The following is a 54,096-nucleotide window of genomic DNA, read 5'->3' as shown; positions in this document are numbered from 1 at the left end:
CTCCAGGCCGCGTAAATTCAAACCGGGTAACTCAGCCACATGTTCTGCCAGCGCCAACGCCTGTTCCGTGCTGCGACAGCCGCAGCGGCCACCGGGCACGCCCAGTTCAATCAGCACGTCGAGAGTTTGGCCCTGTTGGCTAAAGAAGTCTGACAGGGCGCGGGCGTTCGTCTCGTTGTCTACGCAGCAGATGTAGTCGACCGAAGCGTGTTTATGCTTCAGCTTCGACACCAGCGCCATGTTCGCTTTCCCTACCAACTGATTCACCATCAGCACGCGCTCGATGCCGGCGGACATCGCGATGCTGGCCTGCCATGCGCTGCCTACGCCGATGGCCCACGCCCCCGCTTTTTGCTGCTGCTGGAAGATCCACGGCGTCATGGTTGTTTTCCCGTGCGGTGCCAGCGAAACGGCGCGCGCGTTGGCATAGTCCTGCATCCACCTGATGTTGTTTTTCAGAGCAGATTTTTTGATCAGGGCGGCGGGCAGGCAGACATCTTCATTGAGGACGTTGGCCGGGGAATGCATCAGGGCTGACTTATGGGGGACGAGGTTAATCTCCTGGTATTTCATAACGTATTATCTCCGGGGTTATTCTATCTTTCAGATTAGGTATCAATTTTAACTTGATGTTATTTATATTAATTATTCAAATATCTTAAATTTAATGAATAAAAGTATCATTGATTTGCAAGGGTTTTGTTTAGTTTTTCACTGTTTTTATGGCTTGTAAATGGTTAACTTGCACGCAGATTATGACTGGCGTGAGGCGCAGATGAAGTTCGATTATCTCTTCAGGAATGTCACCGTGATGGACGGTTCAGGCGGTGCGGAATATCTGGCTGATGTGGCGGTGCAGGGCGAGCGTATTGCCGATATTGCGCCGTATATCTCCGGTGAGGCCACGCATGAAATCGACGGCCGCGGACGCGTGTTAGCCCCGGGATTTATTGATGTTCACACGCACGATGACATCAACGTGCTCCGCTTCCCTGAGTATCTACCGAAGATAAGCCAGGGCGTAACCACGGTTATCGTCGGCAACTGCGGCATCAGCGCGGCGGGGGCAACGATTAACTCACAGGTGCCCGACCCGATGAATCTGTTGGGCGAGGCGTATCAGTTTGTCTATCCCACCGTTGAGGCGTATGCGCATGCCGTGGAGCAGGCACGCCCGGCTATCAACGTCGGCACGCTTGTCGGCCATACCGCGCTGCGTAATAACCAGATGGATGACCTGTTCCGCCCGGCGACGCACGAAGAGATCCTCGCCATGCGCGAGCAGCTTAAGCTGGCCCTGCAGCAGGGCGCGCTGGGATTAAGCACCGGGCTTGCCTATGCCAGCGCGTTCCAGTCCACCACCGAAGAGGTGATGGCGCTGGCGGAGGAACTGGCGGCGGAGAAGGGGATTTACACCACTCATTTGCGCTCTGAGTTTGAGCCGATTCTAGACGCGTTGGATGAAGCGTTTCGCATTGGCCGCCACGGAAACGTGCCGGTGGTGGTCTCGCACCACAAATGCGCCGGGGCGAAGAACTGGGGGCGCACGGTCGAAACGCTGAAGCTGTTCGATAAGGTGCGCGAGCAGCAGGACGTTTCCTGCGATTGTTACCCTTATTCCGCCAGCTCTTCGACGCTGGATATGAAGCAGATCACCGATGAGTTCGACATCGTGATCACCTGGTCCGAGCCGCATCCGGAGGTCGCCGGGCAGTCGCTGAAGCAAATTGCCGAGGGCTGGTCGATGTCACTTCACGAAGCGGGAAAATTACTGATGCCCGCAGGCGCGATTTATTACAACATGGACGAGCAGGACGTGCGGCGCGTGCTGCGCTACCCGGCAACGATGGTAGGGTCAGACGGGCTGCCGAACGACCCGATGCCGCATCCTCGCCTGTGGGGGGCGTTCCCACGCGTGCTGGGGCACTACAGCCGCGACGAAAAGCTTTTCCCGCTGACGCAGGCGGTGCATAAGATGACGGGGATGTCGGCGGCGCGGTTCCAACTGCCCGAACGTGGCCTGGTGAAGCGCGGCTATTATGCCGATCTGGTGTTGTTCGACCCGGCAACAGTGCGGGATGTGGCGAGCTTCAGTAACCCGAAACAGCCTGCCGTTGGTATTGAAGCGGTGATGGTGAATGGGGTGATGAGCTACGGGCTCGAGCAGAAAGTGATTGGCCGGGCGGGGAGATTCCTGCGTCGGCAGAAGTGAATATAACGTTCCCCTCACCCCGGCCCTCTCCCCAGAGAGGAGAGGGGGAAAAACGAGATAAAATCTGGTGAGGGGGAATATGTACCTTCGTCCCCTCTCCCTTCCAGGGAGAGGGTTAGGGTGAGGGTGAGGGTAAACTAATCCACAAGGAGCAATGATGAGCATTAAACGTTATGGCGTTGGCGGCAGTACCGGCACCGGCGGGCAGCCGCTGCCTTTTGCTAAAGCTGTCGAAGCGGCCGGATGGCTGTATGTGTCCGGCCAGACGCCGATGAAGGACGGCGAAGTGGTTGAGGGCGGAATTATCGACCAGTCACGGCTGGCGATTCAAAACTGCGTGGATATCATGACGGAAGCGGGTTACACCCTGGCCGACGTGGTGCACGTGAAGGTGTACCTGACCGATGCCCGCTATTTCCAGTCCTTCAATAAAGTGTTCCGCGACTTCTTCGGCGACCACCCACCGGCCCGCGTGTGCTGCGTGGCTGACCTGGTGGTGGACTGCAAAGTGGAAGTGGACGTGACCTGCTACCGCGCCGATCGGGGTTAATCGCCCAGCGGCTGCCTGTCTGCCCCGCCGCGATGGCTGTCCAGCGCCAGCTTGATGCGGCGCAGGCGGTCCTTCGCCTGGCTTTTGTTGGCCATCGCCAGTTCGGTGGCCAGCACGTCAATCATCGCCAGCATCGCGTAGCGCGAGGTGCTCGGCTTAAAAATGTAGTCGTTCTCGCGAATAATCAGCGGCAGTACGATGTCTGCCTGTTCAGCCAGCGGCGTACCCTGCGGGGTAATGGCGACGATTTTTGCGCCGTACTGGCGCGCAATAGCCGCGCTTTCCACTACTTCTGGCGTATAGCCTCCCAACGACAGGGCCACAACAACATCGTTAGAGGCCACCGACGCCGCCATCATTCTAGCCAGAAGACCGTCGCTTTGGCTCACCACCGGCAGGCCGAGGCGAAACAGACGGAACTGCAACTCCTGCGCACAAATCGTCGATCCGCCGCCCATGCCCAGCGCCAGGATTTGCCGCGCATTACTCAGCCAGGTCACAGCCTTGTTTAACGATTCCGGGTTTAGCGCACGGCGATTGATATCCAGCACGTTGATGATGGTTTCGTAGATGCCCTGCACGCCCTCAAGGTCCGGCACATCGAGAATAAATCTTTGGCCCACCGCCAGCGACTGGGCCAGTTTGACCTTGAGTTCTCGCACGTCTTTGCAGCCGATGGCGCGGGCAAAGCGGGTAATGGAGGCCTGGCTGGTTTGCGTCTGACGCGCCATTTCCGAAATCGGCAGCGCGGCGGCGGCCTGCACATCGTCCAGAATAAACTGCGCGATGCGCTTTTCGGTGGCGGTCAGCTCAACGAAACGGTCGGTGATGCAGGAGATAATATCGATGGTGTAGCTCATGGCGCGACCCTGGTACTTGTGCAAAAAACAGAAGGTACTTTGTACCATAAAATCGTTACCCGGGTCGCTTCAGGCGGGTTCAGGATGGCTCGCTTATCGCTTCCATTCGCCGCTGCCCGATCGTGGCTCGAATAAACGCGGCGATAAATACCAGCGCAGAGAGCACGACGATAGTAGGCGCGGGCGCGCTGTCGATAAAGAATGAAAGGTAAACGCCAAGAAACGACGTCACGATAGCCTGCACAAGCGCGACCAGCATCATGCCTTTGAACGTGCGCGTAAGCAGCGACGCGATAGCGCCTGGTGCGATAAGCAGGGATATTGCGAGGATAATCCCCACCGCCTTTAGCGCCGCGACGATGGTCAGCGACACCAGGCAGAGCAGGCCGTAGTTCAGCAGCTTAACGTTCAGGCCGGAAACCTGTGCCTGAATGGGATCGAAGGCATGCAGCAGCAAATCCCGCCATTTTAGCCCCACTACTACTACCGTTAGCAGCACGATAGCGCCTGTTTGCAGAATATCGCTGTAGCTTACGCCCAGCATGTCGCCAAACAGAATGTGGTCGAGGTGGATATCCGGCTTCAGGTAAACGTACAGCACCAGCCCCGCGCCAAACATGCCGGAGAAGACGATGCCCATCACCGTGTCGCGCTTGATACGGCTGTTGTCCTGCAGATAGCCGGTGGCAAAGGCACAAAACAGCCCGGCCACAAAGGCACCGAGGCCCAGCGGCAGGCCGACCATCCAGGCGATCACCACGCCGGGGAAGACCGCGTGGCTCATGGCATCGCCCATCAGCGCCCAGCCTTTTAGCACCAGGAAGCAGGAAAGCAGCGCACAGGGAATGGCGACCAGCGTGGTCATGGTCAGGGCGTTGATCATAAAGCCAAACTGGAAGGGGGAAAGCAGGGTATCTAACAGGCTCATGGCGTTTGCTCCAGGCTCAGGCGGGCGCGCCGACGGTTAGCCAGCAGGCCGTGTTTGGGCGCAAACACGAAGGTCAGCAGGAAGATAAGCGTTTGCAGTACTACGATAATCCCGCCGGTAGCGCCGTCGAGGAAGTAGCTTATCCAGGTGCCGAATGCGCTGGTAAAAGTGCCTAACGTGACGGAAATAATGAGCAGCTTAGGAAAGCGGTCCGTCAGCAGATAAGCCGTTGCGCCCGGCGTCACCACCATGCAAATCACCAGAAAAGCGCCAACGGTTTGCAGCGCTGCCACGGTGGTGGCAGAAAGCAGAGTGAAGAATAATCCCTTTAGCCACAGCGGATTAAGGCCGATGGAGCGGGCGTGGTTTTCGTCGAAGAAGGTCACCATCAGGTCTTTCCACTTCAGCAGCAGAATCGCCAGCGAGACAAAACCGATAATTGCCAGCTGCACGATATCCGACGGGGCGATAGCCAGAATATTGCCGAGCACGATGGTCTGAATGTTCACTGACGTCGGGTTGAGCGACACCATAAACAGCCCAAGGCCAAAGAATGACGAGAAGATAAGGCCAATAATGGTGTCTTCGCGCAGGCGCGTGCGCTGGTTTAAAAACAGCATGGTGCCTGCAGCGAGGCCGCCGGAGAAAAATGCGCCGATGGAAAACGGCAGGCCGAGCATATAAGCGCCGGCAACGCCGGGCACGATGGAGTGGGAAAGGGCATCGCCGATGAGCGACCAGCCTTTCAGCATCAGGTAGCAGGAGAGAAAGGCGCAGACCCCGCCGACCAGCGCCGAAACCCAGATGGCGTTGAACATATAACCATAGCTAAACGGCTCGAGCAGGACGGACATTACGGCTCCCCTTTTAACGCTGCGCCGTGGATAAACGGCCTTTCGTCGTCGGTGAGCACGCTGGTTTCTTTGCCGGTTAAGGTGACGTGGCGCAGCACGCCGCTGAAGGCCAGCTCCAGGTTTGCCTGGGTAAAGGTGACGTCGGTCGGGCCGCAGGCCAGCACGGTGCCTTTCACCAGCACGGTGTAGTCGCAGTAGTCGGTTACGGCGCCGAGGTTGTGGGTCGAGACCAGCATCGTGCGGCCTTCGTCCCGCAGCTCGCGCAGCAGGCTGATGATCTGCTCTTCCGTTTTCACGTCCACGCCGGTAAACGGTTCGTCCAGCAGGATCACCTGGCCGTCCTGGGCAATCGCGCGGGCAAGAAATACACGCTTTTTCTGCCCGCCGGACAGTTCGCCGATTTGGCGCTTGCGGAAGTCGCTCATCCCTACGCGAGCGAGGGCGTTGTCTACCGCCAGCTTGTCTGCCTTACCGGGAATCCGCAGCATCCCCATATGGCCGAAACGCCCCATCATTACCACATCTTCGACCAGCACCGGGAACGTCCAGTCCACGTCCTCTGACTGCGGAACATAGGCCACCAGGTTGTTGCGTAGCGCCTTGCGCGTGGGCATATCCAGAATCGAGATGCTGCCGCTGGCCAGGCGCACAAAGCCCATGATCGCTTTAAACAGCGTCGATTTCCCTGAGCCGTTGACCCCAACCAGCGCCGCAATGGTGCCGGTCGGAATTTCAAAGCTGGCCGCCCGCAGCGCCGTATGGCCATTGCGATAGGTGACGCTGGCGTCCTGAACGACGATACCGGGACGACGACTCATTTTTTCAGCCCTTCATTGATGCCGTTAACGATGGTGCTGGTGGTGACGCGAAGCAGGTCAAGATAGGTCGGAACCGGGCCGTTTGCCGCGCTCAGGGAGTCGACATACAGCACGCCGCCGTAATGCGCGCCGGACTCACGGGCCGCCTGGCGAGCGGGCTTATCGGAAATGGTACTTTCGCTGAAAATCGTCGGGATCTGGTATTTCCGAATGCTGTCGATCACTTTGCGCACCTGCTGCGGCGTGCCCTGCTGATCGGCGTTGATCGGCCACAGATAGAGTTCTTTCAGGCCAAAGTCGTTGGCGAGATAGGAGAATGCGCCTTCGCTGGTGACCAGCCAGCGCTTATCCGCCGGAATTTTTGCCAGCTCGTTGCGCAGGGGCTCGATGGTTTGCTGGATTTTCTGCTTGTAGGCTTCAGCGTTGCGGGTATAGGTCGCGGCGTTGTCCGGATCGTATTTAATAAACGCATCCCGGATATTATCGACGTAGATCAGCGCGTTTTGCGGCGACATCCATGCGTGAGGGTTAGGTTTGCCGTTATAAGGGCCTTCGGTGATGCCCGTGGGTTGAATGCCGGTGGTGACAACGACTTCAGGCACGCCTTTCAGGTGCTGATAAAACTTCGCGAACCAGAGTTCGAGGTTAAGCCCGTTGGTCAAAATTAGCTGAGCACCCTGCGCCCGACGAATGTCCCCTGGCGTGGGCTGGTATTCATGGATTTCAGCCCCCGGCTTGGTGATGGACTCCACGTCAGCGGCGTCTCCGGCCACGTTCTGCGCCATATCGGCGATGATAGTAAAGGTGGTGATCGCCTTAAATTTTGCCTGCGCCTGAGCGGCGCCCAATAGCATAGCCAGCGCGGCGACAGCGGCCACAATACTCTGCGTTAACTTCAGTTTCCCGGGCATCGTCTTCCCTCACGAGTGATTATAGATTCAGCGTTTATAGCAACTGCTATAAAACATAGCTGTTGCTATAATTAAATGCAAATAATTATCATTTGTGTGATTTAAAGGTGGGGGAACTCATTCAGGTTGTTTCTTCACTATAAAGTTCTCGGCCTATGCCGGATCTGCTAAGGTCCGTTCACCTGTAGAACGATTTCCCCTGTGCGTTCAGAAACGGTGAACGTGTCCGGGGGATAACGCCATCCCCCGAACAGCCCCGGCGCCCGGCGAGCTCATCGCCGCTGAAGCGGTAAACCCACCGGCTATCACCCAAACATTCGGGGTCGTTCGCGATTCGTTCCCGACGATCGCTCTCTTTCGCTGTTCCCGACAGCTCAACCCCGCCTGAGTTGGGTCATAACCGGGGGCGATGAGAGCCGGGGACAAGGGCGTGGCTGTGGGACTTGCAGCGGCTTTTATGTTCAGCGTGGCTATAAGCTTGAAGCGAGGCACGGTTCCGGCTTAAATCGCCTCCGTTTTCTCTCCGACTGGCCAGGGTCCGGACGTCGGGAACGGCCGGAGGCTGAGAGCGTCGGGAACGCATCTCAGCCGACCCAGGACTGGGAGATAAAACGGAGGTCTGCCGCTTTAGCGGTCGATTTATTTGGCCGGGAGTCCGGGGTCTCGGGGAAGTGACGGTGACTTCCCCGAGTCGTTCACCGGTTCGGTGGTGACATGTGAACAGGACTGGAAGTGAACGGAATCTTAGCCGAATTTCATGGACGATATTTGTGGCTAAGAGACTTCTTCCAGAGGGTGAGTACTACAATCCTAAATCATCAAAATCTGAAGCATCATGGCGCTCGGCCAGCTGCACATCGCCCCAAGTGCGGTTCACGATGCGGCCGCGTTTAACCGCCGGGCGGTTAGCCACTTCATCGGCCCAGCGACCAAAGTGCTTATAAGAAGCCACGTCCAGGAACTCGGCGGATTCGTACAGGCCGCCTTTTGCCAGCGCACCGTACCAGGTAAAGATCGCAATATCGGCGATGGTGTATTCATCTCCGGCGATAAAGCGATGATTCTCCAGCTGTTTGTCGAGCACGTCCAGCTGGCGCTTGGCTTCCATCGCAAAGCGGTTGATGGCGTACTCAATTTTGACCGGCGCATAGTGGTAGAAGTGACCGAAACCGCCGCCCAGATATGGCGCAGAACCCTGCAGCCAGAACAGCCAGTTCAGCGCTTCGGTACGCCCGGCGATGTCCTTCGGCAGGAAGTGGCCGAATTTTTCTGCGAGGTAAAGCAGGATGTTGCCGGACTCAAATACGCGCAGCGGCGGCGTGACGGAATGGTCAAACAGCGCCGGGATCTTGGAGTTCGGGTTTACTTCTACAAAGCCGCTGGAGAACTGATCGCCTTCACCGATACGAATCAGGTGTGCGTCGTATTCTGCCCCGCTGATGCCCAGCGCCAGCAGCTCTTCCAGCAGAATAGTCACCTTCTGCCCGTTAGGCGTGCCAAGGGAATAAAGCTGCAGCGGATGCTTGCCGACCGGCAGCGTTTTTTCGTGAGTTGGGCCGGAAACCGGGCGGTTGATGCTGGAGAACTGGCCTGCTTCGGTCTTGTTCCAGGTCCAGACTTTTGGTGGCTGGTAGTTGTGTTCGGACATAGCGTTATCTGCCTTCTTCTCAGGTTAGTTATCTAATGAAACTATCTGGAAGTGTAGCAAGAGGGAAGAGCTGGCCGGGCTATACCGCCAGAAAAGCGAAAGCCCGGCACGGTGTTAAGCCGGTTTCAGCCCCGGTTCAACGAGGCCATAAACCTGGCAGTTCAGGCGGGGGGCTTTTGCCAGTTCGGCCACGTGCGCGGCGACGTCGGCACGCATCACCATGCCGTGAATTTCGGGGGCCTGGCTCAGAACGGCCTTACCGGTTGGCTCGCCGTGAAGCAGGCCGCCGGGGCGAACGATGGCAAAGTCCAGCGTGCTGGTTTGCAGCCAGCTTTCCGCGAGAGATTTTTCCCGCACCGCCTGGCCGAAACCAGCTTTTGCACGGTCGGACAAGTAAGCCCAGCTTTCTCCGCAGCCCAAAGAGGTGACCAGCACCATCCGCGAGATCCCGGATTTTTCGGCGCAGTCGATAACGGTGCGGTGCGCCAGGTAATCCTGCGCGCCGCCCATTGTCGAGATGACGGTTGCGTCCTGGCCCGCAAGGCGACAGGCTTCTGTGACCGCGTCTGCATCGCAGGCGTCACCGATAATCACCTGAGCGCCAGCCTCCCGCAGTTTTGCTGCGGCCTCTGCATTACGCACCAGCGCAACAACGGGGCGGCTTTCCGCCAGCGCCAGCTTCGCGGTTAGCGCGCCTACGCCTTTACCCCCGGCTCCAAAAATTAACCATGGCGTCATGCAATATTTCCCTTAAGTGTCTCTGCCAGCGCCCGGAAAGCCGCGAGCTGGTCTGCCAGTAACTGACGATGATCGTCGCGCCCGATGAAGATTTTCAGCATCGCGCTGCCCGCCTGATTGAAGAACAGAATCGAGGCTGTGTCCATCCCCATAAATTTACGCTCAATCAGCGCGATGTGGGTGCAGTTGCTCGCCTTGATGTGCCCCGTCATGCCTTTCTTGCCGCGCAGGTTGAAGTAGCCGTGGCGGTGGAAGCCGGAAGGCAGCTCGCCGGAAAATTCAATAATCAGGTCGGCGGTATGCACCAGCGTGGTGACGCTGCCCCATTCGGCAACGGTATCCCACACTGTGTCAAATCGCTCGCCGCTGACCAGGGCCAGAGCAGGCAACTGAGTCACTACGTCCAGCAGGGTGACATTATATTGTGCGGCGATGGATTCCAGCGTGCCGTCTGGCTGGGTTTTTAAGTAGTCAGCGAGGGAAACGGAAGTCATAGGGGAGCTCCTTGTGGATTGTTGTCCGTTGTTATTGGGGTATTCAGGGTCGAAATCAGCGTCTGCAGGGACTGGAAGATATTGCTGGCCCAGAAGCGGCCTTCGTCGGTCAGGCGCAGGCAGAGAGCGTCATCGCGCGTCAGGCCGGATTCATGCCACTGGGTGAGCAGCGGCTGGAGCAGATGTGCATCAGCGGTCAATTCATCGAGCGGCACGCGTGCAGTTTCAATCCCGGCCTGCAGCCGATGCCGCCAGCGGTAGCCAGGGTCGGTGGTGTGGGCCATCATCATCAGCGGCTTTTTCCCGGCGGCAACGGCGGTGTGCCAGTTTTCAAGGTTACGCTCAACCATCCAGGAATAGCCGTTGACCGAGCCGCCCGCCCCTGAGCCAAAGGCCAGGCAGTCTGCGCCTTGCTTTATCAGCAGGTTGTAGAGGTTGCGCTCTCGCGTGGTGCGCGCCCAGTGGCTGTTGCTGATGCAGCGCCAGCCCGCGCTGTCCATGAAGTCGCAGCCCTGAAGGTACAGATCCCTGCGTTCTGCCGGTGAAGGTAGCGCAACACGTCCGTTTTCCACGGCTTTACCCAGCGGCGTTTGCGGCAGCAGGTTCAGAGCATAAAGGTCGACGCCATCGAGGCCGATGTCCCGCGCGATAGACAGATCCTCTGCCCACAGTTGCCGATCCTGACCCGGCAGGCCAAACAGCAGGTCGCACACCACGGCGGCGCGATCGCGTTTGCAGAGGTTTTCCATAAAGCGCCGGGCGGTGGGGCCGTCGGACGTGCGTGCCATTTTCTTGCGGATTTTGCTGTTAAACGACTGAATGCCGATGGAGAAACGGTTTGCGCCCGCGTCGAGGCAGGCATCGATGCGCTCATCGTCAAAATTCAGCACCCGGCCTTCAATGGTGATTTCGCAGTCAGGCGCCAGCGGCAGGCTGCGGCGCAGGGCGGTAATGATCCGCGCCAAATCTTTTGCCGAAAGCGCCGAAGGCGTGCCCCCGCCAAAGTAGATGGCGTGAATGGGCGCGGACTGGTGCAGCGGGCTGCTGGCCTCCAGCTCAATTTCCCTGAGCAGCGCGTGGGTGTAACGCTCGCAGTGGTCTTCTTCGTAGCGATTCTGATAAAAACCGCAGAAGGTACAGTGCGTTGCGCAGAAGGGAATATGCAGATAGACCAGCCTTTTGCCGGGAGGCGTCGGGCTGGCAATCACCTGCTGCCAGGTTTGCTCAAGCTGCTCTTTGGCAACGGGTGCAGCGCCGCGCCACGGCATGGTAGCGTGACGATCTTTAAAAGGTTGCCCGCCGGGTTGCGCGAAGTGCGCCAGGAGATCCAGTTCAGGTTTCATGTTCAGCGTCGCTCATTTCGAAGTAATCCTTAATCGTTCTGGCCGGAATCAGGCCAAAACTGGTGATGCAGTAGTTCCACGGCTTCTGCGATACGCGGGCCCATGCCCAGGATCAGCGCCCGATCGATGATGACTATCCGCTTATTTTTCCAGGCCGATGTGTGGGTGATGCCGGGAATGGCCTTCAGCGCGTCAGGGTTGCCCTGCGTCATTTGGGTCGTGGCGACAATCACGTCCGGATTCGCAGCTATCATCGCTTCGGTGCTGTAGCTCTGATACTGGCGATGCCCGGCGATATTGCTGGCTCCCGCCATTTTCAGGATGGTGTCGGCCACGCTGCCCACGCCGGCAACCTGCGGCAGGCTGCCGCCTGCAGAGAGAATAAACATCGCCCTGACGGGATGGGGTTTGAGGGCGCTGCTTTTGGCTACGGCCTCCAGCCGTTGGCGCAGGCTGGCAATCAGTGCTTTGCCCTGCTGCGGGCTACCCAGGGCATTAGCAAGTGTTTGAATATTTTCATACATTTGTTCGACCGTGGCGGGAACTCGTGGGAGCAACAGCACGTTCACTTTGGTTTTTTTAAGCTGTTCAAAGACGATGTGTGGGCCAGCGTCCTGCCAGGTGATGAAGCGCTCAGGGCGCAGCGACAATATGGCTTCGCTGCTGAGCTGCATCCACGGGCCGGTGTGCGGCAATTTTTCCGTTTCCGGCGGCCAGGCTGTGGTTTCGTCTACGCCAACTACCTGAGCGCCTGCGCCCAGCGCGTAAACGAGTTCTGTCAGTGAACCTCCGGCAACAACCAGCCGCTCGCCGGCAGCGGTGGAAAATGACGCCGTCAGCGCCAGCAGTACGGCAAAATGACTTTTCTTCATCAGAATTTCCACCCAAAGCCGAGGGCCGTATTGAAGCCCGCTTCCGGAATAGATTCGTGGGCGGTCTGGTAGCGCTTGTTGGTCAGATTATTCAGCGCAAAGTTGACCTGGTACTGGTCGTTGTCACCAAATTCTGCATTTACCGCCAGATTCAGCGTAGCCCAGCCGGGGTAGCGCCTTTCACCGTCGCCGGTATTTTCTTTGGCTCGGGAAGCGGCGCGGATGAAGGCGTCGGAGGTGAGGTTCATGGCGTTGAGCATCAGCGTATGCCTGACCCCAAAGCGGCCGTTAACGGCGGGTTCCCCGGTATCCCAGGTTTTCAACGTGCTGCTCTGATACTGACGACGCAGGAGGTTACCGCTCAGATAAGGGGAGATGGCCCAGCCGTTATACTCGGCGCTGAGCTCTATGCCGTAGGTTTTGGCTCGATTGATATTGTCGTAGTAGCGGTAGTCGGCTCGTGCGCTGCCGCTGTTTCCCTGACAAACGGCTTGCCCTTCGCAGGCCCGCGAAGCGATGTAATCTTTCGCTTCGGAGTAGTATGCCGTGCCGTCCACCAACCACAGATTGCCCTTATAGCGGGCACCGATTTCGTAGTTATTGGAATGTTCAGGGCTCAGGTTCTGGTTGCCATAAGTCAGGCCGCCGCCGGCGGAGGTTTGCATAAATTGCTGTACCAGCGTCGGGAAGACGTAGCCCTGGGCAAAGGCGGCGCGCAGCTCGATATCTTTAAACCCGGAGTAGTTCAGGCTGGTGGCACCCACAAACTGGCTATCGCTGGTCGACTTGTCGCCTTTGGTGCTGCTGGTTGCCACACCGCCTTCAACCGTTTGCGAGCTGCTGTTGATGAGCTTTGAGGCCAGCCAGTATTGCCTGGCTCCCACGGTCCAGGTCCAGTCATCGGCCAGATGCCAGGCGTTCTGAGCAAACAGCGAGGTATTAGTTTGCTCTGATTTATCCTGCGACCGGGTGCGGGTTTCGATATCAAAGAACCCGGTTTTCGCCGTCTGGCGCGTGTAGCCGCTGGAATTCTGGTTCACTTTGTCGTGCTGATACTGCGCCCCAAGCACCAGATCGTTCCCGGCCGGCAGCGAGAAGTTAGTTTGCAGCGTCACGCCCTGGGTGTACTGCTTATCGTGGGTTTGGGTCTGATTTTTAACGCTTAACGCCTGGATGATGGGCGAGGGAATCGGCTGCGTAGTGGCGACTTCATTTTCAAACTGGCGTTCGACGGTCTGGTTATAGGCATCGAGGTGGGTTTTTTTCAGGTAGTTTCCGTCGACGTCATAATCGTAAAACAGCCCGATTTTTTCCCGCGTCATTGCCGGGATCCTGACGCTAAAAGTATCGAACTGGTGAGCCGGATCGCTGTACCAGGTTTGCGTGGAGAGGCGGTAGCGGTCGAGAGACAGGCCGATTTTCTGGCGGTCGAAGCTGTAGCCCAGCCACAGGCCCTGGCCGTTATTGCGGAAGTGGGTGTTATCCAGCCGTCCGTCTGGCGTTTTTCTGTTGCCCTGATCCGAGTAGCTGCCGTTAATGCGATAGTCGAACTGGCCGATGCTGCCCCAGGCGGCGGCGGATTCCTGCCAGCCTGCCGTTGCCGAGTTCCAGGTGGCTTTTACCAGCCCGCCCAGCGGCTTGTCACCGCCTTTTTTGGTGATGAAATTCACCACCCCGCCGATGGCCTGTGAGCCATAAAGAACGGAGTAGGGGCCTTTAATAACTTCAATTCGCTCCAGGGCGGATTCATCGATAAGCAGGCCCGCGCCGTAGTCCTGGCCGGCGCGCTGCCAGGTGACCTGCTGGCCATCAATCAAAACCAGCACGCGTGACGAGGCTTCCCCGCGGATGCGGATCTGCTTTCGCCCCGCCAGTGAATTATCCGTGACTTCTACGCCGGGAATGTCACGCAGATCGTCGGCAATCGAGACGCTGGTTGAGTTCTCAAGCGTTTTTCTGTCCACGACCTGGACGGTGACCGGGCTGTTCCAGAGGTTGGTTTCCGAGCGGCTGGCGCTGACGATGATGGTATCTTCAGGCGCGGTGTTTTCCTGGGCAAATGCAGCGGCGGGAGCGGCAACGGCTCCCGCAACAAACAGAGGTATGGCTGAAAAGGCCGTGTAGGTTTTACGTTTCCCTGGCATAAACTCATCCTTGCGAACGGTAATGATAGTTATTATCGTTCGCCTTTATATCCAGGCCGGTCACGCATATCCACCGTTTAACCTGCTAACCAGATGCAACTTTGATTTTGGTCAAAGTTGCGCGGCGTCTTTGAAAAGAGGGGGCGCGTCCCATGTCTATGGCAGGATCGATCCTTTTTATGTTTCTAACCTGTTTATTTCATCAACAAACCCGCAAAAAGCTGCCATGAGCCTGGAATGACGCACGCTGTTTATTTTCCGTTGTGTTCCAGGTTTGTAATGTCTTGCGGCAGGGTATGCCTTAATTCCAAATGCCTCCTGGTTAGTTACCGCCAGAAATAATCAGTCAAATCATGTAAAGGAGTGATGTTTTTATGTTGCAGCGCAAGGATGGGAAAATACTTCTTTTGTTTATTGGTTTTCTGTTTATTTATTTACTGCCGGGAATATATGGGCATACGCCGTGGAAGCAGGATGAAAATTATACTTTTGGCGTGATTCAAACCATGTATGAAACAGGCAACTGGTTGGTGCCTGTGAATGCCGGTGAGCCTTTTATGGAAAAACCACCGCTTTATTACTGGACGGCCACGCTGATGGTGCATTTATTCTCTGGCGTACTGCCGATGCATGATGCAGCTCGCACCGCAACGTTATTGTTTTCTGTTATTAATTTTTCATTTTTTATTCTGCTGGCGAGGAGAGTATTTCGTAGTGAAAGCCTGACGGATTACCGTATTTGGCTAGCTTTCACCGTGTATGTCAGCGCTCCGGGCATTCTGCGTCACAGCCATGATATGTTCAGCGATACGGCCCTCACTGCCGGTGCAACCGTGGCGCTCTATGGCATTGTAGGACTTATCCGTCAGGAAAAAATAGCCGCCTCGGCCGTATGGGTTTGCGTGGGGACGGTGGTCACTCTGTTATCGAAAGGCGTTTTTATTCCCGGCGTGCTGTGGATAACGCTATTTTTTAGTTCTCTATTTTTCGCGCAATGCCGGACAAAATCCTTTTGGAAGCCTGTTATTCTTGCGGGAGTCGTTTCACTTGCCTTTATTCTTCCCTGGCCGGTACTGCTTTATATGAAGCATCCGGATCTGTTTATAGTGTGGTTCTGGGAAAATAACATTGGCCGCTTCCTGGGGTTTTCTGTTGCAAAGCTCGGGGCTAAAGCCAATCTGATGCGAGTCCCCGAGGCGATTGTGCTTTTTGCACTGCCGTCCGGCATACTGGCAACGCTATATTTTCTCCGTCACCCTCTTAAGCGCCTGAAGAGTCAGGATGACTTTGCTATTACTCTGTTTCCGCTGCTGGGGATTATTGTTCTGCAGATGTCGGCGAGCAGCCGTGCTTTATATCTGATGCCCTTTGTTGGCCCGCTGGCCATATTGGGCTCTCAGCTGCTGCCGTTAATAAAAGAGAAAACGCTACGTTATTTCTCTTATTTTGCCGCCGCGCTCTGGTCAGTCCTGCTGGTGGTGGTGTGGGGCGTCTATCTGCTGAAGATTAGCGGCGATAAAAGAGGGTGGTTGGATCCTCTTGAGCGTTGGCTGCCGACGAGCTACGAGCTGCATTTCTCCTGGCCGCTGTGCCTGTTTGCTCTGGCTATCACTGCGCTGTGGTTTAGCCGCGCGCGTTTATCTGGTGCGCTCAACCCGGCATTGCGTGCCGCTCTGAGTTGGGGATTAGGCGCGGTCTCTGTCTGGAGCGTGGCGTTTACCTTGATGGTCGGCTGGTTCGATTACAGTAAAGGCTACGAAGGCGTCTTTACCGATCTCAAAAGTCACCTTGCCGGGCAGTACCAGGCGAATGACTGTATGGCGTCTTACCGCATTGGTGAATCTGAAGCACCGATGCTCTACTACTTTGCCGGCATTCTGCATCGGCCACAAAAGACCTTCAGCAGGCCTGAGAATTGCCGCTGGCTGATTGTGCTCGGCGATAAGCTACAGCCTGCGCCTGCGGGAATGACATTTTTCTGGGAAGATAATCGTCCCGGTGAGAAGCGTAACAATCTGATGGTTTACCGGGACGTGTCGGGGAATAACGGCTGAAAAACAGCCTGGCAGGCCAGCAGCGTGTGTGTTGTACATTTCATTACACGCCGATACCAAACACTCACTGAAGAGTTTATTCGACACGCCTATAGTTCATTTCAACGGCCCCGCAGTGGGGTACACACAAAAACAAATTCGAGGATGTCGAAATGAAAAAAGTATTAGCTCTGGTTGTTGCCGCTGCTATGGGTCTGTCTTCCGCTGCTTTCGCTGCTGACACTACCGCTACCGCACCAGCTGCTGCTCCGGCAACCACCGCCGCTGCACCTGCTGCTAAAGCTCCAGCTACAAAAGTAACGCACCATAAGAAACACAAAAAAGCTGCCGTTCAGAAAGCTCAGGCCGCTAAAAAGCATCACAAAAAAGCCGCTAAGCCAGCGACCGAGCAGAAAGCTCAGGCTGCCAAAAAGCACCACAAAAAAGCAGTAAAACCTGCGGCAGCACAGAAGGCTCAGGCGGCTAAAAAGCATCACAAAAAAGCAGTAAAACCTGTTGCTCAGAAAGCGCAGGCTGCTAAGAAACACGTGAAAAAACACCATAAAGCTGCAGCAAAACCAGCTGTTCAGCCAGCAGCATAAGTCAGGCGGGGCTACCCCGTTAGCTTGAAGCGTTAACACAAACACCCGGCTTGCCGGGTGTTTCTTTCTGGAGTTCAGATAATGTTGCGACGCTACAGTTTCGAATTAATCCTCACCGCGCTGCTCACCTGCGGCCTGATCACGCTGAATTTTTGGCTTCAGTAGGCTGAATGCTTTTTGGGGTTCGTAAGAACCGCCGCTCTACACATCACTCAAAAAAACCAGGTTAGATCCCCGTTTGAACATTTGTGCAGAGGAGCGCTGTCGCTTTTATTTGGCACTGGAAAGGTGGCTGGAAGAGGGTGATGTTGATGCAGCTGAATAATCGAACTTGTTCGATGCAGAGTCCAGAGTCCAGAAAGCAAAAAACCCGCCATAGGCGGGTTCTTCTAAATAGTGGTGCCCGGACTCGGAATCGAACCAAGGACACGGGGATTTTCAATCCCCTGCTCTACCGACTGAGCTATCCGGGCAACGGGCCGCATTAAACCGTAAAGGCCGCCAGGCGTCAACGGCTTTGTCATAAAAAATCCCTAAAACTATGCTGATTGCCTGCTTTTCAGTCAAGGGCAGCAAAAAGACGTGCTTCAGGTTAATGCCCCGCCGGTGCGGCACAGCGCAAAGCGCAGAATATCTTCCGCAAGGGTCCTGGCGGTGTCGATATCGGCCTGGCTGCGCTTCACCAATAGCTTACTCAGGCAGCCTTCCAGCACCAGCTCCATTTGGTGGGCGACCATCGTCGGGTCATCCACTTCCATCTGCGTCAGCAGCTCGTGAGTGTACTCCCAGGCCGCTTTTTTCTGCTGGTCTGCAAGCTGATGAATCGGGTGTGCGGCATCGGGGTAGAACGTGCAGGCGGCAATAAACAGGCAGCCGGGGTAGCGCTGGTTACTCACGCATTCTGTCAGGGCATGGTAGCGTTTCAGCAGCTTTTGCTCCGGCGTCATCTCTTCATCCAGCATCAGCTGGCGCCGCCAGACGTCTACCTGCGAGCTTAAGTAGCGCAGGGCGTCGTACAGCAGGGCTTCGCTGTCGGGCCAAAACTGTCGAACCTCAGCGAGCGGGTAATCTGCTTCTTGCGCCACCATCTCCAGCGTCGTGCTGGCAATGCCTTCACGTTCAAGGACATGCAGGGCGTGCTCTAAAACTTCTTCGCGTTGCACGGTTTTCTCCTTACGTTTCCCAACGGATCAAGTGTTGTTTACTGGCTGCGATTGCGCAAATGCTCGCTAAACGCGCGGGCATCCATAAAGCCCGTTACGCGGGCTGCTGGCTGCTCGAGGCCGTGAGTATCAAAGAATAAAATGGTCGGCAGGCCAAGCACCTGTAAATGCTTCAACAGGGCTTTGTCATCGGCGTTATTTGCCGTGACGTCGGCCTGGAGTAAAACGGTATCAGACAGCGCTTTTTGCACCTGCGGATCGCTAAAGGTGTATTTCTCAAACTCTTTACACGCCACGCACCAGTCGGCGTACAAATCGAGCATCACCGGTTTGCCTTTCGCGTTGGCCAGCGCGGCGTCGAGCTGCTCAACGTTAGCTACTTTGCTAAAGCTGAGGTGAGGGACTGCCTGAGCGGATGCCGGAGAGCCAAAAGCCCAGTCCTGCAGTGGGCGAGCGGCGACCAGCGCGGCACCCAGCAGGATGATTTGCAGCACGCGCAGCCAGGATTTCTTCGCCCCGAGGCTGGTGATAAACGCCCAGCCGAAGAAGGCTACGCCCAACAGGCTCCACAGCCTTAGCCCCCAGGTGTCGCCGAGTACGCGTTCCAGCAGGAATACCGGCAGCGCCAGAATCACAAAACCAAAGGCGGTTTTGACGCTTTCCATCCACGGCCCGCTTTTCGGCAGCAGGCGGTTGCCGAAGACTGTGATCAGGATCAGCGGCAGGCCCATGCCCAGCGCGTAAAGGTAAAGCGTGCCGCCGCCGAGCCACATATTTCCGCTTTGCGCGATGTACAGCAGGATAGCGCTCAGCGGCGCAGTGGTGCACGGCGAGCAGATAAGCCCGGCCAGCGCGCCCATAGCAAAGACGCCGCCCGCCGAGCCACCTTGCTGACGGTTGCTCATCAGCGTCAGGCGCGTTTGCAGCGACGACGGCAGCTGCAGCGTGAACAGACCGAACATCGATGCGGCGAGCAGGATAAAAAGCACCGACAGGCCAATCAGCACGTAGGGATGCTGTAGCGCGGCCTGGAACTGAAGCCCGGCGGCGGCAACGACCAGACCGAGAGCGGTGTAGGTCAGCGCCATGCCCTGGACGTAAACAAAGGCCAGCAGCAGCGCTCTGGCGGTGGACAGGCGTTGTTTACCGCCCAGCACTATGCCGGAGATCAGCGGGTACATCGGCAGCACGCAGGGCGTGAAGGCGATGCCAATGCCGATCAGAAAGGCCCACAGCGCAGAGAAGGGGAGCGATGCGGGGGCGGAGTCGTCTGCGCCCCTCACCCCGGCCCTCTCCCCTTCAGGAGAGAGGGGGGAATCAACTGCAGAGTCGGGTTGATCCAGAGGAGCGACTGCATTCAGCGGCACAACGCGCGTTTCCGGCGGGTAGCAGAACCCGGCTTCGGCGCAGCCCTGGTAGGTGACGCTGATGGCCGAGCCTTTACCGGCGGAGTTAATCGTAATCGGCAGATTCAGCTGCTGGGTGAAGATCTCGGTTTTGCCGTAGAACTCATCCTCGTGCCAGGTGCCTTTGGGAATAGCCAGAGGCGCAATGTCCGCGCTGGTGGGCACCACTTTTATCTGCTGGCGGTAAAGGTAGTAGCCGGGTTTTATTTGCCAGTTGAGGGTTAACTGGCGATCGGACTGCTGAAAGTCGAAGGCGAAGGCCTGGTCGACCGGGACAAACTGGGTTTTATTCTGGGCGTCAAACAGCCCGGCGAAGGCCTGTGAACTGCAAAGCAGCAGGACTAGCGTAATGATGCGTAGAGCCATGAGAGATATTCACTGTTTCCGTGTGCAACTGGCAGAACCAGCAGCTCTGGCGTTTGGTAAGGGTGATGGGTTTTCAGGCAGGCAAGCAGCGCCTCCTGGTGATCCACGTCGCTCTTGAGCAGCATTTGTACTTCATACTCCTGCTCCAGCTTTCCTTCCCAGTAATAGAGCGAAGTCGCGCCCGGCAGCAGCGTCACGCAGGCGGCAAGTTTTTCCGCCAGGACTTTCGCGGCCAGGTCCTGAGCGCTGGCTTCATCCGGTGCGGTACAGAGTACAACGACAGCCTGAGTCATCGACATCACAAACCTCATTATGGGAGGAAACGGCATCGACTATAGCATGAGGAGGGAAGGACGGGCCGAATAACGACCCGTCTTTGAAGAGATTTACAGCAGGATGGTGCCGAACACGAAGCCAAAGCAGACCGCCAGCACTACGCCCATTGTGCCGGGAATAAAGAACGGATGGTTGAAGACAAATTTACCGATGCGCGTGGTGCCGGTATCGTCCATCTGTACCGCGGCGACCAGGGTTGGATAGGTTGGCAGAATAAACAGGCCAGAGACGGCGGCGAAAGAAGCGACGGCGGTTAACGGCGAAACGCTCAGAGCCAGCGCCATCGGCATCAGCGCTTTAGCCGTTGCGGCCTGGGAGTAAAGCAGCGCCGAGGCAAAGAAGAAAATTACCGCCAGCAGCCATGGGTGGCCCTGAATCACGCTGCCTGCGGTCTCTTTGATCCAGTCAATGTTTGCGGAAACAAAGGTATCGCCCAGCCAGGCTACGCCAAGAATACAAATACAGGCGCTCATGCCGGCCTTGAAGGTGCTGGAGTTGAGAATGCTTTCCGTTTCTACGCCGCAGATAACGGTGGTCAGGGTAGCGACCGACAGCATAATAATCAGGATCGCATTGGTGGTATTCATCAGCGGCGTAGCGACGAGGCCAAGGCTTGGGCTGTTGACGATGGCATAGATAACCACGCCAACCACGCCGAGCAGGAAGAGGAAGACGGAGGTTTTGGCGCGAGGCTTAATCTCGATTTGCTTGTCGCCGCGCAGCTCAATCAGGCCTTCTTCCAGGCGTTTGAGGTAAACCGGGTCATTGGACAGCTTTGAGTCAAAGAGGATAGACACCAGGAACGACATCACCAGCACCGCCAGCAGCGTGGAAGGGATAACCACCGACAGCAGCTGGATGTAGCTGACGCCATGGCCTTCCATCACTGACGACATGTAAACCACCGCGGCGGAAATCGGCGAGGCGGTAATGGCTATCTGGGCCGAAACCACCGCCGTTGAGAGCGGACGGCAGGGTTTGATGCCCTGTTCCTTGGCGACTTCGGCAATCACCGGCAGCGTGGCCAGCGAGATGTTGCCGGTGCCGGCGAAGATGGTCAAAAACCAGGTCACAATCGGGGCAAGAATCGTGATGTATTTAGGGTTTTTGCGTAATAGTTTTTCAGTTTGATTGACGAGGTAATCCAGGCCGCCCGCAATTTGCATCGCTGAGATAGCCGCGATCACCGCCATAATGATGGAAATAACGTCGAAGGGGATGCTGCCGGGTTTTACGCCCATCGCGGCGAGAACTAAAACCCCCAGCCCTCCCGCATAGCCAATGCCTATCCCGCCAAGCCTTGCCCCCAGAAAAATCGCTGCTAACACGATGATGAGCTCGATGACTATCATGGTTGCTTCCTTGAAGTTTTAATGAGATGAAAATGAGTTGTTATGTTTTCGTATACCGTTGAAATGAAAAAGGCACGTCCGGTTGGACGTGCCTTTTGGCGTTTATGCTGATGAATTATTGTTCGTTTTCATCGGTATAGCGCTTAGCTTTGTAAGCCGGGTGCATCAGGTTATGGACGGAGAAAATATCGTCCAGCTCGGCTTCGGTCAGCAGGCCGCGCTCCAGCACGACCTCGCGCACGCTCTTGCCGGTTTCCGCACAAATCTTGCCGACGATATCGCCGTTGTGGTGGCCAATGAACGGGTTCAGGTAAGTCACGATGCCAATGGAGTTATACACGTAGCTCTCACACACTTCTTTATTCGCGGTGATGCCGTTGATGCATTTTTCCAGCAGGTTGTAGCAGGCGTTGGTCAGAATGTGGATGGACTCGAACATCGCCTGGCCAATCACCGGCTCCATCACGTTCAGCTGCAGCTGACCGGCTTCAGAAGCCATGGTCACCGTGGTGTCGTTGCCGATAACTTTGAAGCAGACCTGGTTAACCACTTCCGGTACTACCGGGTTCACTTTGGCTGGCATGATGGACGAGCCCGCCTGCAATTCCGGCAGGTTAATTTCGTTCAGGCCGGAACGCGGGCCGGAAGAGAGCAGGCGCAGGTCGTTACAGATTTTCGACATCTTCACGGCCAGGCGTTTCAACGAACTGTGCACCATGACATAAGCGCCGCAGTCGGAGGTTGCTTCAATCAGGTCTTCTGCCGGTACGCAAGCCAGGCCGCTCACTTCCGCCAGCTTCTGAACCGCCAGCTGCTGGTAGCCATCCGGGGTATTGAGGCGAGTACCGATGGCGGTTGCGCCAAGGTTAACTTCAAGCAGCAGTTCCGCAGTGCGCAGCAGGTTTTTGGTTTCTTCGGTAAGCAGCACGTTAAACGCGTGGAATTCCTGGCCGAGGGTCATCGGCACCGCGTCCTGCAGCTGGGTACGGCCCATTTTCAGGATCTCTGCAAACTCAACCGCTTTACGCTGGAAGCCTTCGCCCAGCTGGTTGATAGCGTCGATCAGTTTGATAATCGAGGTGTAAACCGCGATACGGAAGCCGGTTGGGTAGGCGTCGTTGGTGGACTGGCATTTGTTGACGTGGTCGTTCGGGTTCAGGAACTGGTATTCACCTTTCTGGTGGCCCATCAGTTCCAGACCAATATTGGCGAGCACTTCGTTGGTGTTCATGTTAACGGAAGTACCCGCGCCGCCCTGGTAGACGTCTACCGGGAACTGATCCATGCATTTGCCGTTGTTCAGGACTTCATCACAGGCCTGAATGATGGTGTTCGCGATGCTCTTCGGAATGGTTTGCAGTTCCTTGTTCGCCATTGCCGCCGCTTTTTTCACCATCACCATACCGCGTACAAATTCCGGTATGTCGCTGATTTTACTGTTGCTAATGTAGAAGTTTTCAATCGCTCTCAGAGTGTGAACACCATAATAGGCATCCGCTGGCACTTCCCTGGTACCCAACAAATCTTCTTCGATACGAATGTTATTTAACATGTGAACCTTCTTAGTAAAGCTGCAGATAAATGCGCTGTATTATTCACACACACGAAATGTGGTTGTGAGCTTAATAGGCCGACGATTATGTCCATATTCGACCGCGTTATCGTGATGATATGCTGATGATAGCGAAAAGCAGTAACCTGGATCACTTATTAAAACCCGCTGCGCATAACAATTATTAATATGTGATATAGGTCAATAGTTGAAAATTTCCAGAAAAAATTCACTGAATAAGCATTGATCTTTGTCTATGTCGTCGCCATTTCACCCCTACGCATAATTGCCAATCCATTTTTCGCGAGGCCACTACCGGGCTCGCCCATTGACAGGAGCGTATAGTGCGCTGGATCCCGTTTATTGCCTTTTTCCTCTATGTTTACATCGAAATTTCGCTGTTCATACAGGTGGCACACGTTCTGGGGGTCTTTATGACCCTGATTCTGGTTATTTTCACTTCGGTGATTGGCCTGTCCCTGGTGCGCAATCAGGGCTTTAAAAACCTGATGCTGATGCAGCAGAAGATGGCGGCGGGCGAAAGCCCTGCGGCGGAGATGATCAAAAGCGTTTCGCTGATCATGGCCGGTATCCTGCTGATGCTGCCGGGCTTCTTTACCGACTTCCTCGGCCTGCTGCTGCTTCTGCCGCCGGTGCAAAAGCACCTGACGCTGAAGCTGATGCCGCATTTGCGTTTCTCCCGCATGCCGGGCGGCGGTTTTAGCGCCGGCAGCGAGGGGGGCGATACCTTCGACGGCGAGTTTCAGCGCAAAGACGACGGGCCAAAGCGCCTCGACGACCAGCGCCGGGACGATCGTTAAATTTTAGTTTTTTTTGTTTTCCCCCCTTGAAGGGGGGAAGGCGCATCCCCATTAATCAGGTCACCAGCCGATAACCCATTTGGGACGGCGTTACCTAACTATCTGATACTGACTTTCTCAAAGGAGAGCTATCAATGAGCATTCGTCCATTACATGATCGTGTCATCGTCAAGCGTAAAGAAGTTGAGTCCAAATCTGCGGGCGGCATCGTTCTGACTGGCTCCGCAGCGGGCAAATCAACGCGTGGCGAGATCGTTGCTGTCGGTAAAGGCCGCATCCTGGAAAACGGTAGCGTGCAGCCGCTGGACGTGAAAGTGGGTGACATCGTTATCTTCAACGATGGCTACGGCGTGAAGTCCGAGAAAATCGACAACGAAGAAGTGCTGATCATGTCCGAAAGCGACATCCTGGCAATTGTTGAAGCGTAATTTGACGCACGAACCTGAACGAATTTGAGGAATAGAAGAAATGGCAGCTAAAGACGTAAAATTCGGTAACGACGCTCGTGTAAAAATGCTGCGCGGCGTTAACGTACTGGCAGATGCAGTGAAAGTTACCCTCGGTCCTAAAGGCCGTAACGTGGTCCTGGATAAATCTTTCGGTGCACCGACCATCACCAAAGATGGTGTTTCCGTAGCGCGTGAAATCGAGCTGGAAGACAAGTTCGAAAACATGGGCGCGCAGATGGTGAAAGAAGTTGCCTCTAAAGCGAACGACGCTGCAGGCGACGGCACCACCACCGCAACCGTACTGGCTCAGGCTATCATCACCGAAGGCCTGAAAGCCGTTGCTGCCGGCATGAACCCAATGGACCTGAAACGCGGTATCGATAAAGCCGTTGTTGCTGCTGTTGAAGAGCTGAAAGCGCTGTCCGTACCGTGCTCCGACTCTAAAGCGATTGCACAGGTTGGTACTATCTCCGCTAACTCCGACGAAACCGTAGGTAAACTTATCGCAGAAGCGATGGATAAAGTCGGTAAAGAAGGCGTGATCACCGTTGAAGACGGTACCGGTCTGGAAGACGAACTGGACGTTGTGGAAGGTATGCAGTTCGACCGCGGCTACCTGTCCCCATACTTCATCAACAAGCCAGAAACTGGCGCTGTTGAGCTGGAAAGCCCGTTCATCCTGCTGGCTGACAAAAAAATCTCCAACATCCGCGAAATGCTGCCTGTGCTGGAAGCCGTTGCGAAAGCAGGCAAACCGCTGCTGATCATCGCTGAAGACGTTGAAGGCGAAGCGCTGGCTACCCTGGTGGTTAACACCATGCGTGGCATCGTGAAAGTGGCTGCGGTTAAAGCACCTGGCTTCGGCGACCGCCGTAAAGCTATGCTGCAGGACATCGCAACCCTGACCGGCGGTACCGTTATCTCTGAAGAGATCGGTATGGAGCTGGAAAAAGCGACCCTGGAAGACCTCGGCCAGGCTAAACGCGTTGTTATCAACAAAGACACCACCACCATCATCGATGGCGTGGGTGAAGAAGCCGCTATTCAGGGCCGCGTTGGTCAGATTCGTAAGCAGATTGAAGAAGCAACTTCTGACTACGACCGTGAAAAACTGCAGGAACGCGTAGCGAAACTGGCGGGCGGCGTAGCGGTAATCAAAGTCGGTGCTGCTACCGAAGTTGAAATGAAAGAGAAAAAAGCTCGCGTCGACGATGCCCTGCACGCTACCCGTGCTGCGGTTGAAGAAGGCGTGGTTGCCGGTGGTGGCGTAGCGCTGGTTCGCGTTGCTGCGAAACTGGCTGACCTGACCGCTCAGAACGAAGACCAGAACGTGGGTATCAAAGTTGCGCTGCGCGCGATGGAAGCACCTCTGCGTCAGATCGTTTCTAACGCCGGTGAAGAGCCATCTGTTGTCACCAACGCGGTGAAAGCGGGCGAAGGTAACTACGGTTACAACGCAGCTACCGAAGAATACGGCAACATGATCGACTTCGGTATCCTGGACCCAACCAAAGTAACTCGTTCTGCGCTGCAGTACGCGGCTTCCGTTGCGGGCCTGATGATCACTACCGAGTGCATGGTTACCGACATGCCTAAAGGCGATGCGCCTGACTTAGGCGCTGCTGGTATGGGCGGCATGGGTGGCATGGGCGGCATGATGTAATTCGCCTTCGCACCTTGTGTTAAAGAAACCCTCAGCCAGAAATGTCTGAGGGTTTTTTCTTTTGTTCACAGTCTGGTATAAGGTCATACCGGGCAATAACGGCTCAATACCTTGATTACGGGGAATAACATGCGCATGAAAGTCTCATCGGGAGTGGTTGTGGCAGCGCTGCTGCTGGCAGGATGTAGCACGGGCAATCAGCTGAGCTCCAGCGGCCAGAGCGTTCGTTTTGTGGAAGACAAGCCGGGTAGCGAATGCCGTCTGTTAGGCACCGCCACCGGGGAACAGAGCAACTGGCTGTCAGGCCAGCACGGTGATGAAGGCGGTTCGATGCGCGGCGCGGCGAATGCATTGCGTAACAATGCGGCCGAGATGGGCGGTAACGTGCTGTACGGCGTGAGCAGCCCAACCCAGACCCTGCTGTCGAGCTTTGCGCCAACGGCCAGCAAAATGACCGGCCAGGTTTATAAGTGCCCGAACTGATTCAGTAAGTCTTACCCTCACCCAGCAGAAGACGGCCACACTGAGCGGCTTTTTCTTCTGTTGGGAGAAAAGAGCAGGGTGAGAGCGCTACGCTCTCACTTCTGCCTCAGCTGCAAATCCAGCGGCGTCTTGCTTGGCTCTCCGCCAATCTCTCTTGCCAGCTTCGGTACCATATAGCCAGAAACCAACGTCAGCAGCTCCCGCATAATAGCCCGGGCTTCTTCGTCTTCCACCATAAAGTGGGCCGCGCCCTGAACCCTGTCGAGCACGTGCAGGTAATACGGCATCACGCCTGCATCGAATAATGCATTGCTCAAATTCGCCAGCGTTTGCGCGTTATCGTTCACGCCGCGCAGCAGCACGCTTTGGTTGAGTAGCGTGACGCCAGCCCGGCGCAGCTTCGCCATGGCCGAGCGGAAATCGTCGCCAATCTCCTGGGCGTGGTTAATGTGGTTTACCAGCAGCACCTGAAGCGATGAGCGGGCAATTCTTGCCGCCAGCGTATCGGTAATGCGGGCAGGAATGACGATCGGCAGGCGGCTATGAATTCGCAGGCGCTTGATGTGAGGAATGGCCTCCAGCTCGCCGATGAGCCAGTCCAGCTCGTTATCTTTCGCCATCAGCGGATCGCCGCCTGAGAAGATAATTTCGTCCAGCTCAGGGTGCTCGCTGATGTAGCTGAGCGCGGTCTGCCAGTTGCGCTTGTTGCCCTGGTTGTCGGCATAAGGGAAATGGCGACGGAAGCAATAACGACAGTTTACGGCACAGCCGCCTTTCACCAGCAGCAGGGCGCGGTTGCGGTATTTGTGCAACAGGCCTGGCACCACGCTGTGCTGCTCTTCCAGCGGATCGGTTGTGAAACCGGGGGCGGCAACGAACTCCTGTTTTGCGGTCAAAACCTGGCGCAGCAGCGGGTCGTTAGGGTTGCCTTTCTCCATGCGTTCGACGAAGGCACGAGGGACGCGCAGGGCAAAAAGACGCCTTGCTTCACGTCCGGCGAGCAATTCTTCATCAGCGGCTACATTTAAAATGTGCAGCAGTTCATCAGGATCGGTTATAACATCGGCAAGTTGCGTTAACCAATCTTCTCTGTGAGGGGGATTTAGGGTTACAATGTGTGCCATTTTTTTGGCTAAGCTACCAGTTAACAAATTCAGAGGGCCTTATGGCGACTTATTCTAGCAACGATTTCCGTGCCGGTCTTAAAATCATGATGGATGGCGAACCGTACGCGGTTGAAGCCAGCGAATTCGTAAAACCGGGCAAAGGCCAGGCATTCGCGCGCGTTAAGCTGCGTCGTCTGCTGACCGGTACCCGCGTTGAGAAAACCTTCAAGTCTACCGACTCTGCAGAAGGCGCTGACGTTGTCGATATGAACCTGACTTACCTGTACAACGACGGTGAGTTCTACCACTTCATGAACAACCAAACCTTCGAGCAGCTGGCTGCGGACGAGAAAGCCGTTGGCGAAAACGCTAAATGGCTGCTGGACCAGGCTGAGTGCATCGTGACCCTGTGGAACGGCCAGCCAATCTCCGTGACCCCACCAAACTTCGTTGAGCTGGAAATCGTTGAAACCGATCCAGGTCTGAAAGGCGATACCGCAGGGACCGGCGGCAAGCCAGCTACCCTGACCACCGGCGCCGTGGTTAAAGTTCCGTTGTTCGTACAGATCGGCGAAGTCATCAAAGTTGACACCCGTTCTGGTGAATACGTTTCTCGCGTGAAGTAATTTTCGCGAAGGTTCGCGGCGCGGTGCCTCAGGCTCGCGCCGCCGCTTTATCAGGGCAGGGAAAATGAACCGTTTACTGAAACAGCTTCTTTTTATCTCGCTGCTGGCCGCTGCGCTGTCGGGGTGTCATACCACGCGTGGTTTTGGCGAAGACCTGCAACATCTCGGCGGTGCCATCGAGCGCGCGGCCAACAAATAACTTCACGTAGTCCTAAATCGCTTCGCTTTTCCTTCGTTGTGCCATTTTTTGTCTATGCTTAACGAGCTATACACAAACAACACAGGTAAAAGGAAAAGCTCATGATTAAGAAAACCCTTGCTGCGTTTTTCTCTCTCGTCGTTCTTTCATCCTTGTTGACCGCCTGCAACACCACGCGCGGTGTAGGTGAGGATATCCAGAGCGGCGGCCATGCTATTTCTGGTGCGGCAACAAAAGCTCAGCAATAACGATTTGCGGTACGGTAATATAACCGTGCCGCTATTCTAAAACCGTCTCAGGAATATTCAGAAATAGCGATAGTCTATTATCTGCGCCGAGCTTTAAACGAATGTTTCGCTTATACGTATAAACCGTTTTTACGCTTATATCCATTACCCTTGCGATATATTCATTATTCGCTTCTTCCTTCCAGAGTTTTAATATTCTCTCTTCGCGTAAGGTCAGCAGCGGAGTAATATGCCGTTTCACTTCGCGGAATGGCGGGCGAGTCGCAATAGTCTGCTGAATGAGCGACGTTAGCGCAGGTAATGATAGTGACTTATCCCAAATATCAGTGCTGCCCTGCGCGGCACAGTACTCGGCAATGGTGGAGTGCTGCCCGCTTTGCAACAGCAGTAAACGCGTGGTATCACCACAGGCAGAATAAATAGTCGAAAGTTGTTGGATATTATGCAATGCAGTTGAGAAGCTGTTGAAATCGGCTATCACCATATTAGGTTGCCATTTAATTATTCTTTCCCGGGCGAGAAGCAAACTGTCTGTCTCTGAAATACTCACTGCCGTAGCCAGATTATTTTTCTGATTGAGCAAGTGCGTCAGTCCCTGACGGCTGAAGTAACACCTATCAACCAATAATATTTTATACATTTTCACGCTTCACGTTAATCATTACTGCGGCGTTTGCAGGCTGGCAAACCACGTTTTATCATATGAATAATTTTGGCAAAATGAATCACGGAAATGCGCTCGAATTCGCTGTCAATTCCAGGCTTAGTAAGGCCTGGCCGGTGAAACGATTATTTCAATGAGCGCCGTGGGCGGACGGATTTTCAGGCAGCCGTTTGGGTGCTAAAATGACCTTCTCACCTAAGCCTTACGGGACGACCCGCAAGCGCATCTCACAACGGGGACGGCCCCATTTTTACTGGAGCTGTTATGGCCTGGATCGTTCTGTTTATCGCTGGATTACTGGAAGTTGTATGGGCGGTTGGTCTTAAGTACACCCATGGCTTTAGCCGCCTGTGGCCTAGCGTTATCACCATTATTGCGATGGTTGTCAGTATGGCTTTGCTCGCCTGGGCGATGAAAACGCTACCTACGGGAACGGCCTACGCCGTGTGGACAGGGATTGGTGCCGTTGGCGCGGCCATCACCGGGATTTTGCTACTTGGCGAGTCGGCTAACCCGATGCGTCTGGCTAGCCTGGCTCTGATCGTTATTGGCATCATCGGACTGAAACTTTCCACGCATTAACTGCCGGGTTGTTTCACCCAAATCAATTTATCCACCGCGAATCCCTGCCGGGCAGCGATGGCCAGCAGCTGCTGTTTGAGGTCGCGGCTGATGGTTGGCGTGCGGGAAAGGATCCACAGGTAGCTGAGGTCCGGCCCGCACACCAGCGCGTGGCGATACTCTTTATCCAGCGCAATCACGTTATAGCCACCGTAGAACGGGCCAAAGAACGAGACTTTGAGCGCCGCGACGCTTGGGTCTCCGGTGAAATACGCTTTCCCTTCAGCCTGCTGCCACATCTGCCTGTCAGGATTAAACCCGCGATTTATCACGCGCAGACCGCCATCATCCATAAAACTGTAGGTAGCCGTGACCTGATTCAGGCCGCTTTCAAAACTGTGGTCTAAGCGGGCGATTTCATACCAGGTACCGATAAAGCGTTTGGCGTCGAAGTTTTGGACCACCGTGACGCTGGGCGGGGGAGTTGGGGCGCTACAGGAGACAACGAATAATGCAACCGCAAGCGCGGTGACAGCGGGCCAAATGCGCATAGCAGATTCCTTCCAGGGTTTTTAGCTAAGTGTAGATGGCGGCAGGAAATAAAGTGTGAGCGAAGCCGGAAATAATAAGGCCTGCATGATGCAGGCCATTGTCATGTTTATTGCAGCGCTTCGAGAATAGCGTAGGCGGCTCTAACCCGTTCCGTATTCGGATAGCTTTTGTTGGCCAGCATCACGATACCCAACTGCTTCTCAGGAATGAAGGCCACGTAGCTACCAAAGCCGCCCGTTGAACCGGTTTTATGTACCCACGAGGCTTTCACTGCGGGCACAGGTGGGTCAATGAGCGTAGCCGGGTGCGGCGCAAGAGCGACCTTGTTGTCGCTACCGTCAATAATAGTTTTCCCCTTCACCGGCCAGTTCAGCATCTCCCAGCCAAGCCCCTGATACATGCTGCCCACGCGCCAGTAGCGGGACTGCGCGAGCCGAATGCCCTGCTGCAGGGTTTTATCCTCGAGACGGTCGGGTGCCATGTTGGCCTGGACCCAGTGCGCCATATCCTCGATGCTGGACTTCACTCCGTAGGCTTCCGCATCCAGCATACCGGGCGAGACGCGCACGGCCTTGCCGTCGCGGTAGCCCCAGGCATAGCGGCTCTCTTCCGTGGCAGGAACGTTAATCCAGGTGTGCGTGAGATTTAGCGGCTCAAAGACGCGTTTTGACATGGCCTTATCGAAGCTCATTCCCGACGGTTTCACCATCAACGCACCAAACAGGCCGATGCTCGCGTTGGCGTAAAGCCGCTGCGTACCCGGAGCCCACTGTGGCTGCCAGGTCTGGTAGAACTTAAGCAGAGCGTCGTTATTGGTCACTTCATCCGGCACCTGCAGCGGCAGGCCACCGGCGGTATAGGTTGCCAGCTGAAGCAGAGTTATCCCCCGCCACCGATCGCCGGTCAGTTCAGGCCAGTATTTTTGCGCCGGATCGCTAAGGCTAATTTCACCGCGAGCCAGAGCATCGCCGCCCAGCACGCCGGTAAAGGTTTTACTGACCGAGCCCAGCTCAAACAGCGTTTCCCGGGTCACCGGCTGGTTACGCTGCACATCGGCCTTGCCCCAGGTGAAATACAGCGGGTAGCCTTTATAGATGACCGCCACCGCCATACCGGGTATCGCCTGTTCCTTCATTAACGGCGCAACGGTGCGGTTTACGAGCTTTTCAATCTGCTGCGCGGTCAGTTCTTTTTGCGCGGCAAAGCTTGAGCATGAGGCGGCGAGGAGCAGCGTCAGGCAGAGGGATTTTTTCATAATGGATAACCTTCCTTAGAGAGATGATAGCAGTCCGGGCCCGTCAGACGAGGCAAGTTTGTTGGATTTGACTCCCGGTGACAAACGATTAAATTTGGCATTAGGCTTAAGATTTTCTAACAGGTGATGCCATGACCCGCAGCTATATCCCCCTGAACTCTCTGAGAGCTTTTGAAGCCGCTGCCCGGCATCTAAGCTTCACGCATGCCGCAATTGAGCTGAATGTTACGCACTCCGCCATCAGTCAGCAGGTAAAGACGCTGGAAGAACATCTGCATTGTCAGCTGTTTGTCCGCGTATCTCGTGGTCTGATGTTGACCACGGAAGGCGAAAACCTGTTACCTGTGCTAAACGATTCCTTTGACCGTATCGCGGGCGTGCTGGACCGTTTTTCGGGTACGCAGGCGAGAGAAAAACTTAAGTTAGGCGTCGTGGGCACGTTTGCCACCGGCTTTCTCCTGCCGCGTCTCGAGGCGTTTCGTCGGCGCTATCCGCATATCGATCTCCAGCTTTCAACCCATAACAACCGCGTGGATCCGGCGGCGGAGGGGCTGGACTATACGGTGCGATTTGGCAGCGGGGCCTGGCACGGGACTGAGGCGACGTTTCTGTGCGACGCGCCGCTGTCGCCGCTTTGCTCTCCGGCGCTGGCTGCTGAACTGCAGACGCCGAAAGATGTTCTGAACCACACGCTGTTGCGCTCCTACAGGCGTGATGAATGGGCGGCATGGCTACAGGCTGCGGATGAAGCCCCCCCGTCACCGACGCATCTGGTTATGGTTTTTGATTCCTCGATAACCATGCTTGAAGCCGCACAGGCCGGAGCCGGGATCGCCATTGCGCCGGTAAACATGTTCACCCATTTGCTGAACAGCGAACGGATTGTGCGTCCGTTTGAGACGGAAATCAGTTTGGGAAGTTACTGGTTAACAAGGCTTCAGTCGCGCGCGCAAACGCCCGCCATGCGTGATTTTTCTGCCTGGCTAGCCGGAGAGTGTGGAAAATAAAAAGGTCTGCACAATGGCAGGCCTTCAGATTGATGACAAACAGCCGAAAAACGTGGTTTTCGACTGTTTGGGGCAAACCAGAGAACATTATTCATTGTTTTTATTAGTCCTGAGTTCGGACTTTTTTAGAGCAATGAACTTTGTCAGCACTCTCAAGGCCTGCACAATGGCAGGCCTTGTTGCGTGCTAAGCGATTACAGCGTCAGCAGGCCAATAATGGTCACCACCGTCAGGATGGCAGCAAGGCCGTAGAACACCCATTTCCCCGCCGGGACGTGGATTTTCAGATCGTGCATCGCGTGGTGAATACGGTGCAGGCCACACCACAGCGGCAGTACAATCATCAGCAGCAGGAACAGGCGGCCAATCCAGCTGTGGGCGAAGGCATAGACACGGTCAAAGCCCAGCGCATCACCAGGGAACAGGCCCAGCGGCAGCATGATGCCAACCAGCAGCACGATAACCGGCGCGAAAATAGCACCCCACATGCCGCCTGCGCCAAACAGGCCCCAGAATAGCGGCTCGTCGGAACGTTTTGGATTTTGGTTAATCACGTCAGCCTCCTTACCAGAACAGTGCTACAAGCAGCACAACCAGCGTCACCAGACCGGTGACCACCCAAAGCCCTTTAATGACCGGCTCTGGCCCCATTTTTTCACCCTTCACGATGACGTTAGCGGCCTTCGGCGCCAGCTCAAACCAGGTTTTGGTGTGCAGTACCGCCGCGGCCAGGGTGATGATATTAAGGATAATTACCACCGGGTTTTGCAGGAAATCGACAAAACCTGCCCAGCCTTCCGGCCCGTGTTTCAGCGAAAAAAGTCCGTAAATCAGCACAATGCTGAACCAGACGGTCGGGACCGAAGTGCCTTCACGCAGCATATAAAAACGGTAGAAGCCCAGCTGTCGCCACCAGGTTGGCGCCATGGGGCGGACATAAGGCTTACGTTTCGTGGTCATGGTGCACTCCTTAGCGTGGTTTCAGGGTGGCAATCAAAAAGTCTTTCGAGCTTTCGACTTTGCCCTGCTGGATGGCCGCGGCCGGATCGACGTGTTTTGGACAGACTTCGGAGCAGAAGCCGACAAAGGTGCAGCTCCAGACGCCGTTCTGCCCGTTAAGCTGCGGCATACGCTGTTTTTTGCCGTGGTCGCGGCTGTCCAGGTTGTAGCGGTGGGCGAGGGTGATCGCCGCCGGGCCGATGAACTCAGGATTCAGGCCAAACTGCGGGCAGGCGGCATAGCACAGCCCACAGTTGATGCAGCCGGAGAACTGATGGTATTTCGCCATCTGCGCGGGCGTCTGCTTGTTAGTCCCCTGATCCGGCGTGCGCGAGTTGCCGATAATGTAAGGCTTAATCGACTCCAGGCTTTCGATGAAGTGGGTCATGTCGACCACCAAATCGCGCTCAATCGGGAAGTTCGCCAGCGCTTCTACTTTGATGCCTTTGGTGTATTCGCGCAGGAAGGTTTTACAGGCCAGCTTCGGCACTTTGTTGACCATCATGCCGCACGAGCCACAAATCGCCATACGGCACGACCAGCGGTAGCTGAGGTCCGGCGCGAGGTTATCTTTGATATAACCCAGTCCGTCCAGCAGCGAGGTTTGCTCGTCAAATGGCACTTCGTAGATTTCGCTATGCGGCTTGCTGTCCGTTTCCGGGTTGTAGCGCACAATCTCAATCTTCAGGGTTTGCATCTCAGCCATTTGCCTTCTCCTTTTTCTCAGCGTCTTCCGCTTCCGCGCCGTACACGCGTTTTGCTGGCGGCAGCGTGGTTATCTTCACGTCGCTATAGTCGAGGCGAGTGGTGCCGTCGGCGTCGCGGAAGGCCAGAGTGTGCTTCAGGAAGTTGACGTCATCGCGTTCGGTATGGCCTTCGTCAAGGCGCTGGTGAGCGCCGCGCGACTCTGTACGAGCGATGGCGGAGTGCGCCATACATTCGGCTACGTTCAGGCCGTGGCCCAGTTCAATGGTGTAAAGCAGGTCGGTATTGAAGACGCTGGAGGTGTCGGTAATGCGCACTCGCTTGAAGCGTTCCTGCAGCTCGGCCAGCTTGTCGACGGTTTTTTGCATTAATGCCGTGGTGCGGTAAATCCCGCAGCCTTCCTCCATGGAAAGCCCCATTTCGTCGCGGATTTTCGACCAGTTTTCGTTGCCTTCCTGATTGACCAACTGCTTCAGGCGGCCTTCAACATCGGCGGCCTGGGCGTTCAGCGCGGCATCGTTCGCTGGCCGAGCCTGAGCGGCACGCTCCATCGCCTGCTCACCCGCGAGACGGCCGAACACCACAAGTTCTGCCAGCGAGTTAGAGCCAAGACGGTTGGCCCCGTGCAGGCCCACGGAAGAACATTCACCTACTGCGTAAAGCCCTTTGATGCGGGTTTCGCACTTCGTATCGGTTTCAATCCCGCCCATGGTGTAGTGCGCGGTCGGGCGGACTGGAATAGGTTCTTTGATTGGGTCGACGCCGACATAGGCTTTTGCCAGCTCGCAGATAAACGGCAGGCGCTCAAGCAGCTTTTTCTCGCCCAGGTGGCGCAGGTCGAGGTAAACCACGTCCCCGCGCGGGGTTGAGATGGTGTTGCCTTTGCGCCACTCGTGCCAGAAGGCCTGAGACACTTTATCGCGTGGGCCGAGCTCCATGTATTTGTTCTTCGGCTCGCCGAGCGGGGTTTCCGGCCCCATGCCGTAATCCTGCAGGTAGCGATAGCCGTTTTTGTTCACCAGGATACCGCCTTCGCCGCGGCAGCCTTCGGTCATCAGGATGCCGGAGCCCGGCAGCCCGGTTGGGTGATATTGCACAAACTCCATGTCGCGCAGCGGTACGCCGTGGCTCAACGCCATGCCCATGCCGTCGCCGGTGACGATGCCGCCGTTGGTGTTGTAGCGATAAACACGTCCGGCACCGCCGGTGGCCATCACTACCGCGTTGGCGCGGATCTGCACCAGTTCGCCCTCCATCATGTTCATCGCGACCACGCCGCGCGCCTGCCCGTCATCGACCAGAATGTCGAGGACGAAGTGTTCGTCGAAGCGTTGAATTTGCGGGAATTGAAGGGAGGTCTGGAACAGCGTGTGGAGCATATGGAAGCCGGTTTTATCGGCGGCGAACCAGGTACGTTCGATCTTCATGCCGCCGAAGCGCCTGACGTTGACGCTGCCGTCCGGACGACGGCTCCACGGGCAGCCCCACTGCTCAAGCTGGGTCATTTCAGTTGGGCAATGGTGAACAAAGTAGTCAACCACATCCTGCTCACACAGCCAGTCGCCTCCGGCAACGGTGTCGTGAAAATGGTATTCGAAGCTGTCGTGATCCTGTGCGACGGCAGCGGAACCCCCTTCGGCGGCAACCGTATGGCTGCGCATTGGGTAGACTTTGGAAATCAGAGCGATTTTTGCCTGTGGATTAGCCTGGGCTGCCGCAATGGCTGCTCGTAGGCCTGCTCCGCCGGCGCCTATAATGGCGAGATCGGCTTGAAAGGTTTGCACGACATTCCTCCAGATTGTAGTAATTCGCAAAGCTATACGACCAAAGGGTATTCACCGTCATAAAGGCGGTGGCTGCGAAAGGTGTATCCCTGCTCCTTTTTAGGTAGATGAAGTATAACCGGAGGGATTTTAGGGAAATTTGATTTGTTCGATTTTTTTGCCGATCTGTGCGCTGATTAATTACTTCTGTTAATGAATTGCGTCACAAAAATGATTGTTTAAATGGTGTAGTGCGAAGAGAAAAATGGCGGCTGGGGCGCGAGAAAAATTTTGCCTGAGTCTCGCTATTTGCGCCGAAATTAAAATTCTCTGCGCAAAATTTGTCTCCTTTCTGTGATGCGGGTAGACTTCTCGGCCTTGCATAAATACGGAGACTTTCTCATGAGCGAAACGGCCACCTGGCAGCCGAGCGCGTCCATCCCCAACCTGTTAAAACGCGCCGCCATCATGGCGGAGATTCGGCGCTTTTTCGCCGACCGCGGCGTTCTGGAGGTGGAAACACCCTGCATGAGCCAGGCGACGGTAACCGATATTCATCTGGTGCCGTTTGAAACCCGTTTCGTCGGCCCAGGCCACTCTCAGGGCATGAACCTGTACCTGATGACCAGCCCGGAATACCACATGAAACGCCTGCTGGCGGCGGGCTGTGGCCCGGTGTTCCAGCTGTGCCGCAGTTTCCGTAATGAAGAGATGGGGCGTCACCACAATCCGGAGTTCACCATGCTGGAGTGGTACCGTCCGCACTACGACATGTACCGCCTGATGAATGAGGTGGATGACCTGCTGCAGCAGGTGCTGGAGTGTGGCGCGGCAGAAAGTCTGTCTTATCAGCAGGTCTTCCAGCGCCATCTGGACATCGACCCGCTGTCTGCGGACAAAACCCAGCTGCGTGAAGCCGCGGCGAAGCTTGACCTGAGCAACATCGCCGACACAGAAGAAGACCGGGACACGCTGTTGCAGCTGCTGTTCGCCATGGGCGTTGAACCACACATTGGTAAGGACAAGCCGACCTTTGTGTATCACTTCCCGGCAAGTCAGGCCTCTCTGGCGCAGATCAGCACCGAAGATCACCGCGTGGCGGAGCGCTTTGAGGTGTACTTTAAAGGGATTGAGCTGGCGAACGGTTTCCACGAACTGACCGACGCGCGTGAACAGCAGCAGCGTTTTGAGCAGGATAACCGCAAACGTGCCGCTCTTGGCCTGCCGCAGCAGCCGGTGGACATGAATCTGCTGGCGGCGCTGGAAGCCGGCATGCCGGACAGCTCCGGCGTGGCGTTGGGCGTTGACCGCCTGATCATGCTGGCGCTGGGGGCAGAAAGTCTCTCCGAGGTTTTAGCCTTTACGGTCGACCGCGCTTAGCGCTCAAAAGGCTTAACGCTCGAAGACTTTACGTTCGAAGAATAGTGGCCCCACAAATGGGGCCATTTTTTTAGCTCTGGCTTACGCCGCCAGCCGCCAGGTTATTTCTCCGCCTGCATTTGATAAACTGCGCGCCATGCTAACGATAAAACGAATTACCGACCGCAGCTCCCCGTACTTTGAAAGCGTGGACGAGCTGTATGAAAGCGCCTTTCCGCGCCACGAAAAACGCCAGCCGGCCGCAAAAATCAGCGCACTTGCTAACCCAAACTACAGCCTGCAGGCGTGGTTCGACGGCGAGCAGTTTGTCGGCATGATTGGCGCATGGGACTTTGACGACTACGCCTATATTGAGCACCTTGCCGTCAACGACCAGCTGCGTGCGCAGGGCTACGGCAAACGGATGCTGAGCCAGTTTTTACAGCTTTACCCGCAAACCATTCTCGAAATCGATCCGCTGACCACGGAGATCGCCCATAAGCGGCTGCGCTTTTACCAAAGCCTCGGGTTCAGTGAAAACGCATACCCGCATTTCCACCCGACCTACCATGCGGACATTCCCGACCATCAACTGATCGTGCTGAGTTACCCGCAGCCTATCGACGAGGCGCGGTATCAGCGATTTTTTGACGATCTCTGCCGCGTCGTGATGGAACGCAGCGTTTAAACCACAACTTTCTTAACGTGCCCGCCGGCCAATCACCGGCGGGCGCTGATGTGTTTTTGCTTACCAGGACTTGATTGATGGATATCACCACGCTTTTTCTTTACGTCATCGCCGTTAGCGCGGTGATGGTGACGCCCGGCCCGTCGATGCTTTTAGCGCTCAATAACGGAGCGACTTACGGGATGCGTATTGCGGGCTACGGCTTTCTTGGGGCGGTATTGGCCGACCTGCTGCTGATTGGCGCGGTGGGCTGCGGCCTGGGCGCATTGTTGCAGGCTTCCGAGCAGCTGTTTGCGGTGGTGAAGTGGGGCGGTGCGCTTTATCTGGTGTATCTGGCTTACGTTTTGTGGCGTGCCCCTGCTAAGGCCCTGAGCGTGAGCGCTTCGGCAGCGGTGGCCACGGGAAAAACGGCTTTTTTACGCTCGCTGATGGTCGGTTTATCCAACCCGAAGGGGCTGCTGTTCTTCTCGGCATTTTTACCGCAGTTCATCCGCCCGCAGGAGCCGGTGGCGATGCAGTACATGATTCTGGCGCTGGTCAGTGCGATTATCGACTGCATCATGATGACGATTTACGCCTGGGGTGGCCGCCATGCGATGCGTAAGTTCTCCGCTAACGTGATGCGTTGGGTGAACCGCAGCTGTGCGGGAATGCTCGCCGTGCTGGCGGTGGGCGTGGCGCTGTATCGACGCAGTAATTTGACCTGAGAAAGGTCAGATATAATCGAGCGCTGGCCGCGGAGAACATCGGGCCAGCGCTAGCGTCTTAGCTTTCCTGCGCTTCGGCGAGTTCGCGAAGGTAAGAGAAGATCTGACGATAGGACTTAGGCGGCTTATTGGCCGCTTTTTCTTTTTGCGCGTTACGGATAAGCACGCGCAGCTGCTGGCGGTCAGCCTGCGGATAAAGTCTCAGGACTTCGCTCATCGCCTCGTCGCCTTCTTCGACCAGACGGTCGCGCAGCGCTTCCAGCTTGTGGAACAGCGATACCTGCTGGTTGTGGCGGTTTTTCAGCTTGTCGAGCGCCTGACGGATAGGGTCCATATCGCGGGAACGCATCATCTTGCCGATCAGCTGTATCTGGCGGCGGCGACCTTCTTTCTTAATGCGCTGCGCCAGCTCAATCGCGGCACGCAAATCATCGTCGAGCGGGATTTTTTCCAGGGCATTTTTGCCCAGTTCCATCAGCTCAACGCCGAGATGTTTTAGCTCTTCGGCGTCGCGCTTAATTTCACTTTTACTGACCCAGATAATCTCATCATCTTCGTCTTCATTTTCATCATCGGGCACGTCGTCGAGCCAGTCTTCGGGCTGCTTGGTCATATTAGGCTCCTTAAAAAGTTGACGCGGATATTACCAGCAATGGGGCTGCACTGCGAAATTGTTCTGATCCTGTTAGACTTGAACGACTCACCTTACATTATGGCAGTAGCGATGAAAGTAAACACGCAAGTAGCACAACAACGTCAGGTTCTGGAGCAGGCGGTTTCACAGGCGCTGGAGCTGGCGAAAGACAAGTCAGACGGCGCGGAAGTTGCGGTCAGTAAAACCACTGGTATCAGCGTCAGCACCCGCTACGGTGAGGTGGAAAATGTCGAATTCAACAGCGATGGTGCGCTTGGCATCACCGTTTATCATCAAAACCGCAAGGGCAGCGCTTCGTCCACCGACCTTAGCCCGGACGCGATAGCGCGTACCGTACAGGCGGCGCTGGATATCGCGCGCTATACCTCGCCGGATCCTTATGCAGGCGTGGCCGATAAAGAACTTCTGGCCTTTGATGCACCCGATCTGGATCTCTTCCACCCGGCGGAGATTGACCCGGAGCGTGCTATTGAGCTTGCCGCGCGAGCGGAAAACGCCTCCCTGAACGTGGACAAGCGTATTACCAACACCGAAGGCGGCAGCTTTAACAGCCATTACGGCATCAAAGTCTTTGGCAACAGCCACGGCATGCTGCAAAGCTATTGTTCCACTCGTCACTCTCTTTCGAGCTGCGTGATTGCCGAAGAGAACGGCGATATGGAACGCGATTATGCCTACACCATCGGCCGTGCGATGGAAGACCTTAAGTCACCCGAGTGGGTCGGTGCCGACTGCGCACGCCGCACGTTGTCCCGCCTGTCGCCGCGTAAGCTGTCCACCATGAAAGCGCCGGTTATTTTCGCCAATGAAGTGGCGACCGGGCTGTTCGGTCACCTGGTCGGCGCGATTGCAGGCGGCGCGGTGTACCGTAAATCGACTTTCCTGCTGGACTCCCTCGGCAAGCAAATCCTGCCGGACTGGCTGACCATTGAAGAGCATCCGCACCTGCTGAAAGGCCTGGCCTCCACGCCGTTCGACAGCGAAGGCGTGCGCACGGAACGCCGTGACATCATCAAAGACGGCGTGCTGCAGCAGTGGCTGCTGACCAACTATTCCGCGCGTAAGCTTGGGCTGAAAAGCACCGGCCACGCGGGCGGCATCCACAACTGGCGTATTGCCGGTCAAGGCCTCGGCTTTGAGGAAATGCTGAAACAGATGGGCACCGGGCTGGTGGTGACCGAGCTGATGGGGCAGGGTGTAAGCGGCATTACCGGCGACTATTCTCGCGGTGCGGCAGGCTTCTGGGTTGAGAACGGTGAGATCCAGTATCCGGTGAGCGAAATCACCATCGCCGGTAACCTGAAGGACATGTGGCGCGAGATAGTTACTATTGGCAACGATATAGAAACACGTAGCAACATTCAGTGTGGTTCAGTCTTACTTCCGGAGATGAAGATAGCCGGTCAGTAAAGCAATGTGGCGCGTCCTGCCGCGCCTACCTCAAAAAAATACTCTAAATAATTCGAGTTACAGCCAGGCGGCAAGAGAGTAAACCCCCAGGAGCTTACTTGGGTAAGTGACTGGGGTGAGCGAAAGCAGCCAACACCGCTGTAGCTTGAAGTATGACGAGTAGAAAAAAGATAAAGGAAAGGTGAGTAAATGCGTAAGCAACTGATTGCAATGTTAGCAGTATCATCCGTTTTGTTGTCCGGCGTCGCTTTTGCTAAAGACGTTGGCGACGACATGGACATTATCGCCAAAAACTACAAAACCGTGCTGAGCACCAAAGATGCCGCCGAGCTGAAAACTTCACTGGGCAACATGCGTGAAGCAGCTCTGGATGCGCAAAAAGGGACGCCGCCAAAGCTGGAAAATGAAGCAGCCGACAGCGCCAACATGAAAGAGTACCGCCACGGGTTTGATATCCTCGTGGGCCAGATTGACGGTGCGCTGAAGCTGGCTACTGAAGGCAAAGTCACAGAAGCTCAGGCCGCTGCGGCTGACTTCAAAACCACGCGCGATACCTACCACAAGAAGTTCCGCTAAGATTTAAAAACGGGCGGGTTATTCCCGCCCGCTCTCTTTATTGCAGTGCTCTCACCGCGCGTTCCAGCGCATCAATATCGTTATTGCTCAGCAGGGGCTGAATAGCCTGAAAATGCTCATCGCTTAGCTGATAAATTTGCAGCTTCAGCAGCCGCTCAATCACTTCGGGTTCGAAACGCAAGGCGATAGGTTTTGCCGGGTTGCCGCCGACCACGCTATAAGGGCTGACGTTTTTTGTCACCACGCTGCCTGCGGCAATAATCGCGCCTGCGCCTATGGTCACGCCAGGCATAATCATTGCCCTCATGCCTATCCAGCATCCGTCTCCCAGCGTGGTATCGCCTTTGGCGCGGTAAGCGTCTTTGATGGTTTCGATAAACGGATAAAGGGAAAACCAGTCGCTGCGGTGCGTGTGATTGCCGCCCATCAGGATCACCGCCTCGGCGGCAATGCAAACGTAATCGCCAATCCACAGCTGGTCGAGCACGCCAATGGGTTCCCACTGCTGGCTAATCGCGTCTCCCTGAAGGTAGCGCACCGCGCTTTGCTCAAAGCCGCCATCCCAGCAGTCGCTGTAATAGCTGTGCCGGCCTTTGATATGAATATTGGGGTTAGTCACCGTTTCGTGCAGGTATTCGACCTGAGACCAGTGTTTTTCAGTCTTTGACATGTTTTTTCTCACAACAATAGTATGCCGACGGAACAAAGTTCCGTTTCAATTTGCAGAGGGAAAACTTGAACGCGCTAAGCGATGCGCGGCTGTTTCAGCCAAGGATTGTTGAGGATTGTGGTGAGTAGCATGACGTTAAAACCTGTATTGAAGACCCGCTAACCTTAACACCGGGAGCTTCAGAGTACACTTTTTTCCTCCCTCGTTTGTGTGTAGCGCACCCTGGCCAACTTCACCTTCTACCTCGATCACAAAACGGTAAATCCATTATTACTCTAAGGCTAATGATTGGTTCCTGAGCTTAATTGATAGCCAACCCGGCGTGGCGCACACTTTTAACCAGACTAAAGCCAATCAAAATGATTTGCTGAATCAGGAGGTTAATAATGAGTGCTAGCCAAACGCCTGCCCGCGTCTGGAACACACGCCGCACCGAGAAGCAGCGGCGAATGGCGTCCAGCAACGTACAGGGCAAGGTGATCCCGACCGGGGACCTCGTCGCAGTGATGGAAAAGCTGATTGCGCCGGGTGACCGGGTGGTGCTGGAAGGTAACAACCAGAAACAGGCAGATTTTCTCTCCCGCATGCTGGCGGAAGTCAGCCCGCAAAAAGTACACGATCTGCATATGATCATGCCGAGCGTCGGCCGCAGTGAACACCTTGATATCTTTGAAAAAGGCATTGCCCGTAAGCTCGACTTCTCTTTCTCCGGTACCCAAAGCCTGCGTATTTCTCAACTGTTGGAAGACGGGCAGTTGGAAATTGGCTCTATTCACACCTACATCGAGCTTTATGCGCGCTTATACGTCGATCTTGCGCCTAACGTCGCGCTTATCGCCGGGTATAAAGCTGACCGTAAAGGCAACCTGTACACCGGGCCGAGCACCGAAGATACCCCAGCGCTGGTTGAGGCTGCCGCCTTCCACGACGGCATTGTTATCGCCCAGGTTAATGAACTGGTGGACGACGACTGTGACCTGCCGCGCGTGGACATTCCCGGCTCGTGGATTGACTACGTGGTGGTTGCCGATAAGCCGTTCTTTATCGAACCGCTGTTTACCCGCGACCCGCGCCTGATCAAGCAGGAACATATCCTGATGGCAATGATGGCTATCAAAGGCATTTACGCCGAGCATCAGGTGCAGTCGCTGAACCACGGGATCGGCTTCAACACCGCCGCCATCGAGCTGCTGCTGCCCACCTACGGCGAACGGCTTGGCCTGAAAGGCAAAATCTGCAAGCACTGGACCCTGAACCCACACCCGACGCTGATCCCGGCGATTGAAAGCGGCTGGGTTGAGAGCGTGCACTGCTTCGGCGGTGAGCTGGGGATGGAAGAATACATCCGCGCTCGCCCGGATATCTTCTTTACCGGTGCCGACGGCTCCATGCGTTCCAACCGCGCTATGTGCCAGCTGGCAGGGCAATACGCGGTGGATATGTTTATCGGTTCGACCCTGCAGGTTGATGGCCTGGCGAACTCTTCTACCGTGACGCGTGGCCGCCTGTCGGGCTTCGGCGGCGCGCCAAACATGGGCCATGACCCGCACGGTCGTCGCCATGCCACACCGGCCTGGCTGAACATGATAACTGAACCTGACCCGATGCAGCGCGGCAAAAAGCTGGTGGTGCAGATGGTCGAAACCTTCCAGGCGGGCGTGAAGCCAACCTTCGTAGAAACCCTGGATGCTGTTGAAGTGGCTAAAACCTCCGGTATGCCGCTGGCACCGGTGATGATTTACGGCGACGACGTAACCCACGTGCTGACCGAGGAAGGGATTGCATATCTCTACCGCGCGGAGAGCCTGGAAGAGCGACGTGCGATGGTGGCAGCGGTGGCCGGTATCACCGACATCGGCCTGGGCGTTGACGCTAAGCGCGTCGCGGCGCTTCGCCAGAGCGGCAAAGTGGCTTACCCGGAAGACATGGGGATCCGCCGCAGCGATGCGACTCGTTCCCTGCTGGCGGCAAGCAGCGTGGCCGATCTGGTCGAATGGTCCGGCGGTCTCTACAACCCGCCGGCGAAATTCCGGAGCTGGTAATGAAATTACATCCACAGAAAGGCGTTGAGGCAGGGGCGGGCTGGCTGGCAAGGGCGGCAACCCAAAGCCTGATTGAAGAAGCCCGTCTGAGCCCAAAACCCGGTCTGGTGGACAGCCGGGGGAATGGCGCCCATCACGATCTCAGCCTGGCGCTGATGGAGCGATCGGCCCACAGCCTGACCCCGACATTTCATGCTCTGGCATTACAAAGCTGGGAACGTCCGGCAGACATCGCGCTGCGCCAACTGGTCGGGCGCCTGGGGCGCGAAGGGGAGCAGCAGATGATGGCGGCGACCTGCGGGGTGAACACCCACCGGGGCGCAATCTGGGCGCTTGGCCTGCTGGTTTCCGCCGCCGCTATGCACGGTATGGCAGGCAGCAGCGCGGAGATTACCGCTACGGCAGCACGGCTGGCTGGGCTTCCTGATGAGGCAGCCCCAAAGAGCTTTAGCAAAGGGTTGAGAGCCACAAGACGCTATCGCGTACCGGGCGCACGAGAAGAAGCTCAGCAGGGCTTTCCTCACGTTATGCGTCTCGCGCTGCCTCAGCTGCGCCGCAGCCGCCAGTCCGGAGCAACCGAGGGCGAGGCTCGCATTGACGCTCTGATGGCGATTATGACTTCGCTGTCAGATACCTGCGTGCTCTCTCGCGCCGGGTTAACCGGCCTGGAAACGATGCAGAACGGTGCCCGCAGCGTGCTGATCAACGGCGGTATTTCGCGCCAGGAAGGCCGCGACGCGCTGGACGTGCTCGACCGCAACATGCTGGCGCTAAATGCCTCACCGGGCGGGGCGGCTGATTTGCTCGCCGCCACGCTGCTGCTGGACCGCATCGCCAACGATGCCACCCCGCTTCACTCACTTATTTAACGAGGGCGTTATGGAACACATTACGTTGTCATTTCCGGCAACCCGCACGGCCACAGGCAAAGCCCTGGCTGGCGTGGTGGGCTCCGGCGATATGGAAGTCCTGTTTTCTGCCGCACAGGGGCAGACTCTGACCATCGACATCACCACCTCCGTCGATAACAGCGAAAAACGCTGGAAAGCACTTTTCGAGCGCCTGGCCGCGCTAAGCAGCCTGCCTGCCGGAGAGTTGAAAATTCATGATTTTGGCGCGACGCCGGGCGTGGCGCGTATCCGTATTGAACAGGTCTTTGAGGAGGTGGCTCATGCGTGACGACAGCAGCTTTATTGAATTAAGAGCCCGCGAGCGCGCACGTCTGCTGCTGGATGAAGGCAGCTATCGTGAATTGCTCGACCCGTTCGACGGCATTGTCTCGCCGTGGCTGGGGCCGCAGGGCATTGTGCCGCAATCTGATGACGGCATGGTCGTTGCCAAAGGCACGATTAACGGTGGCCCGGCGGTGGTGATTGCCATCGAAGGCGCATTCCAGGGCGGCAGCATGGGCGAAGTGTCCGGCGCAAAAATGGCGGCCGCGCTTGAACTGGCGGCGGAAGACAACCGCCACGGCATTCCTACTCAGGCTGTGCTTTGCCTGGAAACCGGCGGCGTGCGCCTGCAGGAGGCCAACCTCGGCCTGGCGGCGATTGCCGATATTCACGCAGCGATTGTCGATTTACGTCGCTACACCCCGGTGATTGGCGTTGTGGCCGGCACCGTGGGCTGCTTCGGCGGAATGTCGATCGCCGCCGCGCTTTGCAGCTATTTGATTGTGACTCGCGAGGCACGTCTTGGCCTCAACGGCCCGCAGGTTATCGAGCAGGAAGCGGGCATTGAGGAATATGACTCCCGCGACCGGCCGTTTATCTGGGGCATGACCGGCGGTGAAGTTCGCTATCAGAGCGGGCTGGTGGACGCGCTGGTTGGCGACGGCGTCCATGCCGTGAAGCAGGCGGTCAATGAAGCCATCGCCAAAGGCGTTCCGGCGCAGCATCGCACCGATAACTACGCGTGGTATCTGGATCGCCTGACCCATTTCGACACCAGCCAGCAGGCTGATGCCGAACAGATCAAACAGCTTTTTGGGGAGAAACGTTAATGAGCCAGAAACTGAATCGCGCCGCCGTTTGGCTGGATACTTTAGTTCCGGATGCACCTCGTATGGCGGGGCTGTGCGCCTCCGTACAGGTCGCCGACGGCAACGTTGACGGGAAACCTGCCCGCTTTATCGCCGTGGTGCCCGATGCCAATAACCATTATCCCCGTGCTGCTGGCGGCGAAGTGGGGCTGTTAGAAGGCTGGACGCTGGCAAAAGTGGTCAGCGAAACCATCGCTGAAGATGCAAACAAGGCTGAAAAGCGCGCCATCGTTGCGGTGATTGATGTCCCAAGCCAGGCCTATGGCCGCCGCGAAGAGGCATTCGGTATTCATCAGGCGCTGGCCGGTGCCGCAGGCGCTTATGCCAATGCTCGCCTGGCCGGGCATCCTGTTGTGGGCCTGATTGTCGGCAAAGCGATGTCCGGGGCGTTTCTCGCCCATGGTTACCAGGCTAACCGATTGATCGCCTTTAACGACAAGGGCGTGATGATCCACGCGATGGGGAAAGAGTCCGCCGCGCGCATCACCTTACGCACCGTGGAGGCGCTGGAGAAGCTGGCCGCCACCATTCCACCGATGGCCTACGACATCAGCAACTATGAAACTCTCGGCCTGCTTTCGGCGCTGCTGGATATCAGCCACCCGGATGCTCCGCAGAGCGACGATGTGGCAAAAGTGAAGGCTGCTCTGAGTACGGCGGTGAAAGAAGCACGTAGCGAGACTTCGCTGAAATGCCGTCTGCTGGCGAAAAATCGCCACAGTTCGGCGCTGGTTCGCGAACGTATGCGCGCCAGCTGGTAATAAAAAAAGACAAACCTGCCGGACTCTATAACCAGGCACGGTACGCCGTGCCTGAGTAAAAAAAACGTCCGAAAATAATAAATATCGCGACCGTGCTAACTCTCTTTATTGACTCAAGGTGAAGTTATGACTTACGTGATCGTTCATGCTCTGGCCCCTATTTTTGTCATCATGCTGCTGGGATTTTTCGCCGGCAAAGCGAAAATGGTCGATAACAAAAATGTCTCGCTGTTAAACATTTTTGTCATGGACTTTGCTCTACCCGCCGCGCTGTTTAGCGCGACCGTTCAAACGCCGTGGCTTGGCATTGTTCAGCAGTCACCGCTGATTGTGGTGCTGGTGCTTGCGATGTGGATTACCTATGCGGCGATTTACTTCCTGGCGACCAGCGTATTTAAAAAGTCGCCGCAGGATGCTGCCGTGCTGACCCTTACCGTGGCGCTGCCTAACTATGCCGCGCTCGGCCTGCCAATTTTAGGCAGCGTGCTCGGTGAAGGCTCTTCGACTTCGCTTTCCGTGGCGGTGTCGATTGCCTGCGGTTCCGTCCTGATGACGCCGTTCTGCCTGCTGATTCTTGAGCGTGAAAAAGCCCGTGCGGCCGGTGAAAACAGCGGCTCAACGCTGGCGATGCTGCCGGTGCTGATGTGGCGTTCGGTGAAAAAACCTATCGTCTGGGGGCCATTGCTTGGGGTTGTGCTGTCGGCTATCGGTATCCGTATGCCTGACCTGCTGCTGGCCTCGATTAAACCGCTGGGCCTGGCCGCTACCGCCGCTGCGCTGTTCCTGACCGGGGTGATCCTGTCGGCCCGCAGGCTGCAGATCAATACCATGGTGATCGCCGCGACCGTTACCAAGTTGCTGATTCAGCCGTTCATCGCCTGGGGCATCGTGCTGGCGCTTGGCCTGACCGGCCCGGTAGCGATTACTTCCATCCTGATGATTGCCCTGGCCGCCGGCTTCTTTGGCGTGGTCTTTGGCAACCGCTTTGGCGTGCAGTCGCCGGATGCAGAAGCCGTGTTGTTGCTAAGCTCGGTACTCTCTATCCTGTCGCTACCGCTGTTTATTACGCTGACTTCAGGACTTTAAATAATGCCGACATTACGCCCCCACGATCTCCTTTGGCTCACCGACCGCGAAGCGCTGGAAGGTGCTAACGAGGAGTGGGTCACCAGCCAGTGGCGCCCTGCGCTGCCGGTGGTGGTGCGGCGTGATGTCGAGCGTGACGGACGTGTTCCGGTAGGCGTGCGAGGAATGCGGCGCGACCAGCGAGCTGCGGGTTGGGTGAATCCGGCGAGCGTGAAGCGCGTCGTCAGCCCGGAGGCGTTATCCAGCCGTGACCTGCTGCTCAATTCCCCGTTTGTTTCCATGCCGCCGGTGCAGGGGGCTATTCAACTGGCAAGCCGCCCGTGGGCATGGCGCTGGGGCATTACCGGGAGCGTAGGCTATACGCTGGCAACCGAAGTGCCGGTGATGCACGCCGCGAGCGACCTTGATTTGCTGGTCCGCTGCCCACAGCCGATAGCAAAAGAGGCGCTGGCAGAGTGGCAGAGCCTGACCGACAAACTGCTTTGCCGGGCCGATACGCAAATCGAAACGCCCTATGGGGCGTTTGCGCTGGCGGAATGGCTAAGGGAAAAGCGCGTGCTGCTGAAAACCAATCAGGGGCCGCAGCTCGTGGTTAATCCCTGGCAGCCGGAGGATAACGGATGAAGATACTTTTTACCTTTCCCGGACAGGGAACGCAGCGGGCGGACATGCTGCAAAATTTACCCGAGCGTGACGCCATCATGGCGCAGGTAAGGGCGGTTTTAGGCGATGAAGCAAACCAGCTGGATAGCGCTGCCGCGCTGAAGCATACCCGCGCGGTGCAGCTTTGCCTGCTAATCGCAGGCGTGGCCTGGGCGCAGGAGCTTGAGCGTAATGGCGTGAAGCCGGACATAGTCAGCGGCCTGTCTATCGGGGCGTTTCCGGCCGCGGTGATGGCCGGCGTCATCCGTTTTTCCGATGCCCTGCGGCTGGTGGCGCTTCGTGGCGACCTGATGGAACAGGCTTATCCAGAAGGTTACGGCTTAACGGCCATCGTCGGGCTGCGTCTTGAGCAGGTTGAAGCCCTGGTGGCGGGCAGCGAAACCTATATCGCGAATATCAATGCCGAGCAGCAAATCGTCATTGCCGGGAGCGAGCTGGCTATGGAGAAGGTGGCGCACCGGGCGTTGGAGCAGGGGGCGCAAAAAGCTCGCCAATTGGCGGTTAGCGTGCCGTCCCATTGTGCGCTGCTAAATGAACCCGCACAGAAGCTTAAGCAGGCGTTTGCCGATGTGGCGTTGAGCCGCCCGTCCTGCGCTTATCTCAGCGGCAGCACGGGCCGCGTCCAATGGCAGCCGGAACAAATTGCCGAAGATCTGGCGCTTAACATGGCGCGGACCGTGCGCTGGCGAGAGGCGATGGTTGCCGCCAACGAGCGCGACGTGCGTCTGGCTGTTGAAATGCCGCCGGGCAGCGTACTTTCGGGGCTGACACGGCAGGCGTTTCGGGAAGGGATCGCCGTCTGCCGGGAACAAAATAAAGTGGCGGCCATCGTTCATCTTGCGGAAAAAACTAAGGCGGCGCGTTAGGCGTATCGATAAACGAGCGGGCGTACATGCGCCCCTCGGCGGCCAGCGCCAGCAGGTTCGGGTCAAGTTCGCGATTACGGGCGAAGACGATAGCGATGGTCTGCTTCATCTGGTACTGCTCGGCAAGCCTTAAAAGCTGCACCGAATTTTCATACACCTTCTTCATTCTGCCGGGCATCAACGTCAGCCCGACGCCCGCCTGTACCAGGCTGACCATCGAGAAAATGTCGTTTACGCGGGTGACGATTTCCGGTTCGAAACCGGCGACGCTAAAGGCTTCCTGAAAGCCCGCGTAGGTAGCAAAGCCTTCCGCGAGCGAAACAAATTTTTCACCGTGGAACTCGCGTAAATCTGCCGGATGGCTGGTGTCGAGCGGGAAGCTGGCCGGTGCGGCGAGGAAAATATCGTCCCGGAACATCGGCAGGACTTCCAGCCTTGAGCGATCGACTTCGCCTTCGGAAATAGAAATCAGGATTGCGTCCAGCACGCCGTCTTCCAGCATATTCAGCAGCACCTGATTTGAGCCCATGGTGAGATCCATTTCCAGCTCTGGTCGCCTCAGTTTCATGCCCATGATCAGTTTCGGAACGGTTTCGAGCGTCAGGGAATAGAGGGTGCCGATGCGCAGCCGGCCCTGCCCAACGCCCGCGGCCTGACGGGTTTCATCGATGCCGCGCGCCATCAGCGCCACCACTTCTTTGCAGTGTTCCAGCAGGGTGAGCGCAGATTCCAGCGGCACCAGGTTGCGCCCTTTATGAATAAACAGCGGGCAGCGCACACCTTCTTCCAGCGTATGCAGCGCGCGATGCACGCTAACCCCGCTAATACCCAGCGCTTCGGCGGTGCGCGCAATGTTCCCTTTCTCCATAAACTCCATAAAGATCTCAAGCTTACGGAAGGTGATTTCAGCGTCGATTTTCATTAGAGGATAATCTTTGGATGTTTGACGCCGCAGGCTTTTGCGTAACGGACAACGGTTTCAATACTGGCTTTGATAATATTGGCTTCCATACGAGAGACCGTTGGCGGCGTGACGCCCATACGCTCGGCAACCTGTGCGCGTGTTAGTCCTTCATGGCTGCGCCATTCAGCAAGCATTGCCTGCAGCCGCAGCTTACGCTCTTCGGCTTCATAAGCGGCCTGTACTTCGGGGTTGGTTAGCAGGTCTGCGCGCGCTTTTTCCCAGTCGATACTTTTACTCTTTTTCATTGAGCATCTCCTCTAGTCGTTGAAAAGCCAGCCTGATTTCCTCAGTTGGTGTTTTTGCCGTTTTCTTAACAAAAACCCGTAAAAGATAAATAACTCGTCCTTTTTGGTAGACATAAAGCCCCCGTGCGATATGGGTTCCCATCGTCCTTATTTCAAACAGCCCATTGCCTAAGGGTTTGCTATCAGGCTCACGCAGCGATGTCGCATTTTGTTTAATTTTATCAATCAGACGCAGCATTTTTGCCTGAACGACGGGAGGCAATTCTGTTATTTCATCGAAGACATCCACATGCAATTGAACGCGAAACATACGGTCACTCCCTGACGAGGTTAACATAGCAATTAAATTGCCTTATAAGCTAATTTTTATTGCTGATGCTGGTGGCAAAACCAGGCGAAAATCAGCCTAAAGCGCGCCTGACTTCTTTTCTATCTCCCGCTTCTGTTTTTGCGTAATGCCTCGTGAACGTCGATTCCTTTGCCATAAGCAACGCCAATAATGGCGGCAAAACTGTCCTCCCATCACACTTTCGAACAAAAAGGGCCGCTGGAAAAGGGGCCTTTTATCACTCGGTTATGTGACCAGATTCACGGTAAGCCAGCTGAAAACCGCCATTCCGGGCCTTTATGTGGAACAGATCACTATTGCCTCACCGATTTCCACTTCGAAGTGGAAAACAACTCGCTACAAACCTTCCACCCCGCCAGGTAGTTTAAAAAACAGATTAGTTAACGAGGTACCCAGGGTGAATAACGGAGCGGTAATGGTTAATGAAGCCGAGGAATTAACGACGCGTATTCAGGATTTTATTTACGCGCTGTTCAAAAGTAAGCACATCACGCCCAACGCGGTACAGGAACAAATGCTGGCCTCCCACGTGAAGGCGATGATTCATCGCTCTCTCACCGGGGAGCCGTTACCAGAAGTGGAAGAGAGCTTGTTCGAAGAGATCTCCGCCGAGTCGATGGAAATGGCGCAGGCGGTGGTCGATCAGTTCGGGAATCTGCCGGTAGAAGAAGCGTGGTTGCTGTCAGTGCATTTCGAAGTGGCGAAAGACAATCTTTGAATCATCAGGAGAAAAAAATGGAACAAATTACCGTAGTGATTGGTGACCGTCTGGGCAAAGGCCAGAAAGTTGCAGCAGGGATCGAAAAAGCGGGCGGTCGCGCCGTGGTTATTCCAGGCGTCGCCGCCGACATGAAGCTAGGCGACGTGATGAAAGCAGAAAACGCCACTTTTGGTATTTCCTTCTGCGGCAGCGGTGGCGCAGGCGCTATCACCGCACAAACCAAACATGGCTACAAAGCCAAATACGGCATGCGCTCCGTTGATGAAGGCGTGACGGCGATTAACGAAGGCAACAACGTGCTTGGCTTTGGCTTTATGGATAAAGAAGAGCTGGGCGAGCGCCTGGTGCTGGCCTGGAACAAGAAGTACGGCAGCTGAGTATGAAAGAGAAATTCGCAACTACGGTGCGAGTCAGCGGGCGCGGCGATACCAAAGCCAAAGCCTTCTCCGACGCCCTGAACCACGTTCAGGGCACGGTGCTCAAATCCACCAACCACATTCTTCTGCGCATTGAGCCACAGGACGTGCAGGTTGTTCAGGCGCAGGTCAGGGTGCGCAAAGAAGCTTTTCTGTTCTTCTTCCTGCGTCGGGAAAGGCGGAGCTACAGCGTGGAGCTGGATGTTTCCGTCAACGTGACGGCTCTTAACCTCGATGAGGTAGATTTCGTCTCTAGTTAATTCAAACATTTATACCCAATTAGCTGGTGTTGTAGCAAGGCAGCAAGGGAAGGCAGTCCGATGAGCTTACTTGGGTAAGTGATTCGGGTGACTGAGCGCAGCTAACGCGGCTACAGCGACAGATAAGCAGGGTAGAAAAGGGCAGACTCATGTTCTTAATTATATTAATAAAATCACTCATTATCGGCGGCCTCGTCGGCGTGGGCGTTGGTGCCGGAGCCGCGCGTATGTTCCATGCGCCAACCACTCAGGGCATGGGCGCATTTCGTACACTCGGCGAGCTGAACTCCTGCGAAGGGGACCCGGCTTCTCACTTCTCCTTTGGCCTCGGCTTCTTCTTCAACGCGTGGGCTTCTTCCGTTGCAGCAGGTGCGTTCACCCAGGACGTTGACCACCGCATCATCCCTAACTGGGGCGCGGCGGCACTGATGGTGAAGAATCGCAACGTGGCGGAAACCCTCCACGACCCAAGAAAAATGGCTATCGCCTGCGGCATCATCGGCATGATCGTGGTGGCGTTTCTGAACTCAACCGCGTCTGCGGTGCCGGCGGCGCTTCAGGTGACGGCGGTGAAAGTGCTGGTGCCTGCGGCCAACCTGCTGGTGAACACCGTGATGCCGGTTATTTTCTGGCTGGCGGCTATCGACGCCGGTAAAAAATCTGGTTTCTGGGCAACCATCTTCGGCGGCGCAGCGCAGCTGATCATGGGTAACGCCGTACCGGGTCTGGTGCTTGGCATCCTGATCGGTAAAGGCGTTGAAGAAAGCGGCTGGCACCGCGTTACCAAAGTGATGATGACGGCTATCGTTGCCCTCTTTGTTCTGAGTGCCTTCTTCCGTGGGTTCGACATGAAGATGATCGAGTCTTTCCACATGACCGTGCCGAACTGGCTGGATCTGCTGCATAACTCGCTGAGCGGCAAATAAGGGGATAACGCATGGAACAGAATAAAGGTTTTTGGTACGCGGACTGGTCATTCCCAATCTTTGTGGGCCTGCTCTCCTCCGGCGTGTTTGCCGGGACGCATATGTACTACCTGTACGGCATCGGCGCGTTTAACGAAGTGGCTTTCGTGGCGATGCTGAAGTCGGGGATTGATACCGGCGTTTACGGTGCGGTGGCGGCGTTTGGCGCAAGCTTCCTGTTTGCCCGCATCATTGAAGGTTCGCTGGTGGGGATTCTGGATATCGGTGGGGCGATTCAAACCGGCGTAGGCCTCGGCGTTCCGGCGCTGCTGCTGGGCGCAGGCTTTGTTTTCCCGGTCGCTAACTTTGGCGCTTCGTTGATCACCGGGCTGGTGATTGGCCTGGCCATTGGCTACCTCATCATCCTGG

At 56.1% G+C, this 54,096-nt stretch carries 62 protein-coding genes and 1 tRNA gene (2 of these 63 cut by a window edge); 32 read left to right on the top strand and 31 right to left on the bottom strand.

Going from position 1 to position 54,096, the window contains the following annotated elements; translation table 11 throughout:
* On the bottom strand, positions 1-573 hold the start of the coding sequence (locus ACE38U_RS07330) for an amino acid deaminase (RefSeq protein WP_375529408.1). It extends 648 nt beyond the left edge of the window; only the first 573 of its 1,221 coding nucleotides appear in the window; the start codon lies at positions 571-573; its stop codon lies off the left edge, out of view.
* Between the two features lie 202 nt (positions 574-775).
* Here ACE38U_RS07330 and ACE38U_RS07325 point away from each other — a divergent pair, with 202 nt between their 5' ends.
* Entirely contained in the window at positions 776-2,212 is a 1,437-nt protein-coding gene (locus ACE38U_RS07325) for an N-acyl-D-amino-acid deacylase family protein (protein ID WP_375529442.1), read from the top strand.
* A gap of 157 nt (positions 2,213-2,369) precedes the next feature.
* Complete coding sequence (locus tag ACE38U_RS07320) at positions 2,370-2,762, top strand: RidA family protein (protein WP_038476481.1); 393 nt, start codon at positions 2,370-2,372, stop codon at positions 2,760-2,762.
* Here ACE38U_RS07320 and ACE38U_RS07315 read toward each other — a convergent pair.
* The 11 genes from ACE38U_RS07315 to ACE38U_RS07265 all read right to left on the bottom strand — a co-directional run bounded on the left by ACE38U_RS07315 (position 2,759) and on the right by ACE38U_RS07265 (position 14,372).
* Positions 2,759-3,622 (bottom strand): MurR/RpiR family transcriptional regulator, encoded by an 864-nt coding sequence (locus ACE38U_RS07315; RefSeq protein WP_038476478.1) that lies wholly within the window; start codon positions 3,620-3,622, stop codon positions 2,759-2,761. The two genes, ACE38U_RS07320 and ACE38U_RS07315, sit on opposite strands and share 4 nt — an antisense overlap.
* A gap of 79 nt (positions 3,623-3,701) precedes the next feature.
* Positions 3,702-4,550, bottom strand: a complete 849-nt coding sequence (locus ACE38U_RS07310) for a metal ABC transporter permease (RefSeq protein WP_038476476.1) — start codon at positions 4,548-4,550, stop codon at positions 3,702-3,704.
* Positions 4,547-5,404 carry an iron/manganese ABC transporter permease subunit SitC gene (sitC, locus tag ACE38U_RS07305; protein ID WP_008453328.1) on the bottom strand — a complete coding sequence of 286 codons (858 nt, stop codon included), beginning with the start codon at positions 5,402-5,404 and terminating at the stop codon, positions 4,547-4,549. Before sitC ends, ACE38U_RS07310 begins: the two co-directional genes overlap by 4 nt.
* Entirely contained in the window at positions 5,404-6,222 is an 819-nt protein-coding gene (locus ACE38U_RS07300; protein WP_038476473.1) for a manganese/iron ABC transporter ATP-binding protein, read from the bottom strand. Before ACE38U_RS07300 ends, sitC begins: the two co-directional genes overlap by 1 nt.
* Complete coding sequence (locus tag ACE38U_RS07295) at positions 6,219-7,133, bottom strand: metal ABC transporter substrate-binding protein (RefSeq protein ID WP_038476471.1); 915 nt, start codon at positions 7,131-7,133, stop codon at positions 6,219-6,221. The genes ACE38U_RS07300 and ACE38U_RS07295 overlap by 4 nt, the downstream gene beginning before the upstream one ends.
* A gap of 802 nt (positions 7,134-7,935) precedes the next feature.
* The gene (gene yghU, locus ACE38U_RS07290; RefSeq protein WP_038476468.1) at positions 7,936-8,781 is read right to left on the bottom strand and encodes a glutathione-dependent disulfide-bond oxidoreductase; all 846 of its coding nucleotides are present in this window, start codon (positions 8,779-8,781) and stop codon (positions 7,936-7,938) included.
* 114 nt (positions 8,782-8,895) lie between these two features.
* On the bottom strand, positions 8,896-9,519 hold the full coding sequence (locus ACE38U_RS07285) for an SDR family oxidoreductase (RefSeq protein WP_375529407.1): 624 nt from the start codon (positions 9,517-9,519) through the stop codon (positions 8,896-8,898).
* Complete coding sequence (gene hutX / locus ACE38U_RS07280; protein WP_176983150.1) at positions 9,516-10,013, bottom strand: heme utilization cystosolic carrier protein HutX; 498 nt, start codon at positions 10,011-10,013, stop codon at positions 9,516-9,518. The genes ACE38U_RS07285 and hutX overlap by 4 nt, the downstream gene beginning before the upstream one ends.
* Positions 10,010-11,356 carry a heme anaerobic degradation radical SAM methyltransferase ChuW/HutW gene (gene hutW, locus ACE38U_RS07275; RefSeq protein WP_375529406.1) on the bottom strand — a complete coding sequence of 449 codons (1,347 nt, stop codon included), beginning with the start codon at positions 11,354-11,356 and terminating at the stop codon, positions 10,010-10,012. The genes hutX and hutW overlap by 4 nt, the downstream gene beginning before the upstream one ends.
* Before the next feature lie 29 nt (positions 11,357-11,385).
* Complete coding sequence (locus ACE38U_RS07270; RefSeq protein ID WP_375529405.1) at positions 11,386-12,228, bottom strand: heme/hemin ABC transporter substrate-binding protein; 843 nt, start codon at positions 12,226-12,228, stop codon at positions 11,386-11,388.
* Positions 12,228-14,372 (bottom strand): TonB-dependent receptor plug domain-containing protein, encoded by a 2,145-nt coding sequence (locus ACE38U_RS07265; RefSeq protein ID WP_375529404.1) that lies wholly within the window; start codon positions 14,370-14,372, stop codon positions 12,228-12,230. Before ACE38U_RS07265 ends, ACE38U_RS07270 begins: the two co-directional genes overlap by 1 nt.
* 374 nt (positions 14,373-14,746) lie before the next feature.
* On the opposite strand from ACE38U_RS07265, the gene ACE38U_RS07260 reads away from it, so the two are divergent.
* The 3 genes from ACE38U_RS07260 (at position 14,747) to ydgU (ending at position 17,172) form a co-directional block, all read left to right on the top strand.
* Positions 14,747-16,426: an ArnT family glycosyltransferase gene (locus ACE38U_RS07260; protein ID WP_375529403.1), complete on the top strand. Its 1,680-nt coding sequence runs from the start codon at positions 14,747-14,749 to the stop codon at positions 16,424-16,426.
* Positions 16,427-16,578: 152 nt separating this feature from the next.
* The gene (gene asr / locus ACE38U_RS07255; RefSeq protein ID WP_375529402.1) at positions 16,579-17,007 is read left to right on the top strand and encodes an acid resistance repetitive basic protein Asr; all 429 of its coding nucleotides are present in this window, start codon (positions 16,579-16,581) and stop codon (positions 17,005-17,007) included.
* Between the two features lie 81 nt (positions 17,008-17,088).
* Positions 17,089-17,172 (top strand): small membrane protein YdgU, encoded by an 84-nt coding sequence (ydgU, locus tag ACE38U_RS22450; protein WP_456297838.1) that lies wholly within the window; start codon positions 17,089-17,091, stop codon positions 17,170-17,172.
* Positions 17,173-17,404: 232 nt separating this feature from the next.
* Here ydgU and ACE38U_RS07250 read toward each other — a convergent pair.
* From ACE38U_RS07250 to aspA, 6 genes are all read right to left on the bottom strand, one after another.
* Positions 17,405-17,480 (bottom strand) — tRNA-Phe (locus ACE38U_RS07250).
* Between the two features lie 114 nt (positions 17,481-17,594).
* Positions 17,595-18,170 (bottom strand): transcriptional regulator, encoded by a 576-nt coding sequence (locus ACE38U_RS07245; protein ID WP_038476445.1) that lies wholly within the window; start codon positions 18,168-18,170, stop codon positions 17,595-17,597.
* 38 nt (positions 18,171-18,208) lie between these two features.
* Positions 18,209-19,942: a protein-disulfide reductase DsbD gene (locus tag ACE38U_RS07240; protein ID WP_375529401.1), complete on the bottom strand. Its 1,734-nt coding sequence runs from the start codon at positions 19,940-19,942 to the stop codon at positions 18,209-18,211.
* Positions 19,918-20,253, bottom strand: coding sequence for a divalent cation tolerance protein CutA (gene cutA / locus ACE38U_RS07235; RefSeq protein WP_176983144.1), 336 nt, complete (start codon positions 20,251-20,253; stop codon positions 19,918-19,920). The genes ACE38U_RS07240 and cutA overlap by 25 nt, the downstream gene beginning before the upstream one ends.
* Positions 20,254-20,328: 75 nt before the next feature.
* Complete coding sequence (locus ACE38U_RS07230; RefSeq protein ID WP_038476436.1) at positions 20,329-21,630, bottom strand: anaerobic C4-dicarboxylate transporter; 1,302 nt, start codon at positions 21,628-21,630, stop codon at positions 20,329-20,331.
* 115 nt (positions 21,631-21,745) lie between these two features.
* A complete protein-coding gene (aspA, locus tag ACE38U_RS07225) occupies positions 21,746-23,182 on the bottom strand; it encodes an aspartate ammonia-lyase (RefSeq protein WP_375529400.1) in 1,437 nt (478 codons plus the stop codon).
* Between the two features lie 344 nt (positions 23,183-23,526).
* Here aspA and ACE38U_RS07220 point away from each other — a divergent pair, with 344 nt between their 5' ends.
* From ACE38U_RS07220 to ACE38U_RS07205, 4 genes are all read left to right on the top strand, one after another.
* Positions 23,527-24,003 carry an FxsA family protein gene (locus ACE38U_RS07220; protein WP_038476430.1) on the top strand — a complete coding sequence of 159 codons (477 nt, stop codon included), beginning with the start codon at positions 23,527-23,529 and terminating at the stop codon, positions 24,001-24,003.
* A gap of 134 nt (positions 24,004-24,137) precedes the next feature.
* Positions 24,138-24,431 (top strand): co-chaperone GroES, encoded by a 294-nt coding sequence (locus ACE38U_RS07215; protein ID WP_038476427.1) that lies wholly within the window; start codon positions 24,138-24,140, stop codon positions 24,429-24,431.
* Positions 24,432-24,471: 40 nt separating this feature from the next.
* Positions 24,472-26,115 (top strand): chaperonin GroEL, encoded by a 1,644-nt coding sequence (groL, locus tag ACE38U_RS07210; RefSeq protein WP_038476424.1) that lies wholly within the window; start codon positions 24,472-24,474, stop codon positions 26,113-26,115.
* 129 nt (positions 26,116-26,244) lie between these two features.
* Positions 26,245-26,598, top strand: coding sequence for a DUF4156 domain-containing protein (locus ACE38U_RS07205; protein ID WP_038476421.1), 354 nt, complete (start codon positions 26,245-26,247; stop codon positions 26,596-26,598).
* Between the two features lie 95 nt (positions 26,599-26,693).
* Here the strand turns inward: ACE38U_RS07205 and epmB are convergent, their stop codons facing one another.
* Entirely contained in the window at positions 26,694-27,722 is a 1,029-nt protein-coding gene (gene epmB / locus ACE38U_RS07200) for an EF-P beta-lysylation protein EpmB (protein WP_375529399.1), read from the bottom strand.
* Between the two features lie 41 nt (positions 27,723-27,763).
* Here epmB and efp point away from each other — a divergent pair, with 41 nt between their 5' ends.
* The 3 genes from efp to ecnB all read left to right on the top strand — a co-directional run bounded on the left by efp (position 27,764) and on the right by ecnB (position 28,777).
* The gene (gene efp, locus ACE38U_RS07195; protein ID WP_038476416.1) at positions 27,764-28,330 is read left to right on the top strand and encodes an elongation factor P; all 567 of its coding nucleotides are present in this window, start codon (positions 27,764-27,766) and stop codon (positions 28,328-28,330) included.
* Between the two features lie 64 nt (positions 28,331-28,394).
* Complete coding sequence (locus ACE38U_RS07190) at positions 28,395-28,529, top strand: entericidin A/B family lipoprotein (RefSeq protein WP_038476413.1); 135 nt, start codon at positions 28,395-28,397, stop codon at positions 28,527-28,529.
* 101 nt (positions 28,530-28,630) lie between these two features.
* The gene (gene ecnB, locus ACE38U_RS07185; RefSeq protein WP_038476410.1) at positions 28,631-28,777 is read left to right on the top strand and encodes a lipoprotein toxin entericidin B; all 147 of its coding nucleotides are present in this window, start codon (positions 28,631-28,633) and stop codon (positions 28,775-28,777) included.
* Between the two features lie 31 nt (positions 28,778-28,808).
* On the opposite strand, the gene ACE38U_RS07180 is transcribed toward ecnB, so the two are convergent.
* A complete protein-coding gene (locus ACE38U_RS07180; RefSeq protein WP_038476407.1) occupies positions 28,809-29,417 on the bottom strand; it encodes a response regulator transcription factor in 609 nt (202 codons plus the stop codon).
* A 288-nt stretch (positions 29,418-29,705) separates the two neighbouring features.
* On the opposite strand from ACE38U_RS07180, the gene sugE reads away from it, so the two are divergent.
* Complete coding sequence (gene sugE, locus ACE38U_RS07175; protein ID WP_038476404.1) at positions 29,706-30,023, top strand: quaternary ammonium compound efflux SMR transporter SugE; 318 nt, start codon at positions 29,706-29,708, stop codon at positions 30,021-30,023.
* On the opposite strand, the gene ACE38U_RS07170 is transcribed toward sugE, so the two are convergent.
* Both ACE38U_RS07170 and ampC read right to left on the bottom strand, forming a co-directional pair.
* A complete protein-coding gene (locus ACE38U_RS07170) occupies positions 30,020-30,553 on the bottom strand; it encodes a lipocalin family protein (protein ID WP_038476401.1) in 534 nt (177 codons plus the stop codon). The genes sugE and ACE38U_RS07170 overlap by 4 nt on opposite strands.
* A gap of 107 nt (positions 30,554-30,660) precedes the next feature.
* Complete coding sequence (ampC, locus tag ACE38U_RS07165) at positions 30,661-31,812, bottom strand: CMY2/MIR/ACT/EC family class C beta-lactamase (protein ID WP_176983154.1); 1,152 nt, start codon at positions 31,810-31,812, stop codon at positions 30,661-30,663.
* Positions 31,813-31,940: 128 nt separating this feature from the next.
* On the opposite strand from ampC, the gene ampR reads away from it, so the two are divergent.
* Positions 31,941-32,816: a LysR family transcriptional regulator AmpR gene (gene ampR, locus ACE38U_RS07160; RefSeq protein WP_038476395.1), complete on the top strand. Its 876-nt coding sequence runs from the start codon at positions 31,941-31,943 to the stop codon at positions 32,814-32,816.
* Positions 32,817-33,010: 194 nt separating this feature from the next.
* On the opposite strand, the gene frdD is transcribed toward ampR, so the two are convergent.
* Genes frdD through frdA form a run of 4 tightly spaced genes read right to left on the bottom strand, consistent with a single transcriptional unit; the run spans position 33,011 to position 36,304 of the window.
* On the bottom strand, positions 33,011-33,370 hold the full coding sequence (gene frdD / locus ACE38U_RS07155; protein ID WP_038476392.1) for a fumarate reductase subunit FrdD: 360 nt from the start codon (positions 33,368-33,370) through the stop codon (positions 33,011-33,013).
* A 10-nt stretch (positions 33,371-33,380) separates the two neighbouring features.
* On the bottom strand, positions 33,381-33,776 hold the full coding sequence (gene frdC / locus ACE38U_RS07150; RefSeq protein ID WP_038476389.1) for a fumarate reductase subunit FrdC: 396 nt from the start codon (positions 33,774-33,776) through the stop codon (positions 33,381-33,383).
* A gap of 10 nt (positions 33,777-33,786) precedes the next feature.
* A complete protein-coding gene (locus ACE38U_RS07145) occupies positions 33,787-34,521 on the bottom strand; it encodes a succinate dehydrogenase/fumarate reductase iron-sulfur subunit (protein ID WP_038476386.1) in 735 nt (244 codons plus the stop codon).
* Entirely contained in the window at positions 34,514-36,304 is a 1,791-nt protein-coding gene (frdA, locus tag ACE38U_RS07140) for a fumarate reductase (quinol) flavoprotein subunit (RefSeq protein WP_038476383.1), read from the bottom strand. Before frdA ends, ACE38U_RS07145 begins: the two co-directional genes overlap by 8 nt.
* Before the next feature lie 381 nt (positions 36,305-36,685).
* On the opposite strand from frdA, the gene epmA reads away from it, so the two are divergent.
* From epmA to ACE38U_RS07125, 3 genes are all read left to right on the top strand, one after another.
* Positions 36,686-37,663, top strand: a complete 978-nt coding sequence (gene epmA / locus ACE38U_RS07135) for an elongation factor P--(R)-beta-lysine ligase (RefSeq protein WP_038476380.1) — start codon at positions 36,686-36,688, stop codon at positions 37,661-37,663.
* Positions 37,664-37,799: 136 nt separating this feature from the next.
* Positions 37,800-38,330, top strand: coding sequence for a GNAT family N-acetyltransferase (locus ACE38U_RS07130; RefSeq protein WP_375529398.1), 531 nt, complete (start codon positions 37,800-37,802; stop codon positions 38,328-38,330).
* 77 nt (positions 38,331-38,407) lie between these two features.
* Positions 38,408-39,037, top strand: coding sequence for a LysE family translocator (locus ACE38U_RS07125; RefSeq protein ID WP_008453726.1), 630 nt, complete (start codon positions 38,408-38,410; stop codon positions 39,035-39,037).
* A 58-nt stretch (positions 39,038-39,095) separates the two neighbouring features.
* Here the strand turns inward: ACE38U_RS07125 and yjgA are convergent, their stop codons facing one another.
* On the bottom strand, positions 39,096-39,650 hold the full coding sequence (gene yjgA, locus ACE38U_RS07120; protein ID WP_038476373.1) for a ribosome biogenesis factor YjgA: 555 nt from the start codon (positions 39,648-39,650) through the stop codon (positions 39,096-39,098).
* Between the two features lie 99 nt (positions 39,651-39,749).
* On the opposite strand from yjgA, the gene pmbA reads away from it, so the two are divergent.
* The gene (pmbA, locus tag ACE38U_RS07115) at positions 39,750-41,102 is read left to right on the top strand and encodes a metalloprotease PmbA (protein ID WP_038482999.1); all 1,353 of its coding nucleotides are present in this window, start codon (positions 39,750-39,752) and stop codon (positions 41,100-41,102) included.
* A 189-nt stretch (positions 41,103-41,291) separates the two neighbouring features.
* Entirely contained in the window at positions 41,292-41,678 is a 387-nt protein-coding gene (gene cybC / locus ACE38U_RS07110; RefSeq protein WP_038476371.1) for a cytochrome b562, read from the top strand.
* Between the two features lie 37 nt (positions 41,679-41,715).
* Here the strand turns inward: cybC and ACE38U_RS07105 are convergent, their stop codons facing one another.
* Complete coding sequence (locus ACE38U_RS07105) at positions 41,716-42,348, bottom strand: CatB-related O-acetyltransferase (RefSeq protein ID WP_375529397.1); 633 nt, start codon at positions 42,346-42,348, stop codon at positions 41,716-41,718.
* A gap of 386 nt (positions 42,349-42,734) precedes the next feature.
* On the opposite strand from ACE38U_RS07105, the gene mdcA reads away from it, so the two are divergent.
* The 8 genes from mdcA to mdcH all read left to right on the top strand — a co-directional run bounded on the left by mdcA (position 42,735) and on the right by mdcH (position 49,807).
* On the top strand, positions 42,735-44,390 hold the full coding sequence (gene mdcA, locus ACE38U_RS07100) for a malonate decarboxylase subunit alpha (protein ID WP_038476365.1): 1,656 nt from the start codon (positions 42,735-42,737) through the stop codon (positions 44,388-44,390).
* Entirely contained in the window at positions 44,390-45,259 is an 870-nt protein-coding gene (locus ACE38U_RS07095; RefSeq protein WP_038476362.1) for a triphosphoribosyl-dephospho-CoA synthase, read from the top strand. The genes mdcA and ACE38U_RS07095 overlap by 1 nt, the downstream gene beginning before the upstream one ends.
* A gap of 10 nt (positions 45,260-45,269) precedes the next feature.
* Positions 45,270-45,569 (top strand): malonate decarboxylase acyl carrier protein, encoded by a 300-nt coding sequence (gene mdcC / locus ACE38U_RS07090; protein WP_038476359.1) that lies wholly within the window; start codon positions 45,270-45,272, stop codon positions 45,567-45,569.
* Entirely contained in the window at positions 45,562-46,392 is an 831-nt protein-coding gene (locus ACE38U_RS07085; RefSeq protein ID WP_038476356.1) for a biotin-independent malonate decarboxylase subunit beta, read from the top strand. Before mdcC ends, ACE38U_RS07085 begins: the two co-directional genes overlap by 8 nt.
* Positions 46,392-47,192, top strand: a complete 801-nt coding sequence (gene mdcE, locus ACE38U_RS07080) for a biotin-independent malonate decarboxylase subunit gamma (RefSeq protein WP_331635266.1) — start codon at positions 46,392-46,394, stop codon at positions 47,190-47,192. Before ACE38U_RS07085 ends, mdcE begins: the two co-directional genes overlap by 1 nt.
* A gap of 126 nt (positions 47,193-47,318) precedes the next feature.
* The gene (locus ACE38U_RS07075; RefSeq protein ID WP_038476350.1) at positions 47,319-48,278 is read left to right on the top strand and encodes an AEC family transporter; all 960 of its coding nucleotides are present in this window, start codon (positions 47,319-47,321) and stop codon (positions 48,276-48,278) included.
* 3 nt (positions 48,279-48,281) lie between these two features.
* Complete coding sequence (locus tag ACE38U_RS07070) at positions 48,282-48,902, top strand: malonate decarboxylase holo-ACP synthase (RefSeq protein ID WP_176983137.1); 621 nt, start codon at positions 48,282-48,284, stop codon at positions 48,900-48,902.
* Complete coding sequence (mdcH, locus tag ACE38U_RS07065) at positions 48,899-49,807, top strand: malonate decarboxylase subunit epsilon (RefSeq protein WP_375529396.1); 909 nt, start codon at positions 48,899-48,901, stop codon at positions 49,805-49,807. Before ACE38U_RS07070 ends, mdcH begins: the two co-directional genes overlap by 4 nt.
* Here mdcH and ACE38U_RS07060 read toward each other — a convergent pair.
* From ACE38U_RS07060 to ACE38U_RS07050, 3 genes are read right to left on the bottom strand one after another with little or no spacing between them, the layout of a single operon-like run.
* Positions 49,791-50,729, bottom strand: a complete 939-nt coding sequence (locus ACE38U_RS07060) for a LysR family transcriptional regulator (protein ID WP_038476341.1) — start codon at positions 50,727-50,729, stop codon at positions 49,791-49,793. The genes mdcH and ACE38U_RS07060 overlap by 17 nt on opposite strands.
* Positions 50,729-51,016, bottom strand: coding sequence for a helix-turn-helix domain-containing protein (locus ACE38U_RS07055; RefSeq protein WP_052048993.1), 288 nt, complete (start codon positions 51,014-51,016; stop codon positions 50,729-50,731). The genes ACE38U_RS07060 and ACE38U_RS07055 overlap by 1 nt, the downstream gene beginning before the upstream one ends.
* Entirely contained in the window at positions 51,003-51,326 is a 324-nt protein-coding gene (locus tag ACE38U_RS07050) for a type II toxin-antitoxin system RelE/ParE family toxin (RefSeq protein ID WP_154189014.1), read from the bottom strand. Before ACE38U_RS07050 ends, ACE38U_RS07055 begins: the two co-directional genes overlap by 14 nt.
* 454 nt (positions 51,327-51,780) lie before the next feature.
* On the opposite strand from ACE38U_RS07050, the gene ACE38U_RS07045 reads away from it, so the two are divergent.
* The 5 genes from ACE38U_RS07045 to ACE38U_RS07025 all read left to right on the top strand — a co-directional run.
* The gene (locus ACE38U_RS07045; protein WP_038476338.1) at positions 51,781-52,083 is read left to right on the top strand and encodes a glycine dehydrogenase; all 303 of its coding nucleotides are present in this window, start codon (positions 51,781-51,783) and stop codon (positions 52,081-52,083) included.
* Between the two features lie 17 nt (positions 52,084-52,100).
* Entirely contained in the window at positions 52,101-52,463 is a 363-nt protein-coding gene (locus ACE38U_RS07040) for an SFCGS family glycine-rich protein (protein ID WP_038476335.1), read from the top strand.
* 2 nt (positions 52,464-52,465) lie between these two features.
* Entirely contained in the window at positions 52,466-52,762 is a 297-nt protein-coding gene (locus ACE38U_RS07035) for a DUF4312 family protein (protein WP_038476332.1), read from the top strand.
* A gap of 149 nt (positions 52,763-52,911) precedes the next feature.
* The gene (locus ACE38U_RS07030; protein ID WP_038476329.1) at positions 52,912-53,688 is read left to right on the top strand and encodes a DUF4311 domain-containing protein; all 777 of its coding nucleotides are present in this window, start codon (positions 52,912-52,914) and stop codon (positions 53,686-53,688) included.
* Positions 53,689-53,699: 11 nt separating this feature from the next.
* On the top strand, positions 53,700-54,096 hold the 5' portion of the coding sequence (locus ACE38U_RS07025; protein ID WP_038476326.1) for a DUF4310 family protein. It continues 245 nt past the right edge of the window; the window shows 397 of its 642 coding nt (coding positions 1-397); it begins with the start codon at positions 53,700-53,702; its stop codon lies beyond the right edge, outside the window.

The organism is Cedecea selenatireducens, from assembly GCF_042138895.1.
Classification (GTDB): domain Bacteria; phylum Pseudomonadota; class Gammaproteobacteria; order Enterobacterales; family Enterobacteriaceae; genus Cedecea; species Cedecea selenatireducens.
This window is presented reverse-complemented; position numbering and strand designations above follow the sequence as displayed.

Excerpts from the sequence above, each read along its gene's own strand:
- ACE38U_RS07325 (WP_375529442.1), top strand. The coding sequence starts at position 776 with ATGAAGTTCGATTATCTCTTCAGGAATGTCACCGTGATGGACGGTTCA.
- ACE38U_RS07320 (WP_038476481.1), top strand. The coding sequence starts at position 2,370 with ATGAGCATTAAACGTTATGGCGTTGGCGGCAGTACCGGCACCGGCGGG.
- ACE38U_RS07315 (WP_038476478.1), bottom strand. The coding sequence starts at position 3,622 with ATGAGCTACACCATCGATATTATCTCCTGCATCACCGACCGTTTCGTT.
- ACE38U_RS07310 (WP_038476476.1), bottom strand. The coding sequence starts at position 4,550 with ATGAGCCTGTTAGATACCCTGCTTTCCCCCTTCCAGTTTGGCTTTATG.
- sitC (WP_008453328.1), bottom strand. The coding sequence starts at position 5,404 with ATGTCCGTCCTGCTCGAGCCGTTTAGCTATGGTTATATGTTCAACGCC.
- ACE38U_RS07300 (WP_038476473.1), bottom strand. The coding sequence starts at position 6,222 with ATGAGTCGTCGTCCCGGTATCGTCGTTCAGGACGCCAGCGTCACCTAT.
- ACE38U_RS07295 (WP_038476471.1), bottom strand. The coding sequence starts at position 7,133 with ATGCCCGGGAAACTGAAGTTAACGCAGAGTATTGTGGCCGCTGTCGCC.
- yghU (WP_038476468.1), bottom strand. The coding sequence starts at position 8,781 with ATGTCCGAACACAACTACCAGCCACCAAAAGTCTGGACCTGGAACAAG.
- ACE38U_RS07285 (WP_375529407.1), bottom strand. The coding sequence starts at position 9,519 with ATGACGCCATGGTTAATTTTTGGAGCCGGGGGTAAAGGCGTAGGCGCG.
- hutX (WP_176983150.1), bottom strand. The coding sequence starts at position 10,013 with ATGACTTCCGTTTCCCTCGCTGACTACTTAAAAACCCAGCCAGACGGC.
- hutW (WP_375529406.1), bottom strand. The coding sequence starts at position 11,356 with ATGAAACCTGAACTGGATCTCCTGGCGCACTTCGCGCAACCCGGCGGG.
- ACE38U_RS07270 (WP_375529405.1), bottom strand. The coding sequence starts at position 12,228 with ATGAAGAAAAGTCATTTTGCCGTACTGCTGGCGCTGACGGCGTCATTT.
- ACE38U_RS07265 (WP_375529404.1), bottom strand. The coding sequence starts at position 14,372 with ATGCCAGGGAAACGTAAAACCTACACGGCCTTTTCAGCCATACCTCTG.
- ACE38U_RS07260 (WP_375529403.1), top strand. The coding sequence starts at position 14,747 with ATGTTGCAGCGCAAGGATGGGAAAATACTTCTTTTGTTTATTGGTTTT.
- asr (WP_375529402.1), top strand. The coding sequence starts at position 16,579 with ATGAAAAAAGTATTAGCTCTGGTTGTTGCCGCTGCTATGGGTCTGTCT.
- ydgU (WP_456297838.1), top strand. The coding sequence starts at position 17,089 with ATGTTGCGACGCTACAGTTTCGAATTAATCCTCACCGCGCTGCTCACC.
- ACE38U_RS07240 (WP_375529401.1), bottom strand. The coding sequence starts at position 19,942 with ATGGCTCTACGCATCATTACGCTAGTCCTGCTGCTTTGCAGTTCACAG.
- cutA (WP_176983144.1), bottom strand. The coding sequence starts at position 20,253 with ATGAGGTTTGTGATGTCGATGACTCAGGCTGTCGTTGTACTCTGTACC.
- ACE38U_RS07230 (WP_038476436.1), bottom strand. The coding sequence starts at position 21,630 with ATGATAGTCATCGAGCTCATCATCGTGTTAGCAGCGATTTTTCTGGGG.
- aspA (WP_375529400.1), bottom strand. The coding sequence starts at position 23,182 with ATGTTAAATAACATTCGTATCGAAGAAGATTTGTTGGGTACCAGGGAA.
- ACE38U_RS07215 (WP_038476427.1), top strand. The coding sequence starts at position 24,138 with ATGAGCATTCGTCCATTACATGATCGTGTCATCGTCAAGCGTAAAGAA.
- groL (WP_038476424.1), top strand. The coding sequence starts at position 24,472 with ATGGCAGCTAAAGACGTAAAATTCGGTAACGACGCTCGTGTAAAAATG.
- ACE38U_RS07205 (WP_038476421.1), top strand. The coding sequence starts at position 26,245 with ATGCGCATGAAAGTCTCATCGGGAGTGGTTGTGGCAGCGCTGCTGCTG.
- epmB (WP_375529399.1), bottom strand. The coding sequence starts at position 27,722 with ATGGCACACATTGTAACCCTAAATCCCCCTCACAGAGAAGATTGGTTA.
- efp (WP_038476416.1), top strand. The coding sequence starts at position 27,764 with ATGGCGACTTATTCTAGCAACGATTTCCGTGCCGGTCTTAAAATCATG.
- ACE38U_RS07190 (WP_038476413.1), top strand. The coding sequence starts at position 28,395 with ATGAACCGTTTACTGAAACAGCTTCTTTTTATCTCGCTGCTGGCCGCT.
- ecnB (WP_038476410.1), top strand. The coding sequence starts at position 28,631 with ATGATTAAGAAAACCCTTGCTGCGTTTTTCTCTCTCGTCGTTCTTTCA.
- ACE38U_RS07180 (WP_038476407.1), bottom strand. The coding sequence starts at position 29,417 with ATGTATAAAATATTATTGGTTGATAGGTGTTACTTCAGCCGTCAGGGA.
- sugE (WP_038476404.1), top strand. The coding sequence starts at position 29,706 with ATGGCCTGGATCGTTCTGTTTATCGCTGGATTACTGGAAGTTGTATGG.
- ACE38U_RS07170 (WP_038476401.1), bottom strand. The coding sequence starts at position 30,553 with ATGCGCATTTGGCCCGCTGTCACCGCGCTTGCGGTTGCATTATTCGTT.
- ampR (WP_038476395.1), top strand. The coding sequence starts at position 31,941 with ATGACCCGCAGCTATATCCCCCTGAACTCTCTGAGAGCTTTTGAAGCC.
- frdC (WP_038476389.1), bottom strand. The coding sequence starts at position 33,776 with ATGACCACGAAACGTAAGCCTTATGTCCGCCCCATGGCGCCAACCTGG.
- ACE38U_RS07145 (WP_038476386.1), bottom strand. The coding sequence starts at position 34,521 with ATGGCTGAGATGCAAACCCTGAAGATTGAGATTGTGCGCTACAACCCG.
- epmA (WP_038476380.1), top strand. The coding sequence starts at position 36,686 with ATGAGCGAAACGGCCACCTGGCAGCCGAGCGCGTCCATCCCCAACCTG.
- ACE38U_RS07130 (WP_375529398.1), top strand. The coding sequence starts at position 37,800 with ATGCTAACGATAAAACGAATTACCGACCGCAGCTCCCCGTACTTTGAA.
- ACE38U_RS07125 (WP_008453726.1), top strand. The coding sequence starts at position 38,408 with ATGGATATCACCACGCTTTTTCTTTACGTCATCGCCGTTAGCGCGGTG.
- yjgA (WP_038476373.1), bottom strand. The coding sequence starts at position 39,650 with ATGACCAAGCAGCCCGAAGACTGGCTCGACGACGTGCCCGATGATGAA.
- pmbA (WP_038482999.1), top strand. The coding sequence starts at position 39,750 with ATGGCAGTAGCGATGAAAGTAAACACGCAAGTAGCACAACAACGTCAG.
- cybC (WP_038476371.1), top strand. The coding sequence starts at position 41,292 with ATGCGTAAGCAACTGATTGCAATGTTAGCAGTATCATCCGTTTTGTTG.
- ACE38U_RS07105 (WP_375529397.1), bottom strand. The coding sequence starts at position 42,348 with ATGTCAAAGACTGAAAAACACTGGTCTCAGGTCGAATACCTGCACGAA.
- mdcA (WP_038476365.1), top strand. The coding sequence starts at position 42,735 with ATGAGTGCTAGCCAAACGCCTGCCCGCGTCTGGAACACACGCCGCACC.
- ACE38U_RS07095 (WP_038476362.1), top strand. The coding sequence starts at position 44,390 with ATGAAATTACATCCACAGAAAGGCGTTGAGGCAGGGGCGGGCTGGCTG.
- mdcC (WP_038476359.1), top strand. The coding sequence starts at position 45,270 with ATGGAACACATTACGTTGTCATTTCCGGCAACCCGCACGGCCACAGGC.
- ACE38U_RS07085 (WP_038476356.1), top strand. The coding sequence starts at position 45,562 with ATGCGTGACGACAGCAGCTTTATTGAATTAAGAGCCCGCGAGCGCGCA.
- mdcE (WP_331635266.1), top strand. The coding sequence starts at position 46,392 with ATGAGCCAGAAACTGAATCGCGCCGCCGTTTGGCTGGATACTTTAGTT.
- ACE38U_RS07075 (WP_038476350.1), top strand. The coding sequence starts at position 47,319 with ATGACTTACGTGATCGTTCATGCTCTGGCCCCTATTTTTGTCATCATG.
- ACE38U_RS07070 (WP_176983137.1), top strand. The coding sequence starts at position 48,282 with ATGCCGACATTACGCCCCCACGATCTCCTTTGGCTCACCGACCGCGAA.
- mdcH (WP_375529396.1), top strand. The coding sequence starts at position 48,899 with ATGAAGATACTTTTTACCTTTCCCGGACAGGGAACGCAGCGGGCGGAC.
- ACE38U_RS07060 (WP_038476341.1), bottom strand. The coding sequence starts at position 50,729 with ATGAAAATCGACGCTGAAATCACCTTCCGTAAGCTTGAGATCTTTATG.
- ACE38U_RS07055 (WP_052048993.1), bottom strand. The coding sequence starts at position 51,016 with ATGAAAAAGAGTAAAAGTATCGACTGGGAAAAAGCGCGCGCAGACCTG.
- ACE38U_RS07050 (WP_154189014.1), bottom strand. The coding sequence starts at position 51,326 with ATGTTTCGCGTTCAATTGCATGTGGATGTCTTCGATGAAATAACAGAA.
- ACE38U_RS07045 (WP_038476338.1), top strand. The coding sequence starts at position 51,781 with ATGGTTAATGAAGCCGAGGAATTAACGACGCGTATTCAGGATTTTATT.
- ACE38U_RS07040 (WP_038476335.1), top strand. The coding sequence starts at position 52,101 with ATGGAACAAATTACCGTAGTGATTGGTGACCGTCTGGGCAAAGGCCAG.
- ACE38U_RS07035 (WP_038476332.1), top strand. The coding sequence starts at position 52,466 with ATGAAAGAGAAATTCGCAACTACGGTGCGAGTCAGCGGGCGCGGCGAT.
- ACE38U_RS07030 (WP_038476329.1), top strand. The coding sequence starts at position 52,912 with ATGTTCTTAATTATATTAATAAAATCACTCATTATCGGCGGCCTCGTC.